This is a genomic window from Fontimonas sp. SYSU GA230001, from assembly GCF_040066175.1.
In the GTDB taxonomy this organism is placed as follows: domain Bacteria; phylum Pseudomonadota; class Gammaproteobacteria; order Nevskiales; family Nevskiaceae; genus Solimonas.
Window position 1 is genome coordinate 1 of the sequence record NZ_JBEAAM010000028.1, and the last position, 50379, is coordinate 50379.

Consider the following 50379-nt stretch of genomic DNA (forward strand, 5'->3'; position numbering starts at 1 on the left):
AGTTGTTCCTTTCCATCAGCAAAGCCCAGCGTCCCGCCGCCTGACAGCCCCTCACTCAGACCCACCCTTCAGGCTCATCTCTGGATTGGAAAGGACTGGTCAGCGATGAACAGGTTCTGTCGAGGCCTCGGTTTTCTCCCATGGCTGCTGCTGGCCGCTTGCGGCGGCGGAGGCGGTGACGGCGGTGCGCCGCAACCGGATGCGTTGCAGCCGACCCTCGAATCGATCCAGGCCCAGGTGTTCACGCCGCGCTGCGCGACCTCGGGTTGCCATCGGGGTTCCGCTGCGCGGGAGAGCCTGCGGCTGGACGATGCGCAGACCAGCTACGACCAGCTGGTCGAGGTGCGCAGTGTCCAGGTTCCGTCGCGGTTCCGCGTCGAAGCCGGCAGCCCGGACACCAGCTACCTGATCGACAAGCTCGAAGGCACGCAGGCCGCAGGCAACCGCATGCCGGATGGCCAGGCACCGCTGTCGGCCGAGACGGTCGCGGTGATCCGCCAGTGGATCGCCGACGGCGCGCCGCGCTAGCGGCCGCTTGCCGGCACCCAGGCCCAGCGCAGCTCGCAGCGGATCGGCTCCTCGCCGGATTCGTCGGTCACGCGCACCGGCACGACGAGGTCCCCGCGTGCCGCGTCGGCGATGCGTGCGCGCGCCGCGGCGTCGAGCGTGGCGACGGCGCGCAGCGCGCCCCGCGCACGCCTGAGGTAATCGACGTGCAGGGACTTGAGCAGGGGCAGGGCCGAGTCCGGCACGTTCATGCCGAACACCGCGCCGGTCGCGGTTTCGGCGAGCAGCGCCATCGCCGCCGCATGCACGCCGCCGATGTGATTCCGGACCCTGCGCCGGTTGTCGATCACGACGACGGCACGCTCGGCCGACAGCTCCTCGAAGCGCAGGCCGGCGGTTCCCGCGAAGCGCACCTGCGTGTTGAACAGCAGCGTGATCGCGCGACGCGCCAGTGCTGCGGGAAGGACATCGAGCGCGGCGACGGCGCGGGACAGGCGGTTGCGGCTCATGGGCGGGTCCGGGCGGTGTTGCGGGATCAGAGGCCGCGCTGCAGCGGCAGCCAGGCAAAGAACCAGAATGCGGCCAGCACTGCGGCGAGGCCGTCGGCCAGCGGATTGTCGAGCAGCGGCGCGATGCGGCGGTCGAAGAGGTGCAGAGCCGGACCGTCGCAGCCGCGCGCGCCGTGGCGCAGGTCGAGCAGCAGCGCGAGCTGCCAGGCGTTGTCGCGGGCCAGGCGGCCGCATTGCCAGACCGCGTCGAGCGTTTCGCGCAGGCTGCGCTGCGCGAGCAGTTCGCGCAGCGCACGGCGGAACACCGCCAGCTGCAGTGCACGGGCTTCGCCCTGCGGGACGTACAGCCGTGGCGCGGCGCGCAGAAACTCGTCCAGGCCGGCGGCGTGCGCGCCCATCATGATCGCCATCAGCGCGTAGCGCGCCGCGTGTCCCTCGGCCTCGAAGCGCCGCGCCGACGTGGTCAGCGTACCCGGCAGCAGGACCCAGCGTCCGCAGGCGAAGATGCGTGCGGCGATGCGCTGGTCCTCGAAGATCGGCAGCGATTCGTCGTAGCCGCCGAGCCGTTCGAAGTGCCGGCGTGCGATCAGCAGGCCCTGGTCGCCGTTGATGGTGTGACGGCGATTGCTGGCGCTCTTGGCTTCCAGAAACCGGAAGAAGCGCTCGTGGCCCGGACCGCTGCGGGCGAAGCGCAGACGGAAATGGCCGGCGACGATGGCCTCGCCGCCGGGCTCGGATTGCAGCGCCGTCAGGGCGTCGCGCAGCAGGTGGGGATCGTCGAGGCGGGAATCCGCATGCAGGAACAGCAGCCATTCACCGCTGGCGGTCCGTGCGCCGGCATTCATCTGCCAGCCGCGCCCGCGTCCGCAGTCGATCACCGTGGCACCGCGCGCACGCGCCAGCTCGGCGGTGCCGTCGTCGGAGCTGGCGTCGGCGACGATGCATTCCAGGTCCAGATCCTGCTGCGCGCGCAGGTCGTCGAGCAGGTCCGGCAGCGTGCCGCGTTCGTTGAGCGTGGGCACGATCACGGACAGGCGGCCGGCGACGCTCACGGCAGCGGGGCCACCCAGGCGTTGCGCAGTCCGCGGCGCGTGCGGATCGCCTGGATGTCCGGCGCCGCCTCGCTCTTGCTGGCATAGCGGCCGGTGATGACGCGATAGGTCGGGTTGCCGTCCGCGCGCCGGCTCTCGACGACACGGGCCGCGAGTCCCACGCCGCGCAGGCGCGCCGCCTCCTGTTCGGCCGCGTCCGCGTCGGGCAGCGAGGCGAGCACGATCGTCCATGCGGTGTCTGGCGTCGGCACCGGCACAGGGAGGGGATCCGGCGCCGGCGTGCCCGCCGGAAATCCGGTGTCCGCCGCGGCGGCCGGTGGCCGAGCCGCGGCCTTGTTCCATGGCTGGCCCGCTTCGCCGGGAAATGCGGTGAGATTCAGCCGCGGCGCCATCTGCGCGGTGCTGCGGGCGTCCTGGTCCTGCAGCCCGGATGCGGTGTGGCGCAGGCAGCGGCCGGGCTCGTCGAGGCGCCGCGCGCCGGCGGGGCTCTGCAGCTCGATGGCACCGGCGAGCAGGCAGACTTCCTCGGCATCGGCGCCGCGCGCCACCCAGATCTCCGCGCCGAACACGCGCAGCCGCAGCTCGCCGACGTTGATGCGCAGATCCGCCGGCGGCAGCCGCTGCTGCGAACGCGTGGTCACGTGCGCGATGCCTTGCTCCAGCACCAGCCGCGCGAGCGCGCTGCGCGCCGGCAGGTCCTCCGCTTCGATGCTGTGGACATAGAGTGCGGTATCGGCGCCGAGCGTCAGCGTGCCGACCGGCGGCAGCTGCAGCGCGAGATGGCCGTCCGCACCGGTGCGGACACGCTCGCCGGCGGACACCGTGTCCGACGCCTGCAGCTCGGTGTCGCCGCCGCTTTCGCGGACGACCTCGCCGTCGCGGCGCACGACGTCGAAACGCGGGTCGCCGGCATGCGCCGCGACGATGTTCAGCAGCGCGCCGGCGACGGCAGCGCGCAGCCCAGCGCTGGCGATGTTCACGAGCAACGACCCCCGGTCTGGCGACCCCGCAGCAATGCGCGCAAGCGTATGGGCAAAGCCGGCGACTGTCAGCTCTGGTTTTTTGCGACCCGCTTCAATACGATGGCGCCGCGGCGTCGACAGCCACTTTCATGCCCGGACCGTCCGAACCTCCCCAAGCTGATTGCCTCGACGACGGCCGCCCGGCCGGCGCCGCCGCATGAGCGGCATCGTCGTCGTCGATCAGCGGTCCGACTGGCCGGTCGATATCCCCGGCATCGAAGTCGTGACCGCCTGGGACTATCTCACGCAGGAACTGCACACCCGCGCGCGGCGGCTGCGCGTGTACAACCTGTGCCGGTCGTTCGCCTATCAGTCCAGCGGCTACTACGTGTCGCTGCTGGCCGGTGCCCGCGGGCACAAGCCGCTCCCCGAGATCACCACCATCCAGGATCTCAAGCTCGCCGAGTCGCCGAGCATCATCAACGACGAGGTCGAGGAGCTGATCCAGCACTCGCTGGCCCGTATCGGGTCCAGCGAGTACGTGATGAACGTCTATTTCGGCGAGAGCCTGGCCAGGCGCCACGAGCGCCTGGCGCGCGCGTTGTTCAACCAGTTCCCGGCGCCGTTGCTGCAGGCCAAGTTCGTCTATCGCGGCGAGGAGTGGCGCGTCGATTCTCTGGGGCCGATCGCGCTGGGGGAAGTGCCGGCCTCGCACCACGAAGTCCTGTTCGAGGCGGCTCGCGACTACTTCGCCCGCAAGCGCTCGCCGCGCCGGCGCAAGGAGCCGTCGCGCTACGATCTGGCGATCCTCGTCAACGAGGACGAGAAGGAGCCGCCGTCCAATGCGCGCGCGCTCAAGCTGTTCGAGAAGTCGGCCGAGGACCTGGGCTTCGACGTCGAGTTCATCGACAAGAGCGACTACGGGCATGTCGCCGAGTTCGACGCGCTGTTCATCCGCGAGACGACCGCCGTCAACCATCACACCTACCGCTTCGCGCGGCGGGCGGCGCGCGAAGGTCTGGTGGTGGTCGATGATCCGCTGTCGATCCTGCGCGCCGCGAACAAGGTGTTTCTCGCACAGCTGATGGAGCGCCACCGCATCCCGCAGCCGAAGACCATGCTGATCCACACGCGCAACCTCAAGCAGGTCGCCGCCGAGCTGGGCTTCCCCTGCGTGCTCAAGCAGCCGGATTCGCAGTTCTCCAAGGGCGTGATCAAGGTCGAGAACGCGGCCGAGCTCAAGGACAAGGCCAGCGACATGCTGGAACGCTCGGACCTGATCATCGGGCAGTCCTTCGAACCGACCGAGTACGACTGGCGCGTCGGCGTGCTCGACGGCCAGCCGCTGTATGCCTGCCGCTATTTCATGGCCAAGGACCACTGGCAGGTGGTCAAGCGCGCCGGCAACGGCGCCAAGGTCGAGGGGAGTCACGAGACGCTGGCGGTGGAGGACGTGCCGCCGCAGGTGCTGAAGATCGCGGTGGACGCGGCCCGCGCGGTCGGCAATGGACTCTACGGTGTCGATCTCAAGCAGTTCGGCAAGGTCGTGAAGGTCATCGAGGTCAACGACAACCCGAATATCGACCACGGTATCGAGGATCTGGTGCTCAAGGAGACGCTGTACCGGCGCATCATGGAGTACTTCATCCGGCGCCTCGAGGCGCGCACCCGCACATGAGCCGCGTGCCGGCGCCGGACGTGAGCATCCGCCGCGGGCGTGCCGCCGATGCGGGCGGGATTCTCGCGCTGGAGGCGGCATTTCCCAGTGATCGCATGTCGGCGCGCAGCGTGCGCCGCTTTCTCGGCGTGCCGAGCGCGCGCGTGCTGATCGCCGATCGTGCCGGCGAGGTCGCCGGTGCGCTGATCCTGCTGCTGCGCCGCAACAGCCACTGGGCGCGCATCTACTCGGTCGCCGTCGATCCGCGCTACCGCGGGTGCGGCCTCGGCCGTCGGCTGGTCGAGGCGGCGCATGGCCTGGCACGACGCGAACGCCGCCAGGGCGTGAGCCTCGAAGTGCGCGCGGACAACGTCGCGGCGCTGGGCTTGTACCGGGGGCTGGGCTACGTCGAGGCCGCGCGGCTGCCCGCCTACTACGAGGATGGTGCGCCGGGCATCCGCCTGCGCAAGCCGTTCGGCCGGCCGCGCCGAACCCGACGCTAGGCGGACGCGGCAAACTGATCTATCGTAAACGGCCCATCGGGGTCCGCCTGGAGGAGAAATAAAATGAATCGTGCATTGCCGATTGCGGTGGCGCTGTTGTCGTTCACGCTGCCCCTCGCGGCCAAGGTCAGTCCCGAGGAGGCCGATCGTCTCAAGACCACGCTCACGCCGATGGGTGGCGAGCGTGCCGGCAACAAGGACGGCAGCATCCCGGAATGGACCGGCGGCTACACGACTTCGCCGCCGTGCTACAAGGGCCGAGGCACGCGCTACTGCGATCCGTTCCCCGACGACAAGCCGCAGTTCACGATCACCGGCCAGAACTACAAGCAGTACGCCGACAAGCTCTCGGAAGGCCAGAAGGCGATGTTCGAGAAGTTCCCGGCGTCCTACAAGATGCCGGTGTTCCAGACGCGGCGCACGGCCGCCTACCCCGATTTCGTCGTCGAGGCCACCTACAGGAACGCGCTCAACGCCGAACTCGGCGGTGGCGGCGAGGCGCTGGTCAACGCGATCGTCGGCGTGCCGTTCCCGATTCCCAAGTCGGGCGTCGAGCCGGTGTGGAACCACAAGGTCCGTTACCGCGGCCAGTCCGGGCGGCGCTGGAACAACCAGGCGGCGGTGACCTCCAGCGGCGATTTCAACCTGGTGACGCTGCGCGAGGACGTGTACTTCCCCTACGCGCAGCAGGATGCGACACCGGAGTCGCTCAACAACGTCATCATCTACTTCCTGCAGATCGTGACCCAGCCGCCGCGCCTGGCCGGCACGATCACGCTGGTCCACGAGACGATGGACCAGGTCAAGGAGCCGCGCCGCGCCTGGCAGTACAACCCCGGCCAGCGGCGGCTGCGGCGCGCGCCCAATGTCGCCTACGACAACCCGGGCACCGGCGCCGACGGCCTGCGCACCAACGACCAGACCGACACCTTCAATGGCGCGACCGACCGCTACACGTGGAAGATCGTCGGCAAGAAGGAGGTCTATATCCCGTACAGCGCGTACAGGATCCACAGCGACCAGTACAAGTACCGCGACATCATCCAGAAGGGCCACATCAACCAGGACCTGACGCGCTACGAACTGCACCGCGTCTGGATCGTCGAGGGCGAGGTCAAGCCGACGACGACGCACATCTACGCCAAGCGCCGCTTCTATCTGGACGAGGACACCTGGCAGATCGCGCTGGTGGACATCTACGACCGCCGCGGCGCGATGTGGCGCTGGCAGGAGGCGCACCAGTTCCAGGCCTACGATCAGCCCTTCCCGGGCATCGCGATCGAGACGATCTACGATCTGCAGAACAATCGTTACCTCGCGCAGGTGATGAACAACGAGGACCCGGAAACCCAGGAGATGCCGTTCGCGCCGTCGTATTACGATCCGGCCAACGTGCAGAAGCAGGCGACCAAGTAGTTCCGGCGCGCAGCGTCCGTCACGAGAAAGAAAAAGGCCGGCGAAAGCCGGCCTTTCTCATGGCTGCGCTGCGTCCTACTTCTTGCCTTCCTTCTTCGGCGCCTCGGGCTTCTCAACCGAGATCAGCTCGACTTCGAAGATCAGCGCTTCGTTGGGGCCGATCTTCACGCCGGCGCCGCGCTCGCCGTAGGCGAGATTCGACGGGATGTAGAACTTGTACTTGGAGCCCGGCGTCATCAGCTGCACGCCCTCGGTCCAGCCCGGAATCACGTTGGCGAGCGGGAAGGTCACCGGCTGGCCGCGCGAGTAGGAGCTGTCGAATTCCTCGCCGTTGATCAGCGTGCCCTTGTAGTGGACGGTGACGCGGTCCTGCGCGGTCGGATGCTCGCCCTTGCCCTCGGTCAGCACCTCGTACTGCAGGCCCGACGCGGTGGTCTTGACGCCTTCCTTCTTGGCGTTTTCGGCGAGGAAGGCCTCGCCTTCCTTCAGGGCCTTCTCGGCCTGCGCGGCGCGCTCGGCCTTCTGCCGCTCGTGCATCTTCTTGGCAATGGTGTTCTTGATCTCCTCGCGCGCCGCGTCGTCGAGCTTGGGCGTCGTCCCGGCGAACGCATCGTCGAGGCCGGCCTTGAGCGCGGCAATGTCCACGTCGTTCTTCACCGGCTGCAGCGACTTGCCCAGATCCACGCCGATCGCGTAGCCGAACTTCTGCGCGTCGCTGTCCAGCGTCGCCGGCGCGGCCGGCTCCTTGCCCTGCTTCGCGCAACCTGCCATCAGCGCCAGCGCAAGCGCGGTCGCGGTCAACTTGAAAGACTTGTTCATGGTTCCCCGGGGATACGAAAAATGGGGCGCACAGGCCCCAGGCGGCGCCGATTATAGCGCGCGCCCCGAAAGCGGCCAGATGCTCCCGAACCCCTGCGACCCGGCGCTCAGGCGGCTTCGGCGGAAGGGGGGGGATCGGGCTGCTTGCGGCGCGACAGCAGCTGCAAAAGCATCTGCCGCGACTCGTCGGACAGCAGCTCCTGCGAGCGCTCGGCGATGCGGTCGATGCGCGGATCGACGATCAAGCCGCGTTCTCCGCCGTCGGCGACCAGGCCGATCTCGATCAGCGTGTTCAGATAGCCGCGGAACAGCGCCTTGTCGAAGAACTCCGGCGCGTCGCGTCCGGTCAGGATCGCCATGCGCTCGGCGAGCAGGCGGCAGTCCTCCTCGAAGCGCTCGCGCTGGAGTTCCTGCCGGCTGCGGCGTTCCTCGGCGAGCAGCAGCGCAGTCATGCAATAGCGCTCCAGTGTTTCGCCGAGCACGCGGCCGAGCATCGCCAGCGTCGAGTATGCGGGCTGGCTGGCGTCCGGCCGGCGCAGGCGATCGCCCTCCCGGGTCAGCAGGCCGAGCTGCACCATCACCTCCAGCCAGCGCCGCGTCACCGCTTCGGTCTCCTCGGCGGTCCAGCGCAGGAAGAACTCGGTGCGCAGGAAGGGGTAGAGTGCGCGCACGCCGGTGCTGATCACCTCGTCGGACAGCAGCAGGCGCGTGCGGAAGAAGTTGGCGATCAGCGACGGGATCGCGAACAGATGCTGGATGTTGTTGCGGTTGTAGGTCAGCGCGACGGCGTCGCGCGCCGAGATGCCGTACAGATCGCCCCACGGGTGCGGCACGCGGGCGATGCGGGCGATGGCCGCGCTCAGATCGACGATCGTGCGCGGCGCCGCTTCCGGGATGTGCTGGTGCTCGCCGTAGGGGTTGCCCTTCAGCAGCCATACGAGATGGCCGATCTGCTCGACCAGCTCGTCCTCCGAGACGACGCGTTCCGGGGCCGACAGCAAGGCCAGCGCGGCCAGCCCGGTCGGGTTGGCGACGGCGGCGGCATTGACGCGCCGCGCGTTTTCGAGCGCGAGGTCGGCGACGAAGCGCTTGAATCCGTCCGGCAGCGCGCGGTCCTGATCGGTCGAGACGAAATGTGCACGCCAGTCCGGCAGATGGCGGTCGGCGTAGTCCTGCAGCGCGATCGGCTCGCCGAAGTTGATGTACGCCTTGCCGTAGCTGCGGCCGAGGATCTTGCCGGCCTTGAGCAGACCCTCCGCGGATTCCTTCTGCTTCTTCGCGCCGCGCAGTTCCTTCGAGTAGCTGCCCACTTCCCAGCAGCGGTCGTAGCCGATGAACACCGGTACCAGCAGCACCTTGCGCGTGGTCTGCTTGAGGCCGGCTTCGACGACCATCGACAGCAGTCCGGTCTTGGGTGCCAGCAGGCGGCCGGTGCGGCTGCGTCCGCCTTCGGGAAAGAACTCGATCGAATAGCCGCGCTGGATCAGCGAATCGACATAGGCGCGGAACACCGCGGTGTAGATGCGATCGCCAGAGAAGCTGCGGCGCATGTAGAAGGCGCCGCAGCGGCGCAGCAGGCCGCCGACCGGCCAGAAATTGAGATTCACGCCGGCGGCGATGTGCGGCGGCACCAGGCCGGCGTGGTACAGCGAATACGACACCAGCAGGTAGTCGGCGTGCGAGCGGTGCGCCGGCATGTACACGATCTCGTACTGCTGCGCCCACTCGCGCACCCGGTCCAGCCCGCGCACGTCGATCCCCGAGAACACGCGCTTGAACACGACGACGCTCAGGAACCGCTCGAGGAAGCGGATGCTCGCGGTGGAGTAGTCGGCGGCGATCTCCTCGGCGCACTTGCGGGCGTAGGCGCGCACCTTGTCCGGTGTCTGTCCGGGGGCGGTGTCCTGTTCGATCGCGCGCTGGACGCCCGGACTGGCGAGCAGAGATTCGATGACGACGTTGCGGCGCACCAGCGTCGGTCCCAGCGCCGCGGTGCGCGCGCGCAGGAAGTGGAAGTGCAGCGCACGGGTGAGCTTGCGGATCGCGGTCGCCGCGTCCGGGCCCTTGTCCATCTGCTCGCGGAACGACAGCGGCAGGCCGAAGTTGGCGAACACGTTGCGGCCGTGTGCGAGCATGATGAAGAACTTGCGCACGCGGCCGGCCTGGATGCTGTCGGCGAACAGCAGCTTGAACCAGCTGGTCTCGGAACCCGGATCGCGCCCCCAGAAGATCGACACCGGCACGATCTGCGCCTCGAAGGATTTGGTCGCCACGCCGGTCTCGATCACGCGCAGCAGGTCGGTGGTGCGGACGCGCGTCTCCAGCAGCGCCGGCATGTAGACGACGCCGGCGCGTTCGGGCGTCGGGAAGTTCGAGCCGGTGCGGTTGGGGGGCGGCAGTCCGAGCTGCTTGCAGATGCGGTCGAGCACGAAGTAATCGACCCACGAGCGACTGGACAGCACGTACACGACCGGCTGCGACGGATCGAGCTTGAGACCTTCGCGCAGCGGATGCGGCGCCGTGCGATAGATGATCGAGCGTCCGAACGGCCGGAACAGCCACCAGACCAGTTCGTACAGGATCCGGTTCAGCAACGCGCGCATGTCTCTCCCGATGGCCCGACGTTCCGTATTTCGCGCACGCGGCGCGGCCCCCAGCGGTCCGGTGCGCGATGGCCCCGGTTCCGGTTCTTCGATGTTCGAGTGTAACCCACGGACTTTGCGGCGTTGCCGGTGCGCGCTGCGCGCTCAGTTCGTGACCGCGGCGGGCTGCACGGAGCGGCGTGCGCGCCACAGTCCATCCAATGCATACACCCCGAGCGCCAGCCAGATGCAGCCGAAGCCGACGGCCTGATTCGACGTGAACGGCTCGCCGAACAGGAACACGCCGCAGGCCAGCTGCAGGCTCGGCGCGAGGTATTGCAGCAGGCCGATCATCGACAGCGGGATGCGGCGCGCGCCGACCGCGAACAGCACCAGCGGCAGCGCGGTGACCAGGCCGCCGGCAATCAGCAGGGCATCGGTGCGCAGCGAGACATGGCCGAAGCTGCCGCTGCCGTGGATTTCCGACCCGAGCAGGAACGCGAGCGCCGGCAGGAACAGCAGACCGCTTTCGACGGCCAGGCCGCGGACCGACGGCACGACGGCGATCTTGCGGATCAGGCCATAACTGCCGAAGGACAGCGCCAGGGCCAGCGCGATCCACGGCAACCGGCCCGCCTGCCAGGTGAGCCAGAGCACGCCGGCGGCGGCGATGCCCACGGCCAGCCACTGTGCGCGGTTGAGACGCTCGCGCAGGATCAGCACGCCCATCAGCACGCTGACCAGCGGATTGATGAAGTAGCCGAGGCTGGTCTCGACGATGTGGCCGGCATTGACCGCCCAGATGTACAGCCACCAGTTCAGCGCGATCAGCAGTGCGCTGGTGGCCAGCAAGGCGACGAGTCGCGGCGACAATGCGCGCAGCCAGCAGAAGCCGTCACGCGCGGCCAGCCACAGGCCGACGAAGCCGGCGCACCAGACGATGCGGTGCGCCATGATCTGCGGTGCCGGCACGACCTGCAGCAGCTTCCAGTAGATCGGGAACAGGCCCCAGATCAGGTAGGCGGCAGCGGCGGCGGCGAGACCCTGGCGCATCGCGGGGCACGTGGGCGGAAAGGGCGCGCAGTCTACGCGCTTGCCGACGTGTCTGCGCTGCCGTTGCTGACAGCGCGCCGCCGCGCCGCGCGTACAATGCCCGCATGGTCAGCCGTTCATCGCTCTACGATCCGACCCATTTCCCGTCGGCAGCGGGAGGCCCTGGCTTCGACCTGCGGCCCGAGCGGCACGAGCAGTTGCTGCGCAATCACCCCGAGAAGTACTCGGAGATGGTGCGCAGCGTCACCGGCTACGGCATCTACCTGATCGACCGCGGCGGTCTCATCAGCAGCTGGAACCAGGGCGCCGAGCTGATCACCGGCTATGCACGCGGTGACGTGCTCGGCAAGCATTTCGAGACGCTGTTCCCGGACGATTCGGTCCGCGACGGCCTGCCGCGGCGCACGCTCGAATTCGTGCGCGCCAATCGTCATTCGCGCGACGAACAGCGCCGGCGCCGGCGCAGCAGCGGCGAGTTTCTCGCGCACAGCGCGCTGGACTCGGTGCGCGCCGAGAGCGGCGAATTGCTCGGCTTCGTCGAAGTGTTCCAGGACATCACCGAGGCCAAGCAGCGCGAGGAGCGGCTCTACGAGCGCGCGACCCGCGACCCGCTGACCGGCGTGTTCAACCGTGGTCACTTCGTCGAGGCGGCGGCGCTGGAGATCGAACGCGCGCGCCGATTTTCCGAGCCGCTGTCGCTGCTGCTGATCGACATCGACCGCTTCAAGAAGATCAACGACACCTACGGGCACGACATCGGCGACCGCGTGATCGTCGCGCTGGCGCGCATGCTGGTCGCCGAGGCCCGCAAGGTCGATGTGGTCGGCCGCATCGGCGGCGAGGAGTTCGCGGTGCTGCTGCCGCGCGCCAACAAGCAGCCGGCGGCCGAGATCGGCCAGCGCCTGCGTCGCGCCGCGGCGGCCCAGCGCGTCGCGGTCGGCGGCGGACGCGAGATCGGCTTCACGGTCAGTCTCGGCCTGGCGTCGCTGCGCACCGGTACGCGCGATCTGGCCGAGCTGATGCGCAATGCCGACGCCGCCCTCTACCAGGCCAAGCGCGAGGGCCGCAACCGGCTCGAAGCCTGGTTCGAATAGCGCGGACGGACGAAGCCCGGTTGCGCGGCGCAGCGCAGACTTTCGCGGAACCTGCGGAGTTCGTCATGCAAGATCTTCAAGGCAAGCTCGTCGTCGTCACCGGCGCATTCGGTCATCTCGGCACCGCCGTCGCCGCGCACGCGGCCGGGCGCGGCGCGCGTCTGGCGCTGATCGACCGGGCGCCCGCGCCGGCGGTGACCGCGGACGCCGGCCTGGCGCTCGGCGGCGTCGATCTCGCCGATGCGGGCGCGGCCCGAGCTGCGATGGACGAAGTGGCCGCACGCGGTGGCCGCATCGACGCACTGGTCAATGTTGCCGGCAGCTTTCGCTGGGAAACCGTCGCCGATGGCAGTGCCGACACCTGGGATCTGCTCTACCGCGTGAATCTGCGCAGCGCGCTGTGCGCGTCGCAGGCGGTGCTGCCGCATCTGCGTGCGGGCGGGGGGCGCATCGTCAACATCGGCGCCAACGCCGCCGGCAGGGCGGCGCTGGGCATGGGCGCCTATGCGGCATCCAAGTCCGGCGTCGCGCGCCTGACCGAGGCACTGGCCGAGGAACTCAAGGACCGCGGCATCACGGTCAACGCGATCCTGCCCGGCATCATCGACACGCCGCCCAACCGCCGCGACATGCCGGATGCCGACCACTCGCGCTGGGTCGCGCCCGCGGCGATCGCGGACGTGATCGGCTTCCTGCTGTCCGACGCGGCGGCCGCGGTGACGGGCGCGCTGATTCCCGTCACCGGGCGGCTGTGAACGGCATGCCGCGCGGGCCGTGACGGACGGTCAGCCGCCGATCGACTGATAGTAGTCGCTCAGGATCTTCGCCACTTCCGGGCGCGAGAATTCCGGCGGCGGGGCGATGCCCTTGCCGAGCATCTGGCGCACCTGCGTGCCGGACAGGTCGATGAAGTCGTCCGGCGTGTGGTCCGGAGCCTCGCGCTTCATCACCACGCGGCCGAGCTTCTTGCTCCACGCGGTGTTGTCGGCGCCGAAGATCTGGATCTTGAGCGCGCCCTTGGGCACTTGCTTCTCGAAGATCGTCTGCGCGTCGAACGGGCCGTAGTAGCTGCCGACGCCGGCGTGGTCGCGGCCGACGATCAGGTGCGTCGCGCCCATGTTCTGGCGGAACACGGCATGCAGCACCGCCTCGCGCGGCCCGGCGTAGAGCATGTCGAAGCCGTAGCCGGTGACCATCACCGTGTTCGGCTCGAAGTACAGCTCCACCATCTTGCGGATGCAGGCGTCGCGCACCGGCGCCGGGATGTCGCCCGGCTTGAGCTGGCCGAGCAGCATGTGGATGACGATGCCGTCCGCCTTGAGGCGTTCCTTGGCCATGCGGCACAGCTCCTCGTGCGCACGGTGCATCGGGTTGCGGGTCTGGAAGGCGACGACGGTGTTCCAGCCACGCTCCCGGATCTCGTTGCGGATCTCGACCGCGGTGCGGAAGGTGTCCGGGAAATCGGTCGCGAAATAGCTGAAGTTCAGCACCTGGATCGGGCCGGACAGTAGCGTGTTGCCCAGGCCGGTGAAGGTCGCGACGCCGGGGTGCTTGGCATCGAGCGTGCCGAAGATCTTCTCGGCCATGTACCGGATCTGCTCGTCGCTGACCGTCTCGACGGCCTGGACGTCCATCACCGCCAGCACCGGGTTGCCCTCGACATTGGGATCGCGCAGCGCGATGCGCGTACCGGCCTTGATCGAGTTGTCCTTGGTCAGGTTGACGATCGGCACCGGCCAGAACAGGCCGGCGGTCGTGTGCATCTTCTCGGCGACCGACAGCGCGTCGGCGAGGTCCATGTAGCCGGTCAGCGGGTTGAAGTAGCCGGCACCGAGCATCACCGCATTGGCGGCGGCGGCGGAATTCACCAGCAGCGCGGGCAGTTTCTCGGCCTCGTGCGCCAGCGCGTGGTGGCGCGCGGTGTCATAGACGAACAGCGGGTTGAGTTCGGCGGAGCCGTGAGGCTGGATCATGGTCGGACCGTCTCGATGGATGCGGGTAGGGCGAATGCGCCGCGCAGCATACCCGCTGGACGGCGCGGGTTCATCAATTTACGGCGCGCTGGGGCGGCCGCCCGGTCAGCCGATCTCGGCCGCGCTGGCGACGATGCGGCCGACCAGCCCGTAGTCCAGGGCCTCCTGCGCGCTCATCCAGTAGTCCCGCTCGGTGTCCTGCTCGATCCGCGCCAGCGGCTGGCCGGTCTCGCGCGCGAAGATCTCGTTGAGGCGGCCGCGCATGCGCACGATCTCCTTGGCCATGATCGCGATGTCGCTGGCGGTGCCGCCGGCGCCGCCGGACGGCTGGTGCAGCATGAATCGCGTGTTCGGCAGGCTGAGCCGGTGCTCGCGCCGGGCCGCGGCGTAGATCAGCGCGCCGGCGCTGGCGACCCAGCCGGTGCCGACGATGCGCACCACCGGCTTCACGAACTTGATCAGATCGTGGATGGTGTCGCCCGATTCGACGTGACCGCCCTGGCTGTTGAGATAGATCGTGATCGGATCGTCCGATTCCGCAGACAGCGCGAGCAGGCGGGCGCTGAAGACCTCTGCCGCCTTCTGGTTGATGGCGCCGTAGATCAGGATCGTCCGCGCCCTGAACAGGCGCTCCTCCAGCGCGCGGGAGCGCGCGGCCCGGGCTTCGTCTTCCTTTTCGGCATTCTGGAACGGTTCGATGGACATGGTCGGTGGGGTGCGGCCGGGGGCCGGAACGGGATGCGGGAGCGGCGATTCTACCCGCGCCGGCCGGCCGCGGTCCGACCCGATGGCCGCCCCGGCGCCCGCGCGCTAGGCTGAGACCCGACGGCCCCTCGCGCATGAACGGAGTCGGACGATGCGGGTACTGGTCACCGGTGCGACCGGCTTCATCGGCCGGGCGCTGTGCGGCGCGCTGCTGGCGCGCGGCGACGCGGTCGTTGCGCTGACGCGATCGCTCGCCGACGCGCGCGCGGTCCTGCCGGCGCCGGTCGCCTGCGTCACCGCACTCGACGACGCGGGGGCCACCGACGCCGTCGTCAATCTCGCCGGCCTGAACCTCGCCAGCGGACGCTGGACGGCGGCGCGCAAGCAGGCGATGGTCGCCAGCCGTGTGCAGACGACCGAAGGTCTGGTCGCGTGGATGCAGGCCGGAGTGCGCCCGCGCGTGCTGGTGTCCGGCTCGGCGATCGGCTGGTACGGCGCGCGCGGCGACGAGCCGCTGGCCGAGGACGCCGCACCGGGGCGATCCAGCGAGTTCAGCGTGCAGCTGTGCACCGCCTGGGAGGCTGCGGCGGCGCGGGCCGCGGCGCTCGGCGTGCGCACCTGCCTGCTGCGCACCGGCATCGTGCTCGAAGGCGACGGCGGTTCGCTCGCGCGGATGCTGCTGCCGTTCCGGCTCGGTCTGGGCGGGCCGATGGGCAGCGGCCGGCAGTGGATGTCGTGGATCCACCGCGCCGACCTGGTCGCGCTGATCCTGTGGTTGATCGACCGCGACGATGCGAGCGGGCCGTACAACGGCACCGCGCCGGAGCCGGTTCGCCATGCCGAGTTCGTCGCCGCGCTCGGCCGCGTGCTGCACCGGCCGGCGATCGTGCCGATGCCCGGATTCGTGCTCAGGCTGCTGATCGGCGAGATGGCCGATCTGCTGCTGACCGGGCAGAAGGTCCTGCCGGTGCGCGCGCTCGACGGGGGCTTCACCTTCGCCTATCCGCGGCTGGATGCGGCGCTGCAAGCCATCCTCGGCGGGGACAAGCGCCGGGCAGTCCAGTAGAATCGCGCTCCGCGCCGGCCGTCACATGCGCCCGTAGCTCAGCTGGATAGAGTACTGCCCTCCGAAGGCAGGGGTCAGAGGTTCGAATCCTCTCGGGCGCGCCACCGTGGCGCCGGTTCGTGACCGGCCCCCTGCATTGCGGGCGACACCGTTGGTCGGCCCGGCGCTGCCTCGGGCAGCTCGATGCACGGCGTCCGGCCGGACCGCCGGTAAGCTCGTTCCATGAGTGCTGCACAGTGTCCACCGCGGGCGCGCGGCGGCGAGGGGTGGCGCCTGGGAGGCCGCCTGACCCGTCTCGTCCGACCGCCCCGCGATCCGCGGCAATGGCTGCTGCGCGTCGCGCTGCTCGCGGTGCTCTATTTCATGTCCGGATGGGCGGGGCTGCAGCTCGCGCAACCGCCCGGCTATGCCACGCCGATCTGGCCGCCGTCGGGCATCATGCTGGCGATGCTGCTGCTGTGGGGCCGTCGCGTCTGGCCCGGCATCTGGCTCGGCTCGTTCGCGGTCAATCTGTGGGTCGGCTGGACCCAGGCGGCGCTGTCCACGCCCGGTTTCTTCCTGATCGCGGCCGTCATTGCCTGCGGTTCGACGGCCGAGGGCCTGTTCGGTGCGTGGGCGGTGCGCCGCCATGTCGCGGCGCCGAAGACGCTCGACAACGGTGCCGATGTCTGGCGCTTCTTCGCGCTGGCCGGGCTGGCCGCCAGCGCGATCGCAGCCTCGGTCGGCACGCTGACGCTGGCGTTCGGTCGCGGCCTGCCGCTGACCGACCTGCCGTTCACCTGGCTGACCTGGTGGGTCGGCGACTGCATGGGCGTGTTCCTGGTCGCGCCGCTTTTGCTGGTCGCGGCGTCCGAACAGTCCGGTGCGGTGCGCGGCCGCCTGCGTCCGGTCGCCATCTCGGTGCTGATCTCGCTGGCGGTCGGCGCGCTCGTCGTACACCAGACCAACAATGCCGAAAGCCGCCGCATCGGCGCCGAGTTCGAGCGGACCGCGCTGGCGCTCGACCGGCATCTGCAGGTGTCGATCGACGAAGCCGCCGGTGCGGTGCGCACCGTCGCCGATTACTTCGCGGCCTCGTCGTTCGTCGAGCCCGAGCAGTTCGACCGCTTCTGCGCCGGCGTGCTGCGGCGCGCGCCGGGCCTCGACCGGCTCGCCTGGGCGCCCCGCGTCGAGGCCGGCAGTGGTCTGTACGGCATCGACGGCGACGGGCGTCGCCGCGCTGTGGACGACACGGCGCCGCACTTTGCGATCGAGTACGTCCACCCCCATGCGGACGGCATCGACGTGCGCGGCTTCGACCTCGCCTCGGAGCCGGTGCGCGCCGCGACGCTGGCCGCCGCGCAGGCGAGCGGCGATCTGCGCGTCACCCCGCGCGTCGAGCTGGTCGCGTCACAGGGGCCGGGCGTGCTGCTGGTGATGCCGGTGCAGGCCGAGCAGGGCTACGGCTTCGTCGTCGGTGCGGTGACGCTGCGCGCGCTGATGCGCCATCTGCTGTCCGGATTCCCGCTCGAACGTCTCGCGGTCGCGCTCGTCGATGTCACCGCGGCAGAAGCGCCGCAGACGCTGCTCCGCCCGGTGCAGCTGGCGAAGCCGGCGCTGCACTGGGCGGCCGAGCACGATATCGGCGGACGGCGCTGGCGCCTGGAGGTCGAGGCCGGCGAGGCCTATCTGCTGGCGCACCGCTCGCTGCAGGCATGGCTCACGCAGGTCGGGGTGCTGCTGTTCTCGGCGATGCTGGGCGGCTTCCTCATGGTGCTGACCGGCAAGTCGTCCCGGGTGGAGCGGCTGGTCCAGCAGCGCACCGCGGAGCTGGCCGACAAGAACCGCGCGCTGCTGCGCGAGATCGGCGAGCGTGAACGCAGCGAGTCGCGCCTGCGGCTGTCGGCCGAGGTGTTCGAACATCTGGGCGAGGCGATCATGATCACCGACGCCGAGAATCGCATCATCTCCGTGAACCGTGCGTTCACCGAGATCACCGGCTACGGCGAGGACGAGGTCCGCGGCCGCACGCCGCGGCTGCTCGCGTCCGGCCGCTACAACCGCGCCTTCTACGAGGACCTGTGGCAGAAGCTCAAGGAGGCCGGCAGCTGGCGCGGCGAGTTGTGGGATCAGCGCAAGAGCGGCGAGATCTATCCGGCGTGGCTCAACATCTCGCTGGTGCGCGATGCGATCGGTCGCACCACGCACCACGTCGCCGTGTTCTCCGACATTTCGGAGCGCAAGGCCGCGGAGGAGCGCATTCTCTACCTCGCCCAGGTCGATGCGGTCACCAACCTGCCGAACCGCTACCTGCTCGGCGACCGCCTGCGGCAGACGATGGAGGCCGCACGCCGCGACGGGCTGCGCTTCGCGGTCCTGTTCATCGACATCGACCGGTTCAAGAACATCAATGATTCCCTCGGGCACAGCATCGGCGATGCGCTGCTGCGCGAGATGGCCGAGCGCCTGCGTGTCTCGGTGCGCGCGTCCGATACGGTCGCGCGTCACGGCGGTGACGAGTTCGTGATCGTGATGCCCGGCATCGCCGATGCCGAACAGGTCGCCCACGTCGCCGGCAAGATCCTCGCCGCGGTCGGCCGCCCGTTCAGCGCCGAGCAGCACCTGCTGACGACGACGGCGAGCATCGGCATCGCGATGTATCCGATGGACGGCGAAGACACCGAAAGTCTGATGAAGCACGCCGATGCGGCGATGTACGCAGCCAAGAGCGCCGGGCGCAACGCCTTCCGCTTCTTCACGCGCGACATGAACGCGCGCGTCCAGCAGTTCCTCAAGATCGAGAACGAGCTGCGTCGCGCCCTGGACGCCGGCGAACTGCGCGTGTACTACCAGCCGCAGTTCGACGTGCGCAGCGGTGAGGTCGTGGCCGCCGAGGCGCTGGTGCGCTGGCAGCATCCGGAACGCGGGTTGATCCTGCCGGCCGAGTTCATGCACGTCGCCGAGGAGAGCGGTCTGGTCGAGACGATCGACGACTGGGTGTTGCGCGAGGCCTGCCGGCAGAACCACAGCTGGCAGCAGCAGGGTCTGCGCCGCGTGCCGGTGTCCGTCAACCTGTCCGCGATCGCGCTGCACCGCGACGACACCGTGGAGCGGGTGCGTCAGGCGCTGCGCGCCAGTGGACTCGACGCCAGCTGGCTGGAACTCGAGGTCACCGAGTCGATGCTGATGCGCGATGTCGAGCGCGTGCAGCACCTGCTGCTGGAACTGCGCGCGATGGGCGTCCTGATCGCGCTCGACGATTTCGGCACGGGCTACTCGTCGCTCGCGCACCTGCGCAGCTTTCCGTTGAGCGCGCTCAAGGTCGATCGCAGCTTCGTCGATGATCTGCAGACCGATGGCAACGACGCGGCGATCTGCCGCGCGGTGATCGCGCTGGGGCGCACGCTCGGCCTGCGCGTGATCGCCGAGGGCGTGGAGAACACCCAGCAGCTCGCATTCCTGCGCAAGAACCGCTGCGATTCGGTGCAGGGCGCGTTGTTCAGCTGGGCGGTGCCGGCCGCGGAGATGGCCGCGTTCCTGACGCCGACTTACGTGTGCGCGGCGGCACTGGACGAGGAGTCGATCCTGTAACGCCTACTCGAAACGCAGTCCGGCGAGGCGGCGCGACGCCAGCGCCTCGCGCGCATCGAGCACCCGTCCCCCCGGCCACTGCAGGCGCTCGATGCGCACGGCGTCTCGGCCGCCGGCGACGACGAGGCCATCGCCGGCGAGGATCCGGCCGGGCTCGCCGCCGGCCGGCTGCGCGAGCGGCCGCGCCATCAGCAGCCGCACGCGTTCGCCGTCGAGTACCGTCCACGCGCCCGGGACCGGATTGAATGCGCGGATGCGACGCGCGATCTCGTCGGCGGGCCGCGACCAGTCGATGCGCGCCTCGTCCTTGCTCAGCTTGGCGGCGTAGGTCACGCCCTCGGCCGGCTGCGGCCGTTCCTGCAATTCACCGCGCGCAAGCCGCGCGAGCGCCTCGACGATCAGCTCGGCGCCGAGTGTGGCGAGGCGGTCGTGCAGCTCGGCGGCGGTGGTGGTCTCGCCGATCGGCAGGCTGCGCTGCAGCAGCATCGGTCCAGTGTCGAGGCCGGCGTCCATGCGCATGATGGTCACGCCGGTCCGTGCATCGCCGGCCTCGATCGCGCGCTGGATCGGTGCGGCGCCGCGCCAGCGCGGCAGCAGCGAGGCGTGGATGTTGAGGCAGCCGTGTACCGGGATGTCGAGCACCGCCTGCGGCAGGATCACGCCGTAGGCGACCACGACCATGACCTCCGGGGCGAGGCGGCGCAGGACGTCCTGCGCTTCGCCACGCAGTTTCTCGGGCTTGAATACCGGCACGCCCAGCGCCTGCGCGCGCAGGGCCACCGGCGATGGTGTCAGCCTGCGGCCGCGGCCCGCCGGTCGATCCGGCTGGGTGAACACGCCGACGATGTCGTGGCCGGCGGCGTGCAGGGCGTCGAGCGCGCTGACCGCGAACTCCGGCGTGCCGGCAAAGACCAGCTTCATGATGGCGATCTCAGGCGCCGGCCTGCTGCTTGCGCAGTTTCTTCAGCAGCCGTTCGCGCTTGAGGCTGGACAGGCGGTCGATGTACAGCCTGCCGTCGAGATGATCGACCTCGTGCTGCACGGCCTGCGCGAGCAGGCCCTCGGCCTGCAGTTCGAAGGGCTGGCCGTCGCGGTCGAGCGCGCGCAGCGTCAGGCGCCGGTAGCGCTCGACCTTGTCGCCGACGCCCGGCACCGACAGGCAGCCCTCCTCCATGATTTCCGGTTCGGCCGGCGCGACGATCTCGGGATTGATGATCACGATCGGCTGCGGCCGCTCCTTGTCCTCGCTGCAGTCCATCACCGCCAGGCGCAGCGCGACGCCGACCTGCGTCGCCGCCAGTCCGACCCCGGGCGCGGCGTACATGGTCTCGAACATGTCGTCGATCAGGGTCTGCAGCGCGGCGTCGAAGACGGTCACCGGCACGGCCTTCTGCCGCAGGCGCGGGTCGGGATGGTGGAGAATGGTCAGGAGCGCCATGCGCGGATTTTGTCGCCGGGGAAGACGGGTGCTTCAGAAACAACTGGCAAAGTTGACGGCAAACGATTGAGCCGTCTAGAGTTTAACCGTCCGTTGGTGTCGGGCGCCTGCGTTCGCGCAGGGTCGGAAACCAGCCACTGAGGCGTAACCCGCAGGGAAGGTGCCGCCATGCCCAAGTATAACGTTTCGAGCTATCTGCACGGCATTGCGGCCCTGGGGCTGTTGTCGCTCGCCGGCTGTGCGCAGACGCCCGAGCGCACTGTCTCGCCGGCGCGCGAACTGCCGGCCGACGCGCCGCAATCGATGCCGATGCAGGAAACGGCGGCAGTGGCCGGAACCGCGCTCGATGCGCCGTCTGGTGCAATGCCCGGGCTGCGCGAGCAGGCGCCGCTGCGCTACGTCGTGAAGAAAGGCGACACGCTGTGGGGGATCGCCAGCCGCTACCTGCTGGAGCCGTGGCAGTGGCCGGAGATCTGGTATGTCAACGACCAGGTGCGCAACCCGCACCAGATCTTTCCCGGCGACGTGCTGACGCTGGTGATGCGCGATGGCCGGCCGATGGTGGTGCGCGAGGATCTCAACACCGAATACCTGTCGCCGCAGGTGCGCGAGATTCCGCTCGACCAGGCGATCCCGACGATCCCGCTCGACGCGATCCGCGACTTCCTGCGCAGCTCGCGGGTGGTCTCCGCCGATGCGCTGGCGCGCGCGCCGTATGTGCTCGGATTCGCCGACCCGCATCTGATCGAGGGCGCCGGCGCCCAGGTCTATGTCAAGAACGTGCCCGCCAATGCCCTGCCGCGCTACGAGGCGGTGCGCATCGGCCAGAAATTCATCGACCCGGACAACGGCGAGCTGCTCGGCTGGGAGGCGGTCCCGGTCGCCGCCGTGGACTTGCGCCGGCTCGGCAAGCCGGCCACCGCGCAGATCGCACTCAGCTACCGCGAGACGCGCGCGGGCGACCGTCTGATCGAACCGGAGGCCGAGGCCTTCGCGGCCGATTTCTACCCGCGCCCGGCACCGGCGGGGCTGGTCGGCCGCATCATCTCGGTGTTCGACGGCGTCTCGCAGATCGGCCAGTACCAGGTGGTCACGCTCAGCCGCGGTTCCGCCGCGGGTCTGATGCCCGGCCACGTGCTCGACATCTATCAGGCGGGGCGTCGCGCCCGCGACCCGTACACCGGCCGCATGGAGTCGCTGCCCGAGCTCCATGCCGGCACGATCATGGTGTTCAAGGTCGAGGAGCGGGTCAGTTTCGCGCTGGTGATGAGCGCGCAGCGCGAGATCCACACGCTCGATCGCGTGCGCAGTCCCGGCAGCGGTCGCGCCTCCTGACCGGGCTTGCAGCAGGCTCGCCATTGGGCGATGCTGCCGCCGTGGACGCGGAGCTCGCAAGACCTTGGCTGGTCCTGAGCCGCGCGCCGGGGATCGGCAGCGTGGCGGTCCACAGACTCCTCCAGACGTTTCCCACGGCCGCTGCCGCGGTGGCCGCCAGCGCGTCCGCCCTGCGCGCGGCGGGGCTCAGCGACGCCCAGATCCGCGGCCTGCAGCAGCCCGACGCGTCGGCGCTGCAGCGTGATCTGGATTGGCTCGCGCAGCCGGGGCGCACGCTGCTGACGCTGGCCGATCCGCGCTATCCCGCGGCGCTGCGCGAGGCCGCCGGGGCGCCGCCGGTGCTGTTCGTCCAGGGCGATCCGGACTGGCTCGGCCTGCCACAGCTGGCGCTCGTCGGCAGCCGCAATGCCAGCCCGCAGGGCCTGGAGAACGCCCGCGCCTTCGCGGCCGAGCTGGCGCGGCGCGGTCTGGTGATCACCAGTGGGCTGGCGCTGGGCATCGACGGCGCGGCGCATCGCGGCGCGCTGGAGGCCGGTGGCGGCACCATCGCGGTCTGCGGCACCGGCCTCGATCGCGTCTATCCGGCGCGGCACCGCGATCTGGCGCACGAGATCGCCGCGCGCGGCGCGCTGCTGTCGGAGTTCCCGCTCGGCGTTCCGGCGCTCAGCGAGAATTTCCCGCGCCGGAACCGCATCATCAGCGGCTTGTCCATGGGAGTGCTGGTGATCGAGGCGGCGCGCGAGTCGGGTTCGCTGATCACCGCGCGGCTGGCGCTGGAGCAGGGCCGCGAAGTGTTCGCGATCCCGGGTTCCATCCACAACCCGCTGGCGCGCGGCTGCCATGCCCTGATCCGGCAGGGGGCGAAGCTGGTCGAGTCGGTGGACGACGTGCTCGAGGAACTGGGACCGCTGCTCGGCGCGCGGCGCGCCGCCGAGCGTGCCGGCGGACCGGCCGCCGTGCCGGATGCCGGGGACGGCGCAGCGGCCGAGGTGCTGCGCGCGCTGGGCGACGATGTCCTGCCCGTCGATGTGCTGGCCACACGTGTGCGCCAGCCGATCGACCGCCTGCAGGCGGCCTTGACCCGGCTGGAGCTCGCCGGCGAGGTGGTCGCGGCGCCGGGCGGCCGCTACCAGCGCCTGCGGCGCGCGTGACGCGGGACATTCGAGATGGCTGACGACGGAGCAGGGGACATGAAAGAGACGGTGCTCGACGTGCTGATGTACCTGCTGGAGAACTACCAGGAAGGCGAGTTCGCCGATGCCGACAATCAGGACACCCTGCACGAGGAGCTGGTCGCGGCCGGCTTCCCGGAGGAGGAGGTGCGCCAGGCCTTCCGCTGGCTCGACGGCCTGGCCGCGCAGCGCCAGCTGCCGATCGTCTTTGGCCCGAGCGGCGCCTTGCGTCTGTACGCGCGCGAGGAGATGGCGAAGATCTCGGCCGAGTGCCGCGGCTTCCTGATGTACCTGGAGCAGCTCGGCATCCTCGACGGGACGCTGCGCGAGGTCGTGATCGACCGCCTGATGGCGCTCAGGGAGGAGATCGACCTCGAGCGCGTCAAGTGGGTGTGCCTGCTCGTGCTGATGAACCAGCCGGATGCCGAGGAGGCCTTCGGTCACCTCGAAGAGATGGTCTATTACCACGGCGAGTTCAAGCACTGACGCCGCAAACCGGGCCTGCCGCGCAGTCCGCGCCGGCGCTTTTGCAGCATCCGCTGCCGTGACGGCAACGCTTTGATTGCACATCGGAATGCCCGCTCCTTCGCGCGCGTGTGCGCGCGAGGGGCTTGCTGGACAGCATGACCGCTTCCGCTTATAAGGCGCGCAATCGCGACCACCCCCTGGTGGTTCCCACATGCCGAACTACATGACGAAAAACCTGGTCATCGTCGAATCGCCGGCCAAGGCCAAGACGATCAAGAAGTACCTGGGTAAGGATTTCGAGGTCCTGGCCTCCTACGGTCATGTGCGCGACCTGGTGCCCAAGGACGGCGCAGTCGATGTCGCGCACGGCTTCGACATGAAGTATCAGGTCATCGACAAGAACGAGAAGCACGTGCGGGCGATCGTCTCCGCGCTCAAGGAAGCCGACGAGCTGTGGCTGGCGACTGACCCTGACCGCGAGGGCGAGGCGATCTCCTGGCATCTGGTCGAACTGCTGCGCGAGAAGAATGCGCTGAAGAACAAGCCGGTCAGGCGCGTGGTGTTCTACGAGATCACGCAGCGCGAGGTGCAGAACGCGATCCAGCATCCGCGTGCGATCTCTGACGACCTGGTCAACGCGCAGCAGGCGCGGCGCGCGCTCGATTACCTGGTGGGCTTCAACCTGTCGCCGCTGCTGTGGCGCAAGGTGCAGCCGGGACTCTCGGCGGGACGCGTGCAGTCGCCGGCCCTGCGCCTGATCTGCGAACGCGAGGAGGAGATCAAGGCCTTCGTGCCACGCGAATACTGGACGCTGGACGCGATCGCCGCGAAGTCCGGGCAGAACTTCGGCGCGAAGCTGGTCGAGCTCCAGGGCAGGAAAGTCGAGCAGTTCACGCTGACCAATGCGGTCGGCGCGCTCGCCGCCAAGGACATCGTCAGCAAGGCCGCGCAGGGCGAGCTGGTCGTCGGCGCGGTCGAGAAGAAGCAGCGGCGCCGCAACCCGGCACCGCCGTTCACGACCTCGACGCTGCAGCAGGAGGCCAACCGCAAGCTCGGGTTCACCGCCAGCCGCACGATGCGCGCGGCGCAGCAGCTCTACGAAGGCGTCGATCTCGGCGGCGAGACGGTCGGCTTGATCACCTACATGCGTACCGACTCGGTGAATCTCGCCCAGGACGCGCTCGCCGAGATCCGCAAGACCATCGCCGACCAGTTCGGCGCCGCCGCCGTGCCGGCCGAGCCGCGCTACTACAAGACCAAGTCGAAGAACGCGCAGGAAGCGCACGAGGCGGTGCGGCCGACCGCGGCCTCGCGCACGCCCAGACAGGTCGCCGCCTATCTCAATCCGGACCAGGCCAAGCTCTACGAGCTGATCTGGAAGCGCACCGTCGCCTGCCAGATGCAGCAGGCGGTGTTCGACACGGTGACCGTCGAGCTGCGCGCCGGAACGGGCAATGCCTTCCGCGCCAGCGGTTCGACCCTGGTCGAACCCGGTTTCATCGCGGTCTATTCGCAGGGCGTCGATACGCCCAGCGGCAAGGACGAGGAGGACGACGACAAGCGCCTGCCGCCGCTCGAACCCGGCGAGCGCGTCAAGCTCGTCGATCTGGTCGCCGACCAGCACTTCACCGAGCCGCCGCCGCGCTACACCGAAGCGAGCCTGGTCAAGACGCTGGAGGAATACGACATCGGCCGGCCCTCGACCTACGCCAGCATCATCTCGACGCTGCAGGCGCGCGATTACGTGCGCCTCGACGGCAAAGCGTTCGTCCCGACCGACGTCGGCATGATCGTCAACCGTTTCCTCACCGAGCACTTCACGCGCTACGTCGATTACGAGTTCACCGCGCACCTCGAAGACGACCTCGACGCGGTGTCGCGCGGCGAGAAGCAGTGGAAGCCGCTGCTCGCCGAGTTCTGGACCGAGTTCAAGCAGCGCATCGACGAAAAGCAGGAGCTGTCGCGTTCGGAGGTCGCCGAGGCGCGCCAGCTGGGCGTGGACCCGGTGTCCGGCAAGCCGGTGTCCGCACGGCTCGGGCGCTTCGGTCCGTTCGTGCAGATCGGCACCAAGGAAGATTCCGACAAGCCGCGCTTCGCCTCGCTGCGCGCCAACCAGCGCATCGACACGATCACGCTCGACCAGGCGCTCGCCCTGTTCCAGCTGCCGCGCAAGCTCGGCACGCTGCCGAGCGGCGAGGAGGTCAGCGTCAACATCGGCCGCTTCGGCCCCTACGTGCGCTACGGTTCCAGCTTCGTGTCGCTGAAGAAGGACGACGACCCGTACACCATTGAGCTGCCGCGCGCGATCGAACTGATCGAGCAGAAGGCCGCGGCGCTGGAGGCGGCGACGATCAAGTCCTTCGGCGACTCCGGCATCCGCATCGTCAAGGGTCGCTTCGGTCCGTACATCACCGACGGCAAGCGCCGCGCGCGCATTCCCAAGGGCCGCGACCCCGAAAGCCTGACCGGCCTGGAGTGCGAGGCTTATCTCGCCGAAGCCAATCCGCCGCCGGCGAAGAAGACGACGAAGAAATCGGCAGCGAAGAAATCCACCACCGCACCGCCGGCCGCGGCGCCGGCGAAGAAGGTCGTGAAGAAAGCGGCCAAGAAGGCCACCCGCAAGGTGGCGGCGAAGAAGTCCTGAGGGGCGGCCATGGGTTTCGACATCGCACCCTGGCATCTGCGCCGTGCCGTCGATGCGCTCCAGCGCGGCGGCGTGATCGCCTGTCCGACCGAGGCGGTCTGGGGACTGTCCTGCGATCCGCTCCATCGCGCGGCGTGCCTGCGCCTGCTCGAACTCAAGCGCCGGGACTGGCGCAAGGGGCTGATACTCGTCGCCGCACGGTTCGAGGATCTGCCGTCGTTCGTCGAACTGCCGTCGAACAACGCGATGAAGCGCGCGACGGCGACCTGGCCCGGACCGGCGACCTGGGTGTTCCCGGCCGCGCCCGACGCACCGGCCTGGCTGACCGGCGACCACGACAGCATTGCCGTGCGCGTCACCGCGCATCCTGTTCTGCGCGCGCTGTGCCGCGCGTTCGGCCCGCTGGTATCGACCAGCGCCAACCGCAGCGGCCGCGAGCCGGCGCGCGGCATCAGCGAGGTGCGCCTGCAGTTCGGCGACACGCTCGATGCGATCGTGCCCGGCGCGCTCGGCGGTCTGGCCAAGCCGACGACGATCCGCGACGTGCAGACGGGCCACATCCTGCGGCGATAGATGTGTGCCTGTTTTGAGCGTCGGCGCCAAGGATGGCACCGGCTTGTATAGGATGTACCCAATGAACGTCGAAGCCGTCGAAACCTATCTGCGTGAGCTGCAGGACCGGCTGTGTGCGGGCTTCGAGCAGGCCGACGGCCGCAGTCGCTTCCGCCGCGACACCTGGCAGCGCGCCGAGGGCGGCGGCGGCGAGACCCGCGTGCTCGCCGACGGCGCCGTGTTCGAATCGGCCGGTGTGAATTTCTCACGGGTGCGTGGCACGCGCCTGCCGCCGAGTGCGACCGCGCACCGTCCCGAGCTCGTCGGTCGCAGCTGGCGCGCGATGGGCGTGTCGGTGGTGCTGCATCCGCGCAATCCTTATGTGCCGACCTGCCACGCCAATGTGCGCTTCTTCGTCGCCGAGAAGGACGGCGAGCCACCGGTGTGGTGGTTCGGCGGCGGCTTCGACCTGACCCCGTACTACGGCTTCGAAGACGATGCGCGCCACTTCCACCAGACCGCGAAAGCCGCTTGCGACCCGTTCGGCACCGACCTGTATCCGCGCCTGAAGAAGTGGTGCGACGACTACTTCTATCTGAAGCACCGCAACGAGCCGCGCGGCATCGGCGGCCTGTTCTTCGACGACTGGAGCGAAGGCGGTTTCGAGCGCAGCTTCGCGCTGCTGCGCAGCGTCGGCGACCACTACGCGCCGGCCTATCTGCCGATCGTCGAACGCCGCAAGGACACCGCCTATGGCGAGCGCGAGCGCGAGTGGCAGCTGTACCGGCGCGGACGCTACGTCGAATTCAATCTGGTCTGGGACCGTGGCACGCTGTTCGGCCTGCAGTCCGGCGGCCGCACCGAGTCGATCCTGATGTCGATGCCGCCGCTGGCGGCCTGGCGCTACGACTACGCCCCCGAGCCCGGTTCTGCCGAAGAGCAGCTGCTCGTCCGTTACCTGGTGCCCAGGGACTGGGCGTAGGCCGCGTCCCGGCGGCGGGCGCGCTATCCTGCGCCTCACGTTTGCCCGAGCCGCGCGTCTCATGACTCTTACCGAGCTTCGCTACCTCGTGAATCTCGACAAGGAGCGCCACTTCGGCCGTGCCGCCGAGCGTTCGTTCGTCTCGCAGCCGACGCTGTCGGTCGCGCTCAAGAAGCTCGAGGACGAGCTCGGCGTGATCCTGTTCGAGCGCAATCGCGGCGAGGCGCGGCCGACGCCGGTCGGCGAGCGCATCATCGCGCAGGCGCGGCGCGTCCTCTCGGAGGCGCGCCTGATCGAGGACCTGGCACGCGAGGGACGCGACGAGTTGACCGGGCCGCTGCGCCTGGGCGCAATCTACACCGTCGGACCGTACCTGCTGCCCGGCCTGGTGCCGCTGCTGCACGCGCGCGCGCCGCAGATGCCGCTGGTGATCGAGGAGAACTTCACCGCCAAGCTGCTCGAAGAGCTGCGCGACAACGAGCTCGACGTGGTGCTGGTCGCCCTGCCGGTGGATCTGACCGGCCTGCAGGCCTGGCCGCTCTACGACGAGGATTTCGTCGTCGTCGTGCCACGCGAGCATCGCTGGGCCGGCGTCCGGCAGGTGCCGGCCCGCCAGCTGGCCGGCGAGAAGCTGCTGCTGCTCGGGCCCGGGCACTGTTTCCGCGAGCAGGTCATCGAGGCCTGCCCGAAGTGCGTCGAGGCCGAACCGGACGGTGCGCGGCCGCAGACCGGGAGCAGCCTGGAGACCATCCGCCACATGGTGGTCAGCGGTCTGGGCATCACCGTGCTGCCGCGCTCGTCGATCGAGAACCGGACCGACGACAGCCTGCTCGCGGCCACGCCCTTCGTGCCGCCGGCGCCGCAGCGCCGCATCGCACTGGTCTGGCGTAGGACCTTCCCGCGCCGCAAGGCGATCGCGGCGCTGCGCGACGCCGTGCTCGACGCAAAGATGAAAGGCGTGCGCTTCCTGTCCGACGAGCCGATGCCGGTGGATTGAGCCGCCGCCCGATCAGCCGGCCAGCATCCGCAGTCCGACCAGCGTCAGCAGCAGCGCGAACGCGCGGCGCAGGGTGCGCGGCGAAGCGGCGTGCGCCAGGCGCGCGCCGAGAGGGGCGCAGGCGACGCTGGCGATCGCCAGCGTAGCGAACGCGGACAGGCTGACATAGCCCAGGTGCGGCGCGGGCACGCCGTCGGTGTTCCAGCCGGCGAGCACGAAGCCCGACGCGCCGGCCCAGGCGATCGGCACGCCGCTGGCTGCGGCGGTGCCGACCGCGCGCGGCATGCTCAGGCCGCGATGGCTCAGGTACGGCACGGTCAGCGAGCCGCCGCCGATGCCGACGATCGCGGACAGCAGCCCGATCACCGCGCCGACGCAGAGCAGCTCCGGCGCCGCCGGCGCGGCGTGGTACGCGTGGACCGCGGACCGTTCGCGCCTGAGCACCATCTGCAGCGCGACGAGCACGGCACCGATGCCGACGATGCGCTTGAGCGCACCGCCGCTGAGCTGGTCGGCGACGAAGGCGCCGGCGACCGCGCCCGCCGCGAGACCCGGTGCGAAGCGCGCGAACACGCTCCAATGCACGCCGTCGCGGCGATGGTGCGCCAGCGTCGAGGAGATCGACGTCGCCGAGATCACCGCCAGCGAGGTGCCGACCGCAACCTGCATGTACACCGTCGCCGGCACGCCCTGCAGCGGCAGCACGAAGGCCAGCGCCGGCACCATGATCAGCCCGCCGCCGACGCCGAACAGCCCGGCCAGCACGCCGGCGCAGGCGCCGGTGACGAGGAAGATCAGGAGCTGCTCCATGGCGCTGCGCGATGCGGCGGACCTCGTGGAACTACAATCGGGCGCGCGCATCCTAAACGATATGAGACAGCCCCTTCCGACCTGCGTCTTCCGCGCGCTGGCGCTCACCGCCGCACTGTGCTGCGCGCCGGTGTCGGCCGCCGATGGCGTGCGCGAGCGCTTCAGGCAGGCACTCGAACTGGCCCAGCGGGGGCAGGCGGCGCGCACCGACGACGACGCCGAGCTGCGCGGCTACGTGCTGTATCCCGACCTGCAGGCCGCACGCTGGCTGGCCGCGCTGCGCAAGGACGCGGATGCCGAGCTCGACCGCCGTGTCGAGGCCTTCGTGCGCGCGCATCCGCAGCTGCCGGCGACGCCCGAGCTGCGTCGCGCATGGCTGTCGAGCCTGGCGGCGCGCGGGCTGTGGCGCGCGTTCCTCGCGCACGACGACGCCGGCGACACCGACCCGGCCCTGACCTGTCAGCGTTACCAGGCGCGCATCGAGACCGGCGACGATCCGGCGGCGCTGCTGCGCGAGCTGCGAGCGTTCTGGCAGGACGCGCCGCAGATGCCGCAGACCTGTGTGCCGCCGTTCGCCTGGTTGCAGGCGCAGGGTGCACTGACCGCCGCGGTCGTCGAACGGCGGACACGCAAGGCGCTGGCCGACGGCAATCTCGAACTGGCCGACTGGCTGCTCAAGCTGATGCCGGCGGCGCAGGCCGCGCCGCTGCGGCAGTGGGCGCGGCTGCTGCGCAATCCCGATGCGGAGCTGGCTGTGATCGCGTCTGCGCCCTCGACGCCCTTCGAGTGGGACGCGCTGCGATCCGGCTACCGCAAGCTCGCGGCGCGCGATCCCGAGCGCGCGGCGCAGCGCCTGCAGCAACTGGGCCGCTCGCGGTTCAGCGACGAACAGTACGCCGAGCTGCAGCGGCTGACGGCGCTGGGGTTGGCCTGGGACCGCCGGCCGGAGGCGCTGGACTGGTTCCGTCGCCTGCCGCAGACCGCGGTCGATGCCGAAGTCCACGAATGGCGCGTGCGCGCGGCGCTGTGGAGCGGCGACGCCGAGCAGGCGTCGGCATGGCTGCACGAGCTGCCGGCGGCGACGGGCGCGGAACCGCGCTGGACCTACTGGCGCGCGCGCAGCCTCGAACGCCTGGGACGGCGGCAGCAGTCCGAGCAGTTGTACAAGACCCTGGCGCAGGACAACGGCTATCACAGCCTGCTGGCCGCCTGGCGCCTGCAACAGCCCTACCAGCCGCGCGCGCGCACGTTCATCGATGACGCGGACGCGCAGGCGCGCCTGCTGCAGCGCATCGGCATCCTCCGCGCGCGCGAGCTGTTCCTGACCGGCTGCGACGCCTGGGCCGGCGTGGAATGGAGCCGCGCCACGCGCGACCTCGATCCGGCGCTGCGCCTGCAGGCGGCGCGGCTGGCGTCGCGCTGGGGCTGGCACGAGAAGGCAGTGCGCATCCTCGCCGAAGCCGACGCGCTCGACGTGCTGGAGCTGAGCTATCCGGACGAGTATCTCGGCCCGATCCGGGCCACGGCCGAGCAGACCGGCGTGCCGGCACCCTGGGTGTACGGCCTGATGCGCCAGGAGAGCCTGTTCAACCCGCGTGCGGTATCGGCATCGAACGCCTACGGCCTGCTGCAATTGCTGCTGCCGACCGCGCGCGAGGTCGCGCGCCGGCGTGGCTTGTCGGCGCCCAGCGCGGACGACCTGAAGACCCCCGCGATCAACATCCCGCTGGGTGCGGGCTATCTGGGCGAACTGCGTGACCGCTTCGATGGCCAGTTCGTGCCTGCAGTCGCGGCCTACAACGCCGGCCCCAATGCGGTGCAGCGCTGGCTGCCGCAGCAGCCGATCGACGCTGACGTCTGGATCGAGAACGTGCCTTACAAGGAAACCCGCGGTTACGTGCAAAAGGTGCTCTGGCACGTCACCGCACACGAGTGGCGCAGCACCGGGGCGGTTCCCGACACCGCGGCGCTGCTGCAGCCGGTGCGCACGCCGTGAAGCGCTACCTGGTCGGCGGCGCGGTCCGCGACCGCTTGCTCGGACTGGTGCCGGCCGAGCGCGACTGGGTCGTCGTCGGCAGCACGCCGGAAGAGATGCGGCGCGCCGGCTTTCGGCCGGTCGGCAAGGACTTTCCGGTGTTCCTGCATCCGCAGACCAACGAGGAGCACGCGCTGGCGCGCACCGAGCGCAAGTCCGGGCACGGCTATCACGGCTTCGTGTTCCACGCCGGACCGGAGGTGACGCTCGAGGACGATCTGGCGCGCCGCGACCTGACCATCAACGCCATCGCCGAGGACGAGGACGGCGCGTTGATCGACCCCTACGGTGGTCAGCGCGATCTGGCGGCGCGCCGCCTGCGCCACGTCTCGCCGGCCTTCGCCGAAGATCCGCTGCGCGTGCTGCGCGTCGCGCGCTTCCACGCGCGTTTAGCGCCGCTGGGCTTCGTCGTCGCCGACGAGACCCTGGCCCTGATGCGTGCGATCGTCGAGAGCGGCGAGATCGACCATCTGGTGCCCGAGCGTGTCTGGAAGGAGACCAGCCGCGCGCTGATGCTCGACCGGCCGAGCGTCTATTTCCAGACGCTGCGCGCCTGCGGCGCGCTCGCGCGCCTGCTGCCCGAAGTCGATGCGCTGTTCGGCGTGCCGCAGCGCGCCGACTACCACCCGGAGATCGACACCGGCGTGCACACGCTGATGTGCGTCGATGCGGCGGCGCGCGCCGGCCATCCGCTCGCGGTGCGCTACTCGGCGCTGGTGCACGATCTGGGCAAGGCGCTGACGCCGCGTGCCGAGTGGCCCGCGCACAAGCTGCACGAGCACCGCGGCGTGCCGCTGGTCGAGTCGGTGAGCCGGCGCCTGCGCGTGCCTGCGGCCTGCCGCGATCTGGCCGTTCTGCACACGCGCGAGCATCTGAACGTGCACCGCGCGCGCGAGCTCAGGGCCGCGACGCTGCACGACCTGATCGAACGCCTCGGCGCGTTCCGGTCTCCGGTGCGTTTCGAGGAGGTCATGCAGGCCTGCGAAGACGACGCGCGCGGCCGCCTCGGCTACGAACACAGCGACTATCCGCAGACCGGCTATCTGCGCGCCGCGCGCGCCGCGGCCGTCGCCATCACCGCGAAGGCGATCGTCGCCGAGGGCCATACCGGCGAGGCGGTCGGCGCGCAGCTGCGCGCGCGCCGCATCGAGACGCTGCACCGCTGGATGGAGACGCAGCGCCCGTGATGCGCGGGCGGCGCGCCGGCGCCCGGTTCAGTGTGCAGTCAGCCGCGCGCGCCTATACGGTGCGCTCTTTTCGGCTGGCTCAGGATGGATGCCGGCCGCCCACGACCTGACTGATCACACCATGACACGGACGTTGTTCGCGTTGCTCGCGCTGTCGTCGCTCTCGCTCACTGCCTTTGCCCAGTCCGTCGCGCAGGCGCCGGGCAGCCCGCGCTACATCTCGGACCAGATCACGGTGACGCTGCGCGAGCGCCCGACCAACGACGCCGCGCCACTGGGTTCGGTCAAGAGCGGAGCGCGGGTGGTCCTGCTCGAATCGCTCGGTCCCGACAGCTTCAGCCGCATCCGTTCCGCGGATGGGCGTGAGGGCTGGATTCCTTCGCGTTTCGTTTCCGGTGAACCGGCGGCACGCGACCAGCTCGACCAGCTGCGCGGCGAGCGTGAGCAGATCAATGCCCAGGTGCGCACGCTCGAACAGCAACTGCGCGCCGCACAGGAACAGCTGGCCAAGGCGCGACCCGCCTTCGAGCTGTCGCAGGACAACGAGCGCCTGCGCGCAGCCATGGCCGCGCTCGAACGCGAAACCGAGGCGGCGCAGCAGCGCTTCGATGCGGATCGCGCGCAGCGGCGCAGCCTGCTGACCGGCGGCGGGCTGATCGTCGGCGGGATCTTCCTCGGTCTCGTGCTGCCCTACATGGGGCGCGGCAAGAAGCGCCGCTACGGTGACTTCTGAGCGGTCAACCCAGCGCCAGCAGCAGCGCCAGGCCCAGCGCGATGCGATACCAGCCGAAGGGCACGAAGCTGTGGCCGGAGATGAAGCGCAGCAGCCACTTCACCGCGGCGAAGCCGACCGCAGCCGACACGAGGAAGGCCGCGGTCAGCTCGGAGAACGACTCGGCGGCCCAGGCATCGGCGTCGCCGGCCGCCTTGTAGAACTCGTAGCCGGTCGCGGCGAACATCGTCGGAATGCCGACGATGAAGGCGAACTCGGCGGCGCGGCCGCGGTGACGCAGGCCGAACAGCAGCGCGGCGAAGATCGCCGCGGCCGAGCGCGAGGTTCCGGGGAATACTCCGGCCAACACCTGCGCGACACCCACCGCGACGGCCACGCCCCAGCCGACGTCGGTGCTGAGCGCCTGGCGCTTGATCCAGGCTTCCACGGCGAAGATCACCAGGCCGCCGGCGATCAGCGCGACCGCCACCGGCGTCACCGTCTCCGGCAGCTTCGCGCCGAGTTTCTTGGCGACCAGGCCCAGTGCCGCCGTGATGCCGAAGGTGACGATGATCTTGAGCAGCAGGTCGCGTACTGCTGCATCTTCGCGCCAGCGCGTGGCGAGCTGCAGCAGGCGCACCCGATAGACCAGGGTCACGGCGAGGATCGCGCCGGACTGGATGGCGACGTTGAACAGATCCGAGCGGCGCCCGAGCCAGTGTTCGGCGATCAGCAGATGGCCGGTGCTGGAGATCGGCAGGAACTCGGTCAGGCCTTCGATGATGCCCAGCAGGATCGCTTGCAGCAGGCTGTCCACGCGCGGGTTTCCACGGGAAAATGGGCGGCAAGAATACTGGAGCGATTCGATCGATGCCTGCAGTGGTCCTGATCACCGGGGCAGCGCGCCGCATCGGCGCGGCGATCGCGCGCGCGCTGCATGCGGACGGCTGCAACGTCCTGATCCATGCGCGCGGCTCGATCGCCGAAGCGCACGCGCTGGTCAGCGAACTCAACGCCGCGCGCGCCGATTCGGCGACGGCGCTGTGCGCCGACCTGCGCGAGGCTGCGCAGATCGAGCGCCTGGCCGCCGCGGCGCACGCCCGCTGGCAGCGGCTCGACGCGCTGGTCAACAACGCCTCGACCTATTACCGCACGCCGTTCGGTTCGATTGGCGCGGAACAGATCGACGACCTGCTGGCGACCAACCTGCGTGCGCCGCTGCTGCTGGCGCAGGCCTGCGCGGCGCGCCTGGCCGATGGGGGCAGCATCGTCAACATCATCGACGCGCAGGCGCGGCACGGCGTGCCGGGCTTCGCGCCCTACATCGCCGCCAAGGCGGGCCTGTGGACGCTGACGCAGACGCTGGCGCTGGAGCTGGCGCCGCGGCTGCGCGTCAACGGTGTCGCCCCCGGTCACATGGTCTGGGCGACGAGCACCGCGCTGAGCGCGGCCGAACAGGCGCGCGAACTGCAGCGCGTGCCGCTGCGCCGGCTCGGCGGCGCCGACGAAGTCGCCCGTGCGGTGCGCTGGCTGCTGTCGGCGGACGCGGCCTACGTGACCGGCGTCGTGCTGCCTGTGGACGGCGGCTTGCGTCTCAGCTGACCGGCTCGATGCCTTTTTCGAGATCCAGTAGCCGCTGCTTGCGCCAGAGGCCGCCGCCGTAGCCGCCGAGCTGGCCGTTCTTGTTCACGACGCGGTGGCAGGGGATCAGGATCGCGATGCGGTTACGGCCGTTGGCCGTGCCGACCGCGCGACAAGCGCCGGGGCGGCCGACCGCACGCGCCAGGTCGTCGTAGGACCGCGTTGCGCCGTAGGGGATCTGCAGCAGCGCGTTCCAGACCGCGCGCTGGAAGTCGGAGCCCGGATAGACCAGCGGCAGCGTGAAGGCGCGACGCGCGCCGGCGAAGTACTCGGCCAGCTCGGTCTTGAGTTGCCGCAGCAGCGGATGATCGCCGGGGACCAGCGGCACCTGGAAATGCCGGCGCAGCGCGTCGAACTGCGCTTCGAGCATGCGCCGCTCGGTGAATTCGAGCAGCACGATGCCCGCGTCGCGCGCGGCGGCGAGCAGCGGCCCGAGCGGGCTGTCGAGCCAGGCGACGCGGACCGGATCGACGGCGGATGCGCCGCTGCCGTCGGCCGGCGTGTGTCCGAAGCTGCGCTCGAAGGCGGCGCGAAAGCCGCTTTCCGACTCGAAGCCGTGACCGATCGCCAGATCGATGACCGACTCGCCGCGGCGGATCGCCTGCAGTGCAGTATTCATGCGTCGTCCCCGGCAGTAGGCGGCAAAGCTCATGCCGCAGTGTTGCTTGAACCAGCGTCGCACGCGCGCCGGATCGAGGCCGCGCGCGCGCAACTCCGCTTCGCGGATGCGGCGCGACGGATCGCGTTCGATGTCCGCGATCAGGCGCGCGATCCACGGCGGCGGCGTGCCCGGTGCTTCCAGCGGCCGGCAGCGCTTGCACGGCCGGTAGCCGGCGAAGGTCGCCTCGCGCGCATCGGCGAAGAACTCGACGTTCTCCGGGCGCGGCTTCTTCGCGCGGCACGAGGGCCGGCAGAAGATGCCGGTGGTGCGCACGCCCAGGTAGAACACGCCGTCATAGCCGGCATCGGAGGCCAGATAGGCGCGGCGCATCTCGGCGGCGGGCGGCAAGCTGGGTGCGGTGCTGATCATGGCGGCGATGCTAGGCGGCGCCGTCGTCGTCGGCCAGCGAAAAACCGACAATCAATTCGGCAGGTCCAGGGCCAGCGTCTGCGCCGTCTCGCCGGCGGCGACACCGCCGGGGCCGAAGCGGCGCTCGACGAAGCGCGCGTGCCCGCCGGCAGCCATCGCCAGCACCGTACTGGCGCGGGTGCCGTAGCGCGCGCCGCGGATGAACGGCGGCGACAGCAGACGCTCCATGTCGCGGCCGATGCCGGTGTCCGGCAGTTCGTGGTCCGCGGCCGGGCGCTCGTCGGCGAGCGCTGCGAACAGGGCATCGAAGGACTCGTGCCCGCGTTCGCACCACTGCGTCAGCGCCGCACGCAGGCGGTTCAGCTTGGGCCAGGGCGTGTCGAGGCTGGCATTGCTGACCGCATGCACGCCCGAGGCCAGGGCCGTGCTGCGGAACCGCGGGTGATTGGTCGCGTAGTGCGCGCGCGTCGCGGCCCCGACCAGCAGGTTGAATCCGGCGTAGGCCGGCGCGACCGCCTGCAGCTGCGCGACATAGTCCGCGGCCGGCTGCCGGTCGGCGAGGAAATCGGCCACCAGTCCGCCGCGCGAGGGCGCGCGCGGATCCGGCGGCACCATGCGTCGCACATTGGTCACCACCGCCCAGCGGCCGTCGCGTGCGACGGCCAGCCAGCTGCCACCCTGCAGCTGGTCGCGTCCGCCGAACACGTGCGGCTGCGTCGACCACCACTGCGCAGCGGCGGCCGGGCGGTCGTGGAACTCGTCGCGGTTGGCGGCGATGACCAGCGGGTAGCGGGGATGCGCGTCCAGCGCGACGGCGATCAGGCACATGCGGGCAGCATCGGGTCGTGTTCGCGGCGCGTCAACCGGATACGCTACGCGCGCCATGCCGCCGTCCGCGAGACACCCGCTGGCGGGAACCGCCCGCCTGAATCCATACGAGCGCCAGCGCCGCGACGAGATCCGGCGCTGGCTGGCCGCGCCGCCCGACTGGGGCACGCGGACGATGTCGGTCCCCGGACGCATCGCCGCCGCCGCGGCCCAGCGCCTGGTGCCGGTCGCGGCGCTGCGCGCGAGCCTGCGCGCGCTGGACCGGACTGCGGGCCATCTCGCGGGGCCGGGGGACGTGCTGCGCTGGGCGGGCGTCGATACGCTCGACGCGCTCGCGGCGCTGCCGCTGCGCGACGCCGACCGGCTCGCGCGCCGGGTCGAGCGGCGCTCGATGTTGCTGGCCGGCAGCAGCGGCGCGCTGTTGGGCATCGGTGGCGCGGTCGGCATGGTCGCCGACATTCCCGCTCTGCTGACGCTGGCGCTGCGCACGATCCATCGTAGCGCGTATTGCTATGGCGAGGACTGGCAGGCCGAACACGGCGGCGGCTTGGCGATCGGCGTGTTCGCGCTGGCCTCGGCCAACAGCCTCGACGAGAAGCAGGCGGCGTGGGCGGCGCTACGCAGCGGCCAGGCGCTGCTCGACGCGGCCTGGCGCGACGGCGTCGAGCGCGTCGCCGAGCGCGAGCTGACCAAGGACGCGACCCAGTTCAGCCTGCAAACGCTGGCGCGGCGCATCGGCGCGCACGTCGGCACGCGCAAGTCGCTGGGTGTGGCACCGGTGATCGGCGCGGTGGTCGGCGGCGCGGTCAACGCCGGTTACATCCACGACGTCGCCACGGTGGCCCGCTACGTCCTGCAGGACCGCTGGCTGCGGCGACGGCATCCGGGTGCGGACGCCGCGCGCTGACGCGATCCGCCGATTCCTAACAGGCGCCTGTGATTGCAGGGCCGCGACGCGCCGGCTAGGCTCATGACGCAGTGCAACATGAACCAGGGGCGGGCGCGGTGGACGGGCAGCATCATGTGGTGATCGTGGGCGGCGGCTTCGCCGGCCTGCATGCGGCAAAGCGCCTGGGCCGTGCCGGCTGTCGCGTCACGCTGCTCGACAAGCGCAACTTCCAGCTGTTCCAGCCGCTGCTCTACCAGGTCGCCACCGGCGCGATCCCGCCGGGCGACATCGCCATTCCGCACCGCGTCGTGCTGCGCCGGCAGCGCAACGTCACCTGCCTGACCTCGACCGTTTACGAACTTGATCCGGCGACGCGCAGCCTGCGCCACGAGCACGGTGAACTGCGCTACGACACGCTGATCGTCGCCACCGGCGTGAAGCACCACTACTTCGGCCGCGACAGCTGGCGCCAGTTCGCGCCCGGCCTCAAGACCGTCGAGCATGCCATCGAGATCCGCCGCAAGCTGTTCCAGGCCTTCGAGCGCGCGGAGGCGACGGCCGATCCGGCCGAGCGCGCGCGCCTGATGAGCTTCGTCATCGTCGGCGCCGGTCCGACCGGCGTCGAGCTGGCCGGCGCGATCGGCGAGCTGGCGCACAAGACGATGGTCAAGGATTTCCGCAACATCGATCCGCGCCAGGCCAGGATCCTGCTCGTCGAAGGCGCGCCGCACGTCCTGCCGGTGTACGACGCCCGGCTGCGCGCCGCCGCGCAGCGGCATCTCGAAGAACTGGGCGTGACCGTGCGCACCGGCACGCGGGTCGAAGAGCTCGGGCCGGACTTCGTGCGCATGCGCTGCGGCCCGGACGTCGAGACCGTCGAAGCGGCGACGATCCTGTGGGCCGCCGGCGTGCGCGCGTCGTATTTCGGCGAGATCCTCGCCGAACGGACCGGCGTGCTGCTCGACCGTGGCGGCCGCGTCAAGGTCGAGCCCGACTGCTCGCTGCCCGGCTATCCGGACATCTTCGTGATCGGCGATCTCGCGCGCCTGACCGATGCCCGCGGGCGCGAAGTGCCGGGGCTGGCGCCAGCGGCGATCCAGCAGGGGCGCTACGTCGCCGACGTGATCCGCGCGCGGCTGCGTGGCCGCGCGACAGTCCGGCCGTTCCGCTACCGCGACCTCGGTTCGATGGCGGTGATCGGCATGAACCGTGCCGTCGGCGACCTGCGCGTCGTCAAGGTCAGCGGCATTTCCGCGTGGCTGATCTGGGCCTTCGTGCACGTGATGTCGCTGATCGACGCCGAGCAGCGCGTGCGCGTGTTCCTGCAATGGAGCTGGAAATACTTTACGCGCAAGGAAGGCGACCGCCTGATCACCGGCGCACCGCCGCAGACGCGGGCGCTGCGCCTGGCGCTCAAGCGGGACGCCGCCGCGTCCTGAGCGCCCCGTCACCCTGCGGTCATCCGCCTGTCATAGACTGCGCGGGATGGGTGCATGCAGGTGACGCCGATGACCAAGGAACCCCCGGAACTGCCGCGCCAGCTGGATTTCCAGCCGGCCGACCTGTTCCTCAACCGCGAGCTGTCGCTGCTGGAATTCAACCGGCGCGTGCTGGAGCAGGCGCAGGACGAGTCCGTGCCGCTGCTCGAACGGCTCAAGTTCCTGTGCATCTCCAGCTCGAATCTCGACGAGTTCTTCGAGATCCGCGTCGCCGGCCTGCAGCAGATGGCGGAGCTGACCCCCAACCAGCGTGGTGCCGACGGCATGACGCCGGCGGAGACGCTCGCGGCGATCAGCCGGCGCGCGCACGAGCTGGTCGATGCCCAGTACCGCGTGTTCAACGACATCATCCTGCCGGCGCTGGACAAGGAGCGCATCCGCTTCCTGCGTCGTTCGGAATGGAGTCCCGAACAGGACGCCTGGCTGAAGAACTATTTCCACAACGAGCTGATGCCGGTGCTGTCGCCGCTCGGGCTCGACCCGGCGCACCCGTTCCCGCGCATCCTCAACAAGTCGCTGAACTTCATCGTCCAGCTGTCCGGCAAGGACGCGTTCGGCCGCAACACCGGCTTTGCGATCGTGCAGGCGCCGCGCGCGCTGCCGCGCCTGATCCAGCTGCCGCGCGAAGTCGCCGGCACCGGGCCGCACGATTTCGTGTTCCTGTCCTCGGTGATCCACGCCTACGTCGATGACCTGTTTCCCGGCATGGAGGCGACCGGCAGCTACCAGTTCCGCCTGACCCGCAACTCCGATCTGCTGGTGGACGAGGAGGAGGTCAAGGACCTGATGGAGGCGCTCGAAGGCGAGCTGTCGCAGCGCCAGTGGGGCGACATCGTGCGCCTCGAAGTCGCGCACAACTGTCCCGAGCACCTGTGGCAGTACCTGATGGACGTCGCCCAGCTCACGCCGGCCGACGTCTATCAGGTCAACGGGCCGGTGAACCTGCACCGCCTGATGACGATCCCGGACCTGATCGACCGGCCGGAGCTCAAGTACGCGCCGTTCACGCCGCGCGTGCCCAAGGCCTTCACCGGACCGGACGTGTTCGCGGCGATCCGCGAGCGCGACCAGCTGCTGCATCACCCCTACGAATCGTTCATGCCGGTGGTCGATTTCCTGCGCCATGCCGCGCGCGACCCCAGGGTGCTGGCGATCAAGCAGACGCTGTACCGCACCGGCGACAAGTCGGCGGTGGCCGAGGCGCTGATCGAAGCCGCGCGCAACGGCAAGGAGGTCACGGTCGTCGTCGAGCTGCGCGCGCGCTTCGACGAGGAGGCCAACATCGACCTCGCCGAGCAGCTGCAGGAAGTCGGCGCGCACGTGGTGTATGGCGTCGTCGGCTACAAGACGCACGCCAAGATGTGCCTGGTCGTGCGCCGCGAGGAGCAGGGCCTGCGTCAGTACGCGCACCTGGGCACCGGCAACTACCATCCGCGCACCGCGCGCATCTACACCGATTACGGCCTGTTCACCGCCGATCCGCAGATCTGCAAGGACGTGCACGCGGTGTTCCTGCAGCTGACCAGTCTGGGCAAGGTCACCAAGCTGCACCGCCTGCTGCAGTCGCCGTTCACGCTCGCCAAGCAGCTGCTTGCCAAGATCGAGCGCGAGAGCGCGCACGCGGCGGCCGGCAAGCCGGCGCGCATCATCGCCAAGATGAACGCGCTGGTGGAACCGGAGACGATCCAGGCGCTGTACAAGGCGTCGCGCGCCGGCGTGAAGGTGGACCTCATCATCCGCGGCATGTGCTCGCTGCGGCCCGGCGCGGCGGGCCTGTCCGAGAACATCCAGGTGCGATCGGTGGTCGGCCGCTTCCTCGAACACCACCGCTGCTATTACTTTGCCAACGCCGGCGACGCCGAGCTGTACCTGTCGAGCGCCGACTGGATGGAACGCAACCTGTTCCGCCGCGTCGAGGTCGCGTTCCCGGTGCTCGACCGCAAGATCCGCGAGCGCATCGTCGAGCACCTCAACGGCTATCTGGCCGACACCGCGCAGAGCTGGCTGCTGCAGCCCGACGGCAGCTATCGCCGTGCGGAAGCCGATGGCAGCAAGGGCATCCAGCAGCGCTTCATGGAAGAAGCCTGAGCCGGAACTGGGCACGGTCGAGGTATTCCGCCTCGCGTTCGAGGTCGGCCTGCGTCAGCGGGTGCTGCTCCAGCCAGCGCTTCTGCGTGAATTCCAGTTCGTAACCGCGGCGGTTGGCGCTGACGCGCAGCGGCGGCTTGAGATCGGGGGTACGCGAGCGGTGCAGCAGATAGGCCAGGCGCAGGATCATCGCCATGCGCTTGACCGGCTCGACCCAGATCGTCGGCAGTTCGTCGAGCACCTCCAGCGCGAAACGGCCGCGGTGCAGGCGCACCAGCGCGGCGAGCACGCGCTGATCGGTCAGCGAGAAGCCCTGCAGATCGCTGTTGCGCAGGATGTAGTGGCTGTGTTTCTGGTAGCCGTTGTGCGTGATCGCCAGGCCGACCTCGTGCAGCTGCGCCGCCCAGCCGAGGAACTGGCGCGCCAGCTTGCCGTCCAGCGCCCAGCTGCGCGCGACCTGGTCGAGAATGCGCTCCGCGGTGCGCGAGAGCGCGGACGCGTGCCGGCGGTCCACGCCGTAACGCTCGGCCATCGCCGCGACCGCCGCGTCGCGCACGTCGCGGTTGGACAGGCGGCCGAGCAGGTCATAGACCACGCCCTCGCGCAGCGCGCGCTCGGAGGTCTCCATCGTCTCGATGCCGAGCGAATCGAAGATCCCGGCGAGCACGGCCAGCCCGCCGACGAACACCGGCCGCCGGTCCTCGCGCAGGTCGGCAAAGTCGATGTCCTCGATGCGCCTGCGCGTCAGCACCAGTTCCACGGTGCGTTCGAGGCCGTCGCGGGTGATGTGCTGATCGCTCCAGCGCTGACCCAGGATCACGCGCCAGATGCCGCGCACCGTGCCGCTCGATCCGATCACCACGTCCCAGCCGGCCTTGCGGTAGGCGCGTTCGAGGAATTCCAGCTCGACGCGCGCCGCCAGTCGCGCGCGCTTGAACCGCGCCGGCGTGATCTCGCCGTCGTCGAAGAACCGCTGCGTGTGCACGACACAGCCCAGTGACACCGACTCCATCAGGCGCGGCCGGACGCCGCGGCCGATGATCAGTTCGGTGCTGCCACCGCCGATGTCGATCACCAGCCGCCGCGGCCGCTCGCGCCCGAGTCCGTGCGTGACGCCGCCATAGACCAGGCGCGCTTCTTCGAGGCCGGCGATGACTTCGATCTCATGGCCGAGCGCGGCCTCCGCCGCGGCATGGAAGTCGCGGCTCTGGCGCAGCTTGCGCATCGTGTTGGTGCCGACCGCGCGCACACGCTCGGGTGGAATGCCGCGCAGACGCTGGCCGAAGCGCTGCAGGCAGGCCAGCGCGCGCTGCGCGGCTTCCGGCTGCAGGCGTTTGTCGGCGTCCAGCCCGGCGGCCAGGCGCACCGGTTCGCGCAGGCGGTCGATGACCTGGACGTCGGCGCCGTTGGTGCGTGCGACGAGCAGGTGGAAGCTGTTCGAGCCGAGATCGACCGCCGCCACTTCCTGGGTTGCGGATGCGTCCAGCGGACGAAGGACGGCACTCATGGCGCGAGGGTAGCACGGCGTCCGTGACGGCCGACGGACACCGCGCGTTGACCCGAAGGGCCAATTCCCGGAACATAGCGCCCCTCGTTCGAGACCCACGAGATTTCCGGGAGTTGTCGTCATGAAGCATGCGCGTTGGGGCGCCCTCGCCCTTGCCGCCGCGTTCCTTGTGCCCGCCGCACATGCGGAAGGCAGTGCCGAGGCCGGGCGCGTCAAGGCCAGCACCTGCATGGGATGCCACGGCATCCCCAAGTACAACAACGCGTATCCGACCTACCGTGTACCCAAGCTCGGCGGCCAGTCGCCGGCCTATCTGGAAGCCGCGCTGAAGGCCTACAAGTCCGGCGAGCGCCCGCACGGCACGATGCACGCGCAGGCCGCCACGCTGTCCGACCAGGACATCGCCGATGTCGCCGCGTTCCTGGCGGCGCACCCCGCCCAGTGAGGTTCGACCGATGAAGCGCATTGTTCTCGCTGCCCTGCTCGGCAGCCTCTCGTTCACCGCCGCCGCGCAGGTCAGCGCGCCGGAGAAGGCCGCGACCTGCACCGCCTGTCATGGCGAGGGCGGCGCCAAGCCGATCGCGCCGACCTATCCGATCCTCGCCGGACAGTACGCGAGCTATCTGGAGCAGGCGCTCAAGGAATACCGCTCCGGGACCCGCAAGAACCCGGTGATGATGCCGCAGGCCGCGGCGCTGACCGACGCCGACATCAAGGCGCTGGCGCAGTACTTCGAGCAGCAGCCGGGCCCGCTGTACACGCCCAACATCCACGTCGCGCCGGCGAAGTAACGGGCGCCTCGTGGGCACACGCGAAGGCACGCGCGAGCGTGCCTTTTTTGTGGCCACACACCCGCGCCGCCATAGCCCGCCGTTATACTCGGCGGCGTCCCGCGTCGGCGGGATCAGAACAACGAGCGACCGGAGGATCCGATGAAGCAGGTTGGGATGGCAGTGTGGGCGGCGGCGCTGGCCGCGCCGTTCGCCGCGCAGGCGGCGAACGTGGATCACATCGATGCGTACTACATTCCGGACTCCAAGCTGGAGGTCCGCGATCCGGGGCTCGCAGACGCGGTCGAGTCGGACAGTGGTGACGGCTTCGGCGTGAGGCTGTCGCTGTCGCTGACCGACAGCATCTTCTTCGCCGCCGAATATCAGGCCACCGAGCATGACTTCGACATCGGCGGCACGACCGTGCAGGGCACCGTGGACATCTCGCGCGCCGGGTTCGGCTACAACACGACCCTGCCCGTGTATCTGCTGGTCGAGTACCTTCAGGCCGACTACGGCTTCTCGTCGGGCGGCAACGACATCTCGGTGGACCAGGCCGGCTTCGGCGCGCATCTGGGCCTTCGGTTCGACGTGATCGAGTTCCTGACGCTGGAGGCGCGCGGCGGCTACCTGCACCTCGGCGATTACACCGGCTTCGAGTATCTCGGCGGCGTCGCGCTCAATCTCGACCGCGGCTTTTCACTCTATGCCGACTACCACGTGATCGACATCGAAAACTCCGACGATCGCGGTTTCAAGACCTCGGACCTGCGCACCGGTCTGCGGTTCAACTTCTGACCGCGCCGTTTTCCGTTCACCCGATGGAGCCGACGATGACGATCCGCAGAGCGATGGGTGCACTGGTTCTGCTGGCGGCACCGCTGACGGTGCTGGCGCAGTCCAACCAGCTGGATCTGTACTACATCGATGCCCACGTCGAGGCCCGCACGCCGGGTTTCGGCCGCTTCAAGGAAAACGGCGACGGCTATGGCGTCAAGGGCGTGTTCACCGTCGCCGAGGGCGTGTTCCTGGCCGGCGAGTACCAGAAATCGACCTACGACGACACCGACAACGAGCTCGAATGGATCCGCGGCGGTATCGGCTTCGCCTTTGCCAGCGACCCGATGATGAGCTGGTTCGGCCTGGCCGAGGCGATCCGCCTCAATGCCGACAACGCGTCGGGCAGTGACTCCGAGTCCGGCTACGGCCTGCACGTCGGCGCGCGTTTCGATTTCTCGCGGGTGTTCTCGCTGGGCGCGCGCGTCGGTTATGTCGATCTCGACGAGTCCAACGGCGTAGAGTGGCTGGTCGATGCTGCTTTTGCCCTCTCGCCGGGGCTTTCGCTGTTCGCCGACTACCGGCTGAGCTCGCTCGAGGACGACGCCAACAACGAGATCGACCTCGACGACCTGCGGCTCGGCCTGCGTCTGCTGTTCTGAAGCACTGCGCCGGAAACGAACAGGCCCCGCAATGCGGGGCCTGTTCGTTGCTGCGTTCGCTTACTCTTCCAGGAAGCTGCGCAGGTAGTTCGCGCGGCTGGGATGACGCAGCTTGCGCAGGGCCTTGGCCTCGATCTGGCGGATGCGCTCGCGCGTGACGTCGAACTGCTTGCCGACTTCTTCGAGTGTATGGTCGGTGGTCATGTCGATGCCGAAGCGCATGCGCAGCACCTTGGCCTCGCGCGGCGTCAGACTGGCGAGGATCTGGTGCGTGGCCTCGGCCAGCGACTGCGACGTGGCGGACTCCAGCGGCGAGACCGCATTGGTGTCCTCGATGAAGTCGCCCAGATGCGAATCCTCGTCGTCGCCGATCGGCGTCTCCATCGAGATCGGTTCCTTGGCGATCTTGAGCACCTTGCGGATCTTGTCCTCGGGCATCTCCATCTTTTTCGCCAGCTCTTCCGGCGTCGGTTCGCGGCCCATCTCCTGCAGCATCTGCCGCGAGATGCGGTTGAGCTTGTTGATCGTCTCGATCATGTGCACCGGGATGCGGATCGTGCGCGCCTGGTCGGCGATCGAGCGCGTGATCGCCTGGCGGATCCACCAGGTCGCGTAGGTCGAGAACTTGTAGCCGCGGCGGTATTCGAACTTGTCCACCGCCTTCATCAGGCCGATGTTGCCTTCCTGGATCAGGTCGAGGAACTGCAGGCCGCGGTTGGTGTACTTCTTGGCGATCGAGATGACCAGGCGCAGGTTGGCCTCGACCATCTCCTTCTTGGCGCGCCGCGCCTTGGCCTCGCCGACATTCATGCGGCGGTTGATGTCCTTGATCTCGTCGAGCGAGATCAGGTTGTCGCCTTCCATCTTCCGCAGGATTTCCTGCAGCGCGAAGATCTCCTCCTTGCGCGCGTTGAGCTCGGACGAATACTTGCGCTTGGCGCGGATCAGCTTGTGGATCCACTCGTCGCTGGTGGCGCCGTTGGACTCGCGGTAGATCTTGAGGAACTCCTCGCGGCCCATGCCGGCATCGACCACGCAGATGCGCATGATGTTGCGCTCGGTCTGCCGGATCAGCTCGATCTTGCCGCGCAGGTTGCGCGTGATCTCATCGACGATCTTCGGCGAGAGCTTGAAGGTCATGATGTGCTGCGCCGCGGCCTCGCGCTTGGCCTGCGTCTTCGGATGGCCGGCGCCGAGCTTGAGCAGGGCGTCCCAGGCCTTGTCGTAGAGCTTCTGCAGCTCGGCGAAGTTCTCGGCAGCGACGACCGGGTCCGGTCCGGTATCGACGGCCTCTTCATCCTCGCCTTCGCCGGCCGACTCCTCGTCCTCCTCGTCCTCCGGTTCCTCGAGCGCCGCCGCCGGTGCCGGCGGCGGGATTTCCTCGGGCGCATTCGGATCGAAGAAGCCGGTGACGATGTCACCCAGGCGCTTGTTGCCCTGCTTGTAGGCCTCGTAGGCCTCCAGCAGGATGGCGATGGTCTCTGGATACTGCGCCATCGCGAACATGGTCTCGTTGAGACCTTCCTCGATGCGCTTGGCGATGCGGATTTCGCCCTCGCGGTCGAGCAGTTCCACGGAGCCCATCTCGCGCATGTACATGCGCACCGGGTCGGTGGTGCGGCCGAACTGGTCGTCCAGCGCGGCGATCGCGGCGGCCGCTTCCTCGGCCGCTTCTTCCTCTTCTTCGTTGGTGGCGACGACCGCCGGCTCGGCGAACAGCTGCTCGTCTTCCTGCGGGGCTTCCTCGTGCACCGGGATGCCCATCGCCTGGATCATGCTGATGATGTCTTCGATCTGCTCGGTATCGACGATTTCGGGCAGATGGTCGGCCACCTCGGCGTAGGTCAGGTAAGCCTTCTCCTTGCCGAGCGCGATCAGCACCTTGATCTGGGACTGCTTCTGGGCCTGCTTGTCGAGGGCCGCGGCTTTCTCGGCCTTCTCGGCGTTGCTCGCGGAATTGCCGGAATGGTGATTCGTTGCCATGCAAAGACTCGTCTGTAACGTCGCGGGGCGTATGCGCAGAACCCCGCATTATACAATCAATCGCCGGTCAAGGTTTCAGAACCGGCCTTCACCGCCGCGAGCGCGCCGGCCGCGAGGCGTGGAACGACCGGATGATCTCCATTTCCGCCGCGGTCAGCTCACGCTGCGCCGATTCCGCCAGCAGGCGCGCGGCTTCGCTTTCGAGCGCGCGCACCGTCAGGCGCCCGATCGCTTCGCGGAATTCCGCCTCGACCGCCTCGTCGCTCAGCCCCAGCGGCCCTTCGGCCAGCAGGCGACCGAGCGCCCGGCCCTTGGCGCTGTCCTTCCATTGTTCGACCAGCTGCGCCGCGCGCGCGTTCGGGTGCGCGTGGAAATAGTCCAGGGCCTCGATCAGCACGTCGATGCCCGGCATATCGGCCTGGGCCAGCAATTGCAGGTTGGCGACGCCTTCGGCCAGTTCCGGGCGCTCCAGCAGCAGCTGCATCAAGCGGCGCACCGGGCGGCTGGCACCCGGCACCGGCGCCGGGCGTGGCGCCGAATCGGGCGCGGCGCGCTCGGCGGGTCCGTCGGTGCGGCCCAGCGCGGCTTCGACATCGGCGCGGTTCATGCGCGCCAGCCGTGCCAGCTCGTCGAGCATCAGCGTGCGCAGCGGGCCGGCGCGCAGCTTGTCCAGATAGGGCCGCGCCTGGGCGACCAGCCGTGCACGGCCCTCCAGCGTGCCCAGGTTGACCTGCCGCGACAGCTCGCCGAGCAGGAACTGCGACAGCGGCAGCGCCTGCTGGATGCGCGCGCGGAAGGCCTCGGCGCCGATCTCCTGCACCAGGGTGTCGGGGTCGTGGCCGTCCGGCAGGAACATGAACACGCATTCGCGGCCTTCGTGGATCTCGGGCAGCGCCTGATCGAGCGCGCGCCAGGCCGCGGCGCGGCCGGCGCGGTCGCCATCGAAGCAGAACACGACCGTGCGGGTCGATTTGAACAGCAGCTGCAGGTGCTCGCGCGTCGTCGCGGTGCCCAGGGTCGCGACCGCCTCGGTGATGCCGAACTGCGCGAGCATGACCGCATCGACATAGCCTTCGACGACGATCAGGTAGGGAATCGCGCCCTTGGCCGCCTGCCGCGCCTCGTACAGGCCGTACAGGTTGCGGCCCTTGTGGAACAGGGCCGTCTCCGGCGAGTTCAGGTACTTGGCCGGATCGTTGCCCAGCGTGCGGCCGCCGAAGCCGATCACGCGCCCGCGCGTGTCGCGGATCGGGAATGTGATGCGGTTGCGGAAGCGGTCGTAGCAGGCACGCCCCGCGCCGCCACCGTCCCTGGGGATCAGCAGTCCGGCGTCGATGGCGTGCCGGGTGTCCTTGAGGAAGTTCGTCAGTGCATCCCAGCTGTCGGGGGCGAAGCCGATGCCGAAGGTCTTCGCGGTCTCGCTGCTGATGCCGCGCTTCTTCAGGTACTCGATCGCCTGCGGCGCGTGGCGCAGCTGTTCGCGGAAGAAGCGCTGCGCCGCGGCCAGCGCGTCGAGCGGGCCGTCCATGACCACGCGCGGCTCGAAGCCGCCCTCGCGCGGCACGTCCAGGCCGGCGCGCTGCGCCAGCTCCTCGACCGCCTCGACGAAGGACAGGCGGTCGTACTCCATCAGAAAGCCGATCGCATTGCCGTTCTTGCCGGAGCTGAAGTCGAAGAACATCTGCTTGTGCGGCGAGACGAAGAACGAGGGGGTCTTCTCGTTCGTGAACGGCGACAGCCCGCGCAGTTCGCGGCCGGCGCGCTTGAGTTCGACGCGCGCGCCGATCAGCTCGACGATGTCGGTGCGTGCGAGCAGGTCGTGGATGAAGCTGTCAGGGATTCTGCCGGCCACAAGGTGGGTGCAGGTTTGCGGGTTGCGGGTTGCACAGGGGGCTGCGCGGTTCTGATCCTGCAGCCTGCAGCCCGCAGCCCGCAACCGCTGTTCAGCCCAGCCGTGCCTTGATCAGCCCGGACAGCTTGCCCATGTCGGTGCGGCCCTGTGCCCTGGGCTTGATCCAGCCCATGACCTTGCCCATGTCCTTGGCGCCGGCGGCGCCGGTCTCGGCGATGGCCTGGTCGATCAGCGCGGCCAGCTCCGCCTCGGTCAGCTGCTGGGGCAGGTAGCCCAGCAGCACGCCGATCTCCGCGGCCTCCTTGTCGGCGAGGTCGGTGCGATTGCCGGCGCGGAACTGCGCCTCGGCGTCGCGGCGCTGCTTGACCATCTTCTCGACCGCGGCCTGGACCACGGTGTCGGTCAGTTCCACGGCATCGACGACCTCGCGCTGCTTGAGCTCCGCCTGCAGCATGCGCAGCACCGACAGGCGCGGCTTGTCGCCGGCACGCATCGCGGCCTTGACGTCTTCGGCGATTCGGTTCTTCAGCTCGGACACTTGGTTGCTCCAGAAACGCAAAACGCGGCCATTCGGGCCGCGTCGTGCTTGCTCTGACAGTCGCCGCCATGGATGGCGGCGCGCTTGTCAGGACGACACTCGCGTGTTCGCCTCAGTAGAGGCGAACACGCCGGTTCGATTCGCGCTGCACCTTCTTGGCCTGGCGCTTGACTGCGGCGGCGCGCTTACGCTTGCGTTCCTGGCTCGGCTTTTCGAAGTACTCGTGCTTGCGCAGGTCGGTCAGGGTGCCGGCCTTTTCGCAGGTACGCTTGAAGCGGCGGACCGCGACCTCGAAGGGCTCGTTCTCACGAACGCGGACAGAAGGCATGGAGACTCACTCTCTTTGAACGGATTTGTGGGCCGGAAAGCCCAAAAAGGGCCGCGATTCTAACGAGCCGGTGCGACTTGCGCAATCCCTAGCCTCTTCCAATGACACATGAGCCTGAAGGGGGTGCGTGATTCCAACGTGAAGTGAGCCTGAAAGGCCGGCGGGGCGGCGGGATCATCGGAGGATG

At 69.5% G+C, this 50379-nt stretch carries 45 protein-coding genes and 1 tRNA gene; 27 read left to right on the plus strand and 19 right to left on the minus strand.

The genetic code is table 11. From position 1 onward, the window contains the following. Nucleotides 1-105: 105 nt before the first annotated feature. Complete coding sequence (locus AAG565_RS13440) at nucleotides 106-528, plus strand: hypothetical protein (protein WP_348820135.1); 423 nt, start codon at nucleotides 106-108, stop codon at nucleotides 526-528. On the opposite strand, the gene AAG565_RS13445 is transcribed toward AAG565_RS13440, so the two are convergent. The 3 genes from AAG565_RS13445 to AAG565_RS13455 are packed head-to-tail and all read right to left on the minus strand — an operon-like array spanning nucleotide 525 to nucleotide 3048. After that, a complete protein-coding gene (locus AAG565_RS13445) occupies nucleotides 525-1016 on the minus strand; it encodes a DUF4442 domain-containing protein (RefSeq protein ID WP_348820136.1) in 492 nt (163 codons plus the stop codon). The two genes, AAG565_RS13440 and AAG565_RS13445, sit on opposite strands and share 4 nt — an antisense overlap. A 26-nt stretch (nucleotides 1017-1042) precedes the next feature. After that, on the minus strand, nucleotides 1043-2068 hold the full coding sequence (locus tag AAG565_RS13450; RefSeq protein ID WP_348820137.1) for a TIGR04283 family arsenosugar biosynthesis glycosyltransferase: 1026 nt from the start codon (nucleotides 2066-2068) through the stop codon (nucleotides 1043-1045). After that, entirely contained in the window at nucleotides 2065-3048 is a 984-nt protein-coding gene (locus AAG565_RS13455; RefSeq protein ID WP_348820138.1) for an SPOR domain-containing protein, read from the minus strand. The genes AAG565_RS13450 and AAG565_RS13455 overlap by 4 nt, the downstream gene beginning before the upstream one ends. 199 nt (nucleotides 3049-3247) lie before the next feature. Between AAG565_RS13455 and AAG565_RS13460 the strand changes: the two genes are divergently transcribed. From AAG565_RS13460 to AAG565_RS13470, 3 genes are all read left to right on the plus strand, one after another. Further along, a complete protein-coding gene (locus AAG565_RS13460; RefSeq protein ID WP_348820139.1) occupies nucleotides 3248-4708 on the plus strand; it encodes a RimK family protein in 1461 nt (486 codons plus the stop codon). Continuing rightward, nucleotides 4705-5190, plus strand: a complete 486-nt coding sequence (locus AAG565_RS13465) for an N-acetyltransferase (RefSeq protein ID WP_348820140.1) — start codon at nucleotides 4705-4707, stop codon at nucleotides 5188-5190. The genes AAG565_RS13460 and AAG565_RS13465 overlap by 4 nt, the downstream gene beginning before the upstream one ends. Before the next feature lie 63 nt (nucleotides 5191-5253). Next, the gene (locus tag AAG565_RS13470; protein ID WP_348820141.1) at nucleotides 5254-6606 is read left to right on the plus strand and encodes a DUF1329 domain-containing protein; all 1353 of its coding nucleotides are present in this window, start codon (nucleotides 5254-5256) and stop codon (nucleotides 6604-6606) included. A gap of 75 nt (nucleotides 6607-6681) precedes the next feature. Here AAG565_RS13470 and AAG565_RS13475 read toward each other — a convergent pair whose 3' ends face one another. The 3 genes from AAG565_RS13475 to rarD all read right to left on the minus strand — a co-directional run bounded on the left by AAG565_RS13475 (nucleotide 6682) and on the right by rarD (nucleotide 11060). Beyond that, the gene (locus tag AAG565_RS13475) at nucleotides 6682-7425 is read right to left on the minus strand and encodes an FKBP-type peptidyl-prolyl cis-trans isomerase (protein WP_348820142.1); all 744 of its coding nucleotides are present in this window, start codon (nucleotides 7423-7425) and stop codon (nucleotides 6682-6684) included. 107 nt (nucleotides 7426-7532) lie between these two features. After that, nucleotides 7533-10028, minus strand: a complete 2496-nt coding sequence (gene plsB / locus AAG565_RS13480; protein WP_348820143.1) for a glycerol-3-phosphate 1-O-acyltransferase PlsB — start codon at nucleotides 10026-10028, stop codon at nucleotides 7533-7535. Nucleotides 10029-10172: 144 nt separating this feature from the next. Then, entirely contained in the window at nucleotides 10173-11060 is an 888-nt protein-coding gene (rarD, locus tag AAG565_RS13485; RefSeq protein ID WP_348820144.1) for an EamA family transporter RarD, read from the minus strand. A gap of 104 nt (nucleotides 11061-11164) precedes the next feature. Between rarD and AAG565_RS13490 the strand changes: the two genes are divergently transcribed. Both AAG565_RS13490 and AAG565_RS13495 read left to right on the plus strand, forming a co-directional pair. After that, nucleotides 11165-12154 (plus strand): diguanylate cyclase, encoded by a 990-nt coding sequence (locus tag AAG565_RS13490; protein ID WP_348820145.1) that lies wholly within the window; start codon nucleotides 11165-11167, stop codon nucleotides 12152-12154. Between the two features lie 65 nt (nucleotides 12155-12219). Continuing rightward, nucleotides 12220-12909 carry an SDR family NAD(P)-dependent oxidoreductase gene (locus AAG565_RS13495; RefSeq protein ID WP_348820146.1) on the plus strand — a complete coding sequence of 230 codons (690 nt, stop codon included), beginning with the start codon at nucleotides 12220-12222 and terminating at the stop codon, nucleotides 12907-12909. 30 nt (nucleotides 12910-12939) lie between these two features. On the opposite strand, the gene sat is transcribed toward AAG565_RS13495, so the two are convergent. After that, nucleotides 12940-14127, minus strand: coding sequence for a sulfate adenylyltransferase (sat, locus tag AAG565_RS13500; RefSeq protein WP_348820147.1), 1188 nt, complete (start codon nucleotides 14125-14127; stop codon nucleotides 12940-12942). 105 nt (nucleotides 14128-14232) lie between these two features. Further along, nucleotides 14233-14832, minus strand: coding sequence for an ATP-dependent Clp protease proteolytic subunit (locus AAG565_RS13505; protein ID WP_348820148.1), 600 nt, complete (start codon nucleotides 14830-14832; stop codon nucleotides 14233-14235). Between the two features lie 151 nt (nucleotides 14833-14983). Between AAG565_RS13505 and AAG565_RS13510 the strand changes: the two genes are divergently transcribed. The 3 genes from AAG565_RS13510 to AAG565_RS13520 all read left to right on the plus strand — a co-directional run bounded on the left by AAG565_RS13510 (nucleotide 14984) and on the right by AAG565_RS13520 (nucleotide 19468). Next, nucleotides 14984-15898, plus strand: a complete 915-nt coding sequence (locus AAG565_RS13510; protein ID WP_348820149.1) for a TIGR01777 family oxidoreductase — start codon at nucleotides 14984-14986, stop codon at nucleotides 15896-15898. A gap of 27 nt (nucleotides 15899-15925) precedes the next feature. Next, a tRNA-Arg gene (locus AAG565_RS13515) sits at nucleotides 15926-16002 on the plus strand. Nucleotides 16003-16120: 118 nt separating this feature from the next. After that, nucleotides 16121-19468 (plus strand): EAL domain-containing protein, encoded by a 3348-nt coding sequence (locus AAG565_RS13520; protein WP_348820150.1) that lies wholly within the window; start codon nucleotides 16121-16123, stop codon nucleotides 19466-19468. A 3-nt stretch (nucleotides 19469-19471) separates the two neighbouring features. Here AAG565_RS13520 and fmt read toward each other — a convergent pair whose 3' ends face one another. Further along, nucleotides 19472-20389, minus strand: coding sequence for a methionyl-tRNA formyltransferase (gene fmt, locus AAG565_RS13525; protein WP_348820151.1), 918 nt, complete (start codon nucleotides 20387-20389; stop codon nucleotides 19472-19474). Nucleotides 20390-20399: 10 nt separating this feature from the next. Next, a complete protein-coding gene (gene def / locus AAG565_RS13530; RefSeq protein ID WP_348820152.1) occupies nucleotides 20400-20906 on the minus strand; it encodes a peptide deformylase in 507 nt (168 codons plus the stop codon). A gap of 168 nt (nucleotides 20907-21074) precedes the next feature. On the opposite strand from def, the gene AAG565_RS13535 reads away from it, so the two are divergent. From AAG565_RS13535 to AAG565_RS13565, 7 genes are all read left to right on the plus strand, one after another. Next, nucleotides 21075-22241 (plus strand): LysM peptidoglycan-binding domain-containing protein, encoded by a 1167-nt coding sequence (locus AAG565_RS13535; RefSeq protein ID WP_348820153.1) that lies wholly within the window; start codon nucleotides 21075-21077, stop codon nucleotides 22239-22241. A 41-nt stretch (nucleotides 22242-22282) separates the two neighbouring features. Continuing rightward, nucleotides 22283-23392 (plus strand): DNA-processing protein DprA, encoded by a 1110-nt coding sequence (dprA, locus tag AAG565_RS13540; RefSeq protein ID WP_348820154.1) that lies wholly within the window; start codon nucleotides 22283-22285, stop codon nucleotides 23390-23392. Between the two features lie 39 nt (nucleotides 23393-23431). Further along, nucleotides 23432-23899 carry a DUF494 domain-containing protein gene (locus AAG565_RS13545; protein WP_348820155.1) on the plus strand — a complete coding sequence of 156 codons (468 nt, stop codon included), beginning with the start codon at nucleotides 23432-23434 and terminating at the stop codon, nucleotides 23897-23899. A gap of 205 nt (nucleotides 23900-24104) precedes the next feature. Beyond that, the gene (locus AAG565_RS13550) at nucleotides 24105-26525 is read left to right on the plus strand and encodes a DNA topoisomerase I (protein ID WP_348820180.1); all 2421 of its coding nucleotides are present in this window, start codon (nucleotides 24105-24107) and stop codon (nucleotides 26523-26525) included. A gap of 9 nt (nucleotides 26526-26534) precedes the next feature. Beyond that, nucleotides 26535-27098 carry a Sua5/YciO/YrdC/YwlC family protein gene (locus AAG565_RS13555; RefSeq protein WP_348820156.1) on the plus strand — a complete coding sequence of 188 codons (564 nt, stop codon included), beginning with the start codon at nucleotides 26535-26537 and terminating at the stop codon, nucleotides 27096-27098. 52 nt (nucleotides 27099-27150) lie between these two features. Next, nucleotides 27151-28059 (plus strand): oxygen-dependent coproporphyrinogen oxidase, encoded by a 909-nt coding sequence (gene hemF / locus AAG565_RS13560; RefSeq protein WP_348820157.1) that lies wholly within the window; start codon nucleotides 27151-27153, stop codon nucleotides 28057-28059. Nucleotides 28060-28120: 61 nt separating this feature from the next. Beyond that, nucleotides 28121-29056 (plus strand): hydrogen peroxide-inducible genes activator, encoded by a 936-nt coding sequence (locus AAG565_RS13565; RefSeq protein ID WP_348820158.1) that lies wholly within the window; start codon nucleotides 28121-28123, stop codon nucleotides 29054-29056. Between the two features lie 12 nt (nucleotides 29057-29068). Here AAG565_RS13565 and AAG565_RS13570 read toward each other — a convergent pair whose 3' ends face one another. Then, nucleotides 29069-29866: a sulfite exporter TauE/SafE family protein gene (locus AAG565_RS13570; protein WP_348820159.1), complete on the minus strand. Its 798-nt coding sequence runs from the start codon at nucleotides 29864-29866 to the stop codon at nucleotides 29069-29071. Nucleotides 29867-29927: 61 nt separating this feature from the next. Here AAG565_RS13570 and AAG565_RS13575 point away from each other — a divergent pair, with 61 nt between their 5' ends. The 3 genes from AAG565_RS13575 to AAG565_RS13585 all read left to right on the plus strand — a co-directional run bounded on the left by AAG565_RS13575 (nucleotide 29928) and on the right by AAG565_RS13585 (nucleotide 33821). Further along, a complete protein-coding gene (locus AAG565_RS13575) occupies nucleotides 29928-31862 on the plus strand; it encodes a transglycosylase SLT domain-containing protein (protein ID WP_348820160.1) in 1935 nt (644 codons plus the stop codon). After that, nucleotides 31859-33088 (plus strand): multifunctional CCA addition/repair protein, encoded by a 1230-nt coding sequence (locus AAG565_RS13580; RefSeq protein ID WP_348820161.1) that lies wholly within the window; start codon nucleotides 31859-31861, stop codon nucleotides 33086-33088. Before AAG565_RS13575 ends, AAG565_RS13580 begins: the two co-directional genes overlap by 4 nt. A gap of 121 nt (nucleotides 33089-33209) precedes the next feature. After that, on the plus strand, nucleotides 33210-33821 hold the full coding sequence (locus tag AAG565_RS13585; RefSeq protein WP_348820162.1) for a TIGR04211 family SH3 domain-containing protein: 612 nt from the start codon (nucleotides 33210-33212) through the stop codon (nucleotides 33819-33821). 4 nt (nucleotides 33822-33825) lie between these two features. Here the strand turns inward: AAG565_RS13585 and AAG565_RS13590 are convergent, their stop codons facing one another. After that, nucleotides 33826-34617 carry an undecaprenyl-diphosphate phosphatase gene (locus AAG565_RS13590; RefSeq protein WP_348820164.1) on the minus strand — a complete coding sequence of 264 codons (792 nt, stop codon included), beginning with the start codon at nucleotides 34615-34617 and terminating at the stop codon, nucleotides 33826-33828. Nucleotides 34618-34679: 62 nt separating this feature from the next. On the opposite strand from AAG565_RS13590, the gene AAG565_RS13595 reads away from it, so the two are divergent. Next, a complete protein-coding gene (locus tag AAG565_RS13595; RefSeq protein ID WP_348820181.1) occupies nucleotides 34680-35402 on the plus strand; it encodes an SDR family oxidoreductase in 723 nt (240 codons plus the stop codon). Here AAG565_RS13595 and AAG565_RS13600 read toward each other — a convergent pair. Both AAG565_RS13600 and AAG565_RS13605 read right to left on the minus strand, forming a co-directional pair. After that, nucleotides 35395-36471, minus strand: coding sequence for a methylated-DNA--[protein]-cysteine S-methyltransferase (locus AAG565_RS13600; protein ID WP_348820165.1), 1077 nt, complete (start codon nucleotides 36469-36471; stop codon nucleotides 35395-35397). The genes AAG565_RS13595 and AAG565_RS13600 overlap by 8 nt on opposite strands. 51 nt (nucleotides 36472-36522) lie before the next feature. Beyond that, complete coding sequence (locus tag AAG565_RS13605) at nucleotides 36523-37299, minus strand: NRDE family protein (protein WP_348820166.1); 777 nt, start codon at nucleotides 37297-37299, stop codon at nucleotides 36523-36525. Nucleotides 37300-37354: 55 nt separating this feature from the next. Between AAG565_RS13605 and AAG565_RS13610 the strand changes: the two genes are divergently transcribed. The 3 genes from AAG565_RS13610 (at nucleotide 37355) to ppk1 (ending at nucleotide 41775) form a co-directional block, all read left to right on the plus strand. Continuing rightward, a complete protein-coding gene (locus tag AAG565_RS13610) occupies nucleotides 37355-38206 on the plus strand; it encodes an EcsC family protein (RefSeq protein WP_348820167.1) in 852 nt (283 codons plus the stop codon). 98 nt (nucleotides 38207-38304) lie between these two features. Next, nucleotides 38305-39627: an NAD(P)/FAD-dependent oxidoreductase gene (locus AAG565_RS13615; RefSeq protein WP_348820168.1), complete on the plus strand. Its 1323-nt coding sequence runs from the start codon at nucleotides 38305-38307 to the stop codon at nucleotides 39625-39627. Nucleotides 39628-39696: 69 nt separating this feature from the next. Then, on the plus strand, nucleotides 39697-41775 hold the full coding sequence (ppk1, locus tag AAG565_RS13620; protein ID WP_348820169.1) for a polyphosphate kinase 1: 2079 nt from the start codon (nucleotides 39697-39699) through the stop codon (nucleotides 41773-41775). On the opposite strand, the gene ppx is transcribed toward ppk1, so the two are convergent. Then, entirely contained in the window at nucleotides 41759-43282 is a 1524-nt protein-coding gene (gene ppx / locus AAG565_RS13625) for an exopolyphosphatase (protein WP_348820170.1), read from the minus strand. The two genes, ppk1 and ppx, sit on opposite strands and share 17 nt — an antisense overlap. A 121-nt stretch (nucleotides 43283-43403) precedes the next feature. Between ppx and AAG565_RS13630 the strand changes: the two genes are divergently transcribed. The 4 genes from AAG565_RS13630 to AAG565_RS13645 all read left to right on the plus strand — a co-directional run bounded on the left by AAG565_RS13630 (nucleotide 43404) and on the right by AAG565_RS13645 (nucleotide 45491). Then, on the plus strand, nucleotides 43404-43727 hold the full coding sequence (locus tag AAG565_RS13630) for a c-type cytochrome (protein ID WP_348820171.1): 324 nt from the start codon (nucleotides 43404-43406) through the stop codon (nucleotides 43725-43727). A 10-nt stretch (nucleotides 43728-43737) separates the two neighbouring features. Beyond that, entirely contained in the window at nucleotides 43738-44073 is a 336-nt protein-coding gene (locus AAG565_RS13635; RefSeq protein WP_348820172.1) for a cytochrome c, read from the plus strand. 141 nt (nucleotides 44074-44214) lie between these two features. Next, nucleotides 44215-44850, plus strand: coding sequence for a hypothetical protein (locus AAG565_RS13640; RefSeq protein WP_348820173.1), 636 nt, complete (start codon nucleotides 44215-44217; stop codon nucleotides 44848-44850). Between the two features lie 35 nt (nucleotides 44851-44885). Next, nucleotides 44886-45491, plus strand: coding sequence for an outer membrane beta-barrel protein (locus AAG565_RS13645; protein WP_348820174.1), 606 nt, complete (start codon nucleotides 44886-44888; stop codon nucleotides 45489-45491). A gap of 60 nt (nucleotides 45492-45551) precedes the next feature. Here AAG565_RS13645 and rpoD read toward each other — a convergent pair whose 3' ends face one another. The 4 genes from rpoD to rpsU all read right to left on the minus strand — a co-directional run bounded on the left by rpoD (nucleotide 45552) and on the right by rpsU (nucleotide 50192). Further along, a complete protein-coding gene (gene rpoD / locus AAG565_RS13650; protein WP_348820176.1) occupies nucleotides 45552-47474 on the minus strand; it encodes an RNA polymerase sigma factor RpoD in 1923 nt (640 codons plus the stop codon). 88 nt (nucleotides 47475-47562) lie between these two features. Continuing rightward, complete coding sequence (gene dnaG / locus AAG565_RS13655) at nucleotides 47563-49326, minus strand: DNA primase (protein WP_348820177.1); 1764 nt, start codon at nucleotides 49324-49326, stop codon at nucleotides 47563-47565. A 91-nt stretch (nucleotides 49327-49417) separates the two neighbouring features. Then, nucleotides 49418-49864: a GatB/YqeY domain-containing protein gene (locus AAG565_RS13660; RefSeq protein WP_348820178.1), complete on the minus strand. Its 447-nt coding sequence runs from the start codon at nucleotides 49862-49864 to the stop codon at nucleotides 49418-49420. Between the two features lie 112 nt (nucleotides 49865-49976). Next, a complete protein-coding gene (gene rpsU, locus AAG565_RS13665; protein WP_348820179.1) occupies nucleotides 49977-50192 on the minus strand; it encodes a 30S ribosomal protein S21 in 216 nt (71 codons plus the stop codon). Nucleotides 50193-50379: the final 187 nt, after the last annotated feature.

Bases quoted from the DNA above. Each gene is read 5' to 3' on its own strand.
- AAG565_RS13440 (WP_348820135.1), top strand. From the start codon at position 106: ATGAACAGGTTCTGTCGAGGCCTCGGTTTTCTCCCATGGCTGCTGCTG.
- AAG565_RS13445 (WP_348820136.1), bottom strand. From the start codon at position 1,016: ATGAGCCGCAACCGCCTGTCCCGCGCCGTCGCCGCGCTCGATGTCCTT.
- AAG565_RS13460 (WP_348820139.1), top strand. From the start codon at position 3,248: ATGAGCGGCATCGTCGTCGTCGATCAGCGGTCCGACTGGCCGGTCGAT.
- AAG565_RS13465 (WP_348820140.1), top strand. From the start codon at position 4,705: ATGAGCCGCGTGCCGGCGCCGGACGTGAGCATCCGCCGCGGGCGTGCC.
- AAG565_RS13470 (WP_348820141.1), top strand. From the start codon at position 5,254: ATGAATCGTGCATTGCCGATTGCGGTGGCGCTGTTGTCGTTCACGCTG.
- AAG565_RS13475 (WP_348820142.1), bottom strand. From the start codon at position 7,425: ATGAACAAGTCTTTCAAGTTGACCGCGACCGCGCTTGCGCTGGCGCTG.
- plsB (WP_348820143.1), bottom strand. From the start codon at position 10,028: ATGCGCGCGTTGCTGAACCGGATCCTGTACGAACTGGTCTGGTGGCTG.
- rarD (WP_348820144.1), bottom strand. From the start codon at position 11,060: ATGCGCCAGGGTCTCGCCGCCGCCGCTGCCGCCTACCTGATCTGGGGC.
- AAG565_RS13490 (WP_348820145.1), top strand. From the start codon at position 11,165: ATGGTCAGCCGTTCATCGCTCTACGATCCGACCCATTTCCCGTCGGCA.
- AAG565_RS13495 (WP_348820146.1), top strand. From the start codon at position 12,220: ATGCAAGATCTTCAAGGCAAGCTCGTCGTCGTCACCGGCGCATTCGGT.
- sat (WP_348820147.1), bottom strand. From the start codon at position 14,127: ATGATCCAGCCTCACGGCTCCGCCGAACTCAACCCGCTGTTCGTCTAT.
- AAG565_RS13505 (WP_348820148.1), bottom strand. From the start codon at position 14,832: ATGTCCATCGAACCGTTCCAGAATGCCGAAAAGGAAGACGAAGCCCGG.
- AAG565_RS13510 (WP_348820149.1), top strand. From the start codon at position 14,984: ATGCGGGTACTGGTCACCGGTGCGACCGGCTTCATCGGCCGGGCGCTG.
- AAG565_RS13520 (WP_348820150.1), top strand. From the start codon at position 16,121: ATGAGTGCTGCACAGTGTCCACCGCGGGCGCGCGGCGGCGAGGGGTGG.
- fmt (WP_348820151.1), bottom strand. From the start codon at position 20,389: ATGAAGCTGGTCTTTGCCGGCACGCCGGAGTTCGCGGTCAGCGCGCTC.
- def (WP_348820152.1), bottom strand. From the start codon at position 20,906: ATGGCGCTCCTGACCATTCTCCACCATCCCGACCCGCGCCTGCGGCAG.
- AAG565_RS13535 (WP_348820153.1), top strand. From the start codon at position 21,075: ATGCCCAAGTATAACGTTTCGAGCTATCTGCACGGCATTGCGGCCCTG.
- AAG565_RS13545 (WP_348820155.1), top strand. From the start codon at position 23,432: ATGAAAGAGACGGTGCTCGACGTGCTGATGTACCTGCTGGAGAACTAC.
- AAG565_RS13550 (WP_348820180.1), top strand. From the start codon at position 24,105: ATGACGAAAAACCTGGTCATCGTCGAATCGCCGGCCAAGGCCAAGACG.
- AAG565_RS13555 (WP_348820156.1), top strand. From the start codon at position 26,535: ATGGGTTTCGACATCGCACCCTGGCATCTGCGCCGTGCCGTCGATGCG.
- hemF (WP_348820157.1), top strand. From the start codon at position 27,151: ATGTACCCAATGAACGTCGAAGCCGTCGAAACCTATCTGCGTGAGCTG.
- AAG565_RS13565 (WP_348820158.1), top strand. From the start codon at position 28,121: ATGACTCTTACCGAGCTTCGCTACCTCGTGAATCTCGACAAGGAGCGC.
- AAG565_RS13570 (WP_348820159.1), bottom strand. From the start codon at position 29,866: ATGGAGCAGCTCCTGATCTTCCTCGTCACCGGCGCCTGCGCCGGCGTG.
- AAG565_RS13575 (WP_348820160.1), top strand. From the start codon at position 29,928: ATGAGACAGCCCCTTCCGACCTGCGTCTTCCGCGCGCTGGCGCTCACC.
- AAG565_RS13585 (WP_348820162.1), top strand. From the start codon at position 33,210: ATGACACGGACGTTGTTCGCGTTGCTCGCGCTGTCGTCGCTCTCGCTC.
- AAG565_RS13600 (WP_348820165.1), bottom strand. From the start codon at position 36,471: ATGATCAGCACCGCACCCAGCTTGCCGCCCGCCGCCGAGATGCGCCGC.
- AAG565_RS13605 (WP_348820166.1), bottom strand. From the start codon at position 37,299: ATGTGCCTGATCGCCGTCGCGCTGGACGCGCATCCCCGCTACCCGCTG.
- AAG565_RS13610 (WP_348820167.1), top strand. From the start codon at position 37,355: ATGCCGCCGTCCGCGAGACACCCGCTGGCGGGAACCGCCCGCCTGAAT.
- ppk1 (WP_348820169.1), top strand. From the start codon at position 39,697: ATGACCAAGGAACCCCCGGAACTGCCGCGCCAGCTGGATTTCCAGCCG.
- ppx (WP_348820170.1), bottom strand. From the start codon at position 43,282: ATGAGTGCCGTCCTTCGTCCGCTGGACGCATCCGCAACCCAGGAAGTG.
- AAG565_RS13630 (WP_348820171.1), top strand. From the start codon at position 43,404: ATGAAGCATGCGCGTTGGGGCGCCCTCGCCCTTGCCGCCGCGTTCCTT.
- AAG565_RS13635 (WP_348820172.1), top strand. From the start codon at position 43,738: ATGAAGCGCATTGTTCTCGCTGCCCTGCTCGGCAGCCTCTCGTTCACC.
- AAG565_RS13640 (WP_348820173.1), top strand. From the start codon at position 44,215: ATGAAGCAGGTTGGGATGGCAGTGTGGGCGGCGGCGCTGGCCGCGCCG.
- AAG565_RS13645 (WP_348820174.1), top strand. From the start codon at position 44,886: ATGACGATCCGCAGAGCGATGGGTGCACTGGTTCTGCTGGCGGCACCG.
- rpoD (WP_348820176.1), bottom strand. From the start codon at position 47,474: ATGGCAACGAATCACCATTCCGGCAATTCCGCGAGCAACGCCGAGAAG.
- rpsU (WP_348820179.1), bottom strand. From the start codon at position 50,192: ATGCCTTCTGTCCGCGTTCGTGAGAACGAGCCCTTCGAGGTCGCGGTC.